The organism is Lacrimispora sp. YZC11 (assembly GCF_057543815.1).
On record NZ_BAAJYQ010000017.1, the window covers coordinates 170,703 to 227,849 of the forward strand.

The following is a 57,147-nucleotide window of genomic DNA, read 5'->3' on the forward strand; positions in this document are numbered from 1 at the left end:
ATGTATTCTTTTTCTTCAAGAAGGCCTGGAATTTTTTTAATAGTTCGAGTTCTTTACGAAATTCCAGGTTTTCTTGCGTTAGTCTTTTGATTTCATATTGATACGAATAAAGCGCGTTCCCATGTCCTGGAAACGCGCTTTATCAGTATTCTTCATATTCACTTATCCAACGATATAAAGAGTTATGATGAACGGAAAGTTCATGCCATCTTCAAGAACCAGTTTTACTGCAGCAATTTTAAATGCTTTATCAAAGCCCCTTCTTGCCATAAAGCAGACCACTTTTCATAATATTCCTTAACTATGTATCTACTATATTATACCATATCCAATTCCGGATAATAAATTCCCTGTATAAATAAATTCTATTAGCATGATACATATCCCGAATATCGTAAAACTGACCTTGAATGCACAGGAAAGTTTCACAGCATTTTTTCGTTTCGTTCCATATGTTCTTTTGTCATGGCTTTTAAGTTTTTATTCTCATAACGATTACTCCTCAAACTCCCTCCGCGCCATGCTAAGGTTCGTTTTGTGTGGCAATTGCCATTGTCCTTTTGCAGGCGCTACTGTTTGTGCAGTTATACAATAGGGAATTCGTTCTCCTGCTCCATATATCGGCAAAATATGAAGATGCCGCACAAAAACTCGGGACGAAACTCCTCCGCTGTGTCAAGATTCCAGCCACCAGAAAAGATTCCCCTGCGCAGGAGAGTGAGAATCACTTTACCAGAGGGGTCGGTCAAACGGTAATTTTGACTGTTGATCATTCGGAGTAGTCCGTTCCGATTCTGAAACATGAGTTCGACGTAACTTACCCGTGGTATCCTGTAGATGAACTGCCCCACAATGGAGGGGTCGTTTTCTTCCGTATATCTTGGAATGCCGGATAACAGAATCTCGCCGTCAGAATTTTTCAGAAGGTATTGCCTGGAGCCGGCACCAAGAATTCGCTCCCCTGTGAGTATCTCCGTCCGGATTTGGGTGAGGAATTGCTTTTCTCCTGCAATGATTTGCTTTTCTAAACCGAACAAACGGTTGTGAATGTTGGCCAATGCCGGACCGGCAGCCTTATTGTCTGTCCGGTACAGGGTGCCCGACTTTAAAAGAAGGTTCATTTTATCGCCTCCAAAATGAGCTAATAACAGAAAAGATACATATCACCGACGCATACCATGACAAGAACAGAATTTATAAATAAATAGTGTTTTATATATGGAACTGTCAGATGGTAAATATATTGCTGGGCTGAAAAGATCTGTTTTCCGCCAGGCGCACCTGTGTGTCATTGTAAAGATATATACGGTAAATCAGCACACTGACTTCTTCCCCGACAGCGAGAAATTCATCTTCTAAGGACCGGTATGCAACCAGCTTAATCCCACCGACATTCAATCTCAACTCTAACATATTGCCGCGAAAAAAGCTGTCTTCTACGATTGCACGTTGAGAAGCGTGTGGATAAACCTCTTTGTCCGTTCTTGTGACCCTTATAAATTCAGGACGAAGAACGGCTTTTTCATAGCCTTCTTCAAATTCAAAACCACTGAGCCGGCTGTAATCCTCTACAATAATGGATTCTCCAATAAATCTCGCAGCAAAAGGTGTAGCCGGATTTTTATAAATCTCCACTGGTGACCCGATTTGTTCAATATGGCCTGTATTCGTGATAATGATTTCATCCGCTACCTCGACTGCTTCCTCTTGATCGTGGGTAACAAAGATACTGGTGATTCCAACCTTATTTATAGTCTCTCTCAGCCATGTACGCAATTCTTTACGCACCTTAGCATCAATAGCGGCAAAGGGTTCATCAAGCAGCAGCAGATGAGGTTTCGGTGCAAGCGCCCTGGCAAAAGCCACACGCTGCTTCTGTCCGCCTGAAAGTTGATGAGGCCGTCGGTTTTCCAACCCTTTTAGCCCGATGAGCTCGATGAGTTCGTCTACTCGCTGTTTGGTATACGCCTTATCTTTTTTCTGTACCTCCAGGCCAAATGCAATATTTTCAAAAACCGTCATATAACGAAAAAGGGCGTAGTTTTGAAATACAAATCCGATACCGCGTTTGCTGGCAGGAAGATCGTTTACACACTGACCATCGATAAAAATATCACCGCTATCCGGTGCTTCCAGTCCTGCAATCATACGTAAAATAGTTGTTTTCCCGCTCCCTGAGGGACCCAACAACCCAATCAGCTTTCCTTTTTCAATGGAAAAACTGATGTCTTCCGCTGCCTGATAAGAACCGAACTTTTTATTGATATTTTTTAGCTGTACATACATAGGCTCTACCTCTCTTCCTGTTTGACACGGGACTCCACAATGTTGCGCAGGATCAGGATCAATACCGCAATCAGCACCAAAATGGAGGAAACGGCAAAAGCCGCGGTCAGTTTAAATTCATTGAACAGAATTTCCACATGCAATGGCAATGTGTTTGTCTTACCCCGCAAGTGACCGGATACCACCGAAACCGCCCCAAACTCGCCCAGAGCGCGTGCTGTGCAGAGAATTATACCGTACAAGAGTCCCCACTTGATATGCGGAAAGGTAACCTTGCGAAAAATCAGCAGCCCCTTCGCCCCCATCAGGGCAGCGGCTTCTTCCTCATCGCTGCCCTGCGCCTGCATCAAGGGAATCAGCTCACGGGAAACAAAGGGGAAGGTAACAAAAATCGTTGCTAATACAATTCCAGGTACGGCAAATACAATTTTGATATTCCAAGTTTCCAGCAGCGGGTATGCCCAACCAATTCGCCCGAATACCAGAATAAACACCAACCCGGCGATGATGGGAGATATAGAGAATGGGATATCGATTAGCGCAGTCAACACCTGCTTTCCCCGGAATTGGAATTTAGAAATAGCCCAGGCAGCAAAGACGCCAAACAGTGTATTTACAGCGACAGAAATGACAGTAGTAAACAGCGTCAGCTTTAGTGCTTTCACTGAATAGTCATCTGTGACAGCCTGGATGAAAACCTCAAAGCCTTGACGCAATGCATATACCAACACGGTGGCAAGAGGCAATACAAGCATGATGCCCAGAAACGCCGCTCCAAGTAAAATCAAAAGCCATTTTATGATCTTCTCTTTCATCCGCTCTTACCCCCTTGCTATTTTTTGGATACGCGCCTGAATCAAATTGATACAGAACAGGAGCAGGAACGCAAATACCACCATTACGAAAGCAATTGATGTTGCAGCCGGATAGTTGAATTGTTCCAACTTGTTCATGATGATGAGCGGTACGATCTGTGTTTCGTAGGGGATATTTCCTGCGATAAACACCACGCTGCCGTATTCACCAATGGACCTGGCAAACGCAAGACCGAAACCCGTTAAGGCCGCCGGCAGAATTTCAGGAAGTACTACTTTAAAGAAAGTATAGGAGCGGCTGGCTCCTAAAGCCTGTGCCGCTTCCTCATACTGTGGGTCAAGCTTTTCCAGAACCGGCTGAATGGAGCGTACCACAAATGGAATTCCAATAAAAATCATAGCAATTACAATTCCAATTTTCGAATAGGATATTTCCACTCCAATTTTCGCAAACAGTTTACCGATCCAGCCCTGTTCAGAATATAACGTGGTCAGCGCAATTCCAGCCACAGCGGTGGGCAGTGCGAAAGGCAGCTCAATCAAGCCATCCAAAACCCGCCGCATAGGAAATTGATAACGAGTTAGAATCCAGGCCAGCAAAATGCCGAACACTACATTAACGACAGCGGCAATCGCAGAGCAGCTGAGACTGACCATATAGGCCGCTACGGTTTGTTTATCAGTAATCACTTTCAAAAAGTCGCTGAAAGTAGAATCGGAAAGAAGCAAGAATACAGAAAACAGAGGGATTAGCACAACCAAACTGAGCATCGTGATCGTGATACCGATGGAAAGGCCAAATCCTGGTATCACTCTGCTTTTCCGTTTTAAAAAAGTTTTTTCAAAATTATGCATAATTCCCCCTGCACCCGGCGAATACAACCGTGTTACTTCTGATAAATCTGATCAAAAATTGCTCCGTCGGCAAAAAATTTCTCTCTGGCAGAGGCCCACCCTCCAAAGTCATCGTTGATATTGACCAGCTGGATATTGAGATCAAAGGTATCGCCAAATTCTTTAAGGATGTCAGGATTCGAAGGACGATAATAATTTTCTCCTTCCAACCGCTGTGCTTCGTCTGAATAGAGGTAGTCAAGATAAGCTTTTGAGATCTCCGTCGTTCCATGTTTTTCGGCATTGACGTCTACCACAGCAACTGACGGCTGCGCCAGAATACTTAAGCTGGGAGTTATAATCTCAAATTCACCGGGATGCTCTTCCACCGAAAGAAACGCCTCGTTTTCCCATGCTAACAGCACATCCCCTTTTTTGTTTTCTACAAATGTAGTGGTTGCTCCGCGAGCGCCGGAATCCAGTACCGACACATTGGCGTAAAGCGCTTGTAAAAACTCCCTGTTTTTTGCTTCGTCCCCGCCATATGTTTTATCGGAGAAGGCCCAGGCAGCCAAAAAGTTCCACCGGGCACCACCGGAGCTTTTAGGATCCGGGGTGATGACTTCAACATCAGTCCCGACAAGGTCATCCCAATCCTGAATGTTTTTCGGATTTCCTTTGCGTACCAGGAAAACAATTGTGGACGTATAGGGGGCGCTGTCCTTTGGAAATTCTTTTACCCAGCCGTCTTCAATCAGTCCAGCTGTACGCAGTTCATCCACATCGCCCTCCAGGGCCAGTGTTACCACATCGGCCTCGTTGCCCTCCAATACTGAGCGTGCCTGCTTGCCTGATCCGCCGTGAGACTGAGTGATTTCCACTGTTTGCCCTGCTTTCTGCTCCCAATAGGTTTGGAAGAGTTTGTTATATTGCTCATACAACTCGCGGGTAGGGTCGTAGGAGACATTTGTAATAGATATAGTTTCTGGGGCGTTAGACGAGACATCCTTGCCAGAGCAGGCCGTCAAAACACCAAGGACAGAAACTAATATGATGGTCGGCGCTAAGACCCTCTTGGAAAATATATTTATACGTTTCATAATAGAAATACCTCATTTCACCACGATATTTTATGCCGCATCTTGTTTTTAGAAAATCTGAAATCACATTCCATCTTTCACGCCACAGGTTTTTCCAGCAGCAAAATCACAAAGTTCATAACATCGGCAATACGCAATCATACGCAGAGCAGATATTTTTCGCAATAGATTCACCCCCGATCCTAATTACATACAAAATCAATATGTTTACTATGTATTATACGAATCCGATTCAATTTCTGCAACGGGAAATTAAGCAAACGTTTGCCTTTATTGCTTCAAGTCAAGACCATCTGTTCATATGCCAGTGGTTTTCGATTCACCAATATAAAAAAGAACCATCATAATTGACGGTTCCTTTTAAAGACAATTTTCAATTTTCAAAGAGAGCTGTGGAAAGATATCGCTCACCATTATCCGGGAGAATGACTACAATAACCTTATCTGCGTTTTCCGGACGTCTGGCAATTTCTGTTGCCGCCCATAATGCGGCACCGGAGGAGATTCCGACCAGAAGTCCCTCGGTATGTGCAATTTCCCGTCCCATTTTAAAAGCGTCTTCGTTTTTCACTGTAATTACTTCATCATAGACGGAAGTATCCAGTGTCTCTGGTACAAAGCCTGCGCCTATGCCCTGAATTTTGTGTGGGCCGGGACGGCCTTCGGAAAGAACGGGGGAATCTGCCGGCTCTACCGCAATCACCTGCAAGTCGGAATTCTTTTTCTTCAGATATTCACCCACTCCGGTGATGGTGCCGCCAGTGCCGATACCTGCCACCACAATATCAACCTTACCATCAGTATCTTCCCATATTTCCGGTCCAGTCGTTTCCCGATGCACCTGTGGATTTGCAGGGTTGACAAACTGCCCCGGAATAAAGGAATTGGGTGTCTTTTCCGCTAATTCCTGTGCCTTAACGATTGCTCCCCTCATGCCCTTCGCACCTTCGGTCAGCACTACCTCAGCCCCATATGCGGCGAGCAGCTTACGGCGCTCTACACTCATAATCTCTGGCATCGTCAGAATAATACGGTACCCGCTGGCTGCCGCAACAGCAGCCAGTCCAATGCCGGTATTGCCACTGGTTGGTTCAATGATAACAGAGTCGGGCTTTAACTTGCCGCTCTCCTCTGCATCATGAATCATCGCCCAGGCAATACGGTCTTTAACACTCCCTGCCGGGTTATAATATTCGAGTTTGCCGAGCAGCACTGCTGAAAGCTCCTTCTGCTGCATATATCGGTTCAGCTTCAACAGTGGAGTTTTCCCGATTAACTCAGTTAAACTGTTTGCAATTCTTGACATCTTTTTAACCTCCCAGTACAATATAGTAAATTGATTTGGTATTTATCATATTCCGTTCGACCTTGAAAGTCAATATTATAGATATGTTTAGTATGCATTAAACTAATTTTTCAGTTGGTATGGAAGTAATCACATAACATATGGAGGAATTTAACTCAAACCTCTCTTTCATGTGTTTTCTTATCGTTTACGTCTTCATCTTCATCAATTCTCTCCCTGTTCAAATCATTCCGCAATATTTTGCAGGAACATCTGCCGGATAGCGGAAAGCGTAAGCAAACAGTGATGGACAGGCTTTATCATAAAACCATCCGATATAAGCCGTCTTTCAATGCTTGCCTCATGGTTCCCCAGAATATCCTCCCGCATATGCTTGCCGGCCGTTAAAGTCAGAGGGACAAGCGTGATATTTGAGTACGCGTTTTTCCGGAAGAACCGCACCGATACGTCCAGACCCGGCTGGCCCTCTAAAACAGCAACTGATGCCTGTGAAAATCCCACCTTTTGCAATGCTTCCGAGAGACGCGTATACACAGCTTTGCCGGCAGGATGACTGGAACCATGCCCCACAAACAGTGTTGGCTTACCCCCGTATTCATCACGGAGAATCTCTGCAAAACATGTAATCGCCTCCTCGGAATACAGAAGAGGCTTACCGACCTCAATATTTTTCTTGTAATAGGAAATTGCAGCAAGCAGCTTTTCATATTCAAAGCCCGGCAATAAATGTACCGGCTGAACAAAAATATTGTCTGATTCCAACTGTTTCAGCCCCGCCTGTACTGTCCGTGCAGAAAAGACCCGGCAGTCGGGAAACAGGAATCTCACCTCGCCCTCTAACACCGCCGAATCACCGAAACCGACAAGCAGGACATCCGATCGCAATTTGTTTTTCATATGTACATTCCTTCGTTTATATTGAATACGCTTTCCCGCCGCATCAACTTATTGGGCAGGTATAGTTTCAGCGGAAGCCGGTGTTGTTTGTGAATGCGGCTGATCAGCAGCTGCACCGCCATGCTTCCAATTTCAGCAATTGGCATGCCTACTGTTGTCAGCATGGGAGTAACATAGCTGGATAATTCAATATTGTCCATACTGATTATGGAAAGCTGCTCCGGGACCTTGATTCTCGCCTCTCTGAAACGGCGCAAGGCAGCAATGGCTGACACATCGGCTGCACAAAAGACTGCGGTGGGCAACCCAGCTCCCGCGCGCAAAAGCAAATCCGCCCCCCGGTATCCCCCCTCGCCAGTGTGTGGGACATTGCAAACCAAACGCCGGTTGTCTTCCAGTCCGCATTTACAAATCATATCACGATACGCCTGGTACCGTATTTCATCGCCTGTTTCACCGATATAGCCAATCCTCCGGTGACCATAGGACACAAGGTGTTCTATGGCCATCTGCGTCGCCTCATAGCCATCGCAAATCACCTGATCCCATTCCGCATGAATTAAATTCCGTCCTACATAAACGATATTTTTGTAATGGCACTCCAGGAATGCTGTTGCTGCCTCACTGAACCGTCCCAGCACAATAGCGCCGTCCACTTTTGCAGATTCAATTTTTTCAAGGGTAGGGATCATTTTGATATCAAAAACTGAATAAGAGAGCCGTACTGGATAGTTTCGTTCCATCGCCTGCTGTTCAATGATTTGCGCTAGCTGAGCAAAAAAGGGGTTATCATCCAAAGTCTTCGCTCTCCCTAAAATGCAGGCAAACGTTCCGGCCGGTGTTTGCTGTACCCCGGTTTTCCCCCTTTTCAAATTCCGCGCACTCTGGTTCGGCATATAACCTGTTTCCTTGATGACAGCCCATACCCGGTCTTGGGTTTCCTTGCGGGCGAAACTCCCGTCCGCTGAATTGATAATTCTGGAAACGGTGGATACAGAAACCCCGGCGCGCGCTGCAACTTCTTTTAATGTCATGCTGTTACCCTCCCCTCTTTGCATATTATATCTATATGTTTAGTATGATATACAATTATATTTAAAAAATCAAGACGAATCTTGTGTAACGTTTGCGTCAGCTTATGCCATGATTTTACTGATTTTCTTGTGTAACGATTGCGTAATTTGCTCTGGATTTCCATCTTTAGAACAGGTAAAATGAGTCATATCATACATTTCCCATAGATAAAGTAGGTGATTTCATGGAACAGGTTAATAAGATGCTTCGTACGGAATTTTTAGAAACAGATTTTTTGATCATCGGCGGCGGCACGGCAGGGTGTTATGCTGCCTTGACATTCAGTGAACAAAGCTGCGGCCGCATACTGATTGCCGATAAGGCTGATATACGGCGCAGCGGCTGCCTGGCCGCAGGAGTCAACGCGATCAACGCATACATCGTGCCGGGAAAAACGCCTCAGGATTATGTGGATTACGCCCGTAACGACGCACAAGGTATCGTGCGCGGTGACTTACTTCTGACAATGGCCGAGAGACTGAACCGGACAGCGCAAAAACTGGAAGGATTGGGACTTACGATACTCAAGGATGAACAAGGCGGGTATACCATACGCGGCAATCGAAATATTAAAATAAACGGAGAAAACATAAAACCGATTTTGGCTGAGACCGTGTCAAAGAAACCGGAAATTACTGTGTTGAACCGCGTCAACGTGTTTGAGTATTTTGTGAAGGATAATCGCATTCAAGGCGCCTATGCCGTCAGCATAGATGAACCGGTACTGTACGTCCTTACGGCCAAAGCAGTACTCTGCGCCACCGGTGGCGCGGCAGGCTTGTACCGCCCCAACCACCCAGGATTTTCCCGGCACAAAATGTGGTATCCACCCTTCAATACCGGTGCAGGGTATGCCATGGGGATTCTGGCAGGTGCTGAGATGACCACTTTAGAAATGCGCTTTATCGCCCTGCGCTGCAAAGATACGATTGCACCTACAGGTACGCTGGCTCAGGGTGTTGGTGCGAAGCAGATCAATTCACAGGGAGAGATTTATGAACAGAAATATGGATTGACCACCTCTCAGCGCCTGCATGGAACGGTGACAGAAAACCGGGAAGGCCGCGGTCCATGCACCCTGCGTACTATAGGAATCACAGCAGAACAGGATGAGGATTTACAGAGAGCTTATCTCAACATGGCGCCAAGTCAAACTCTAAGATGGCTGGAAAGCGGTGAAACACCCCGCATCAAGAATGTAGAAATTGAGGGAACCGAACCCTATATCGTCGGAGGACACACGGCCAGCGGCTATTGGGTGGATTCCAATCGCGAAACTACCATAAAGGGACTGTTTGCTGCAGGAGATGTGGCCGGAGGGTGTCCGCAGAAGTATGTAACCGGCGCATTTGCAGAAGGGGAAATCGCAGCAAATGCAGCGGTTTCATACATAAGACGAGAGGCGGCGCTGCCGGACGCCGGGCAAGTCCGCGAAAAAAAACTCTGGCTGGAGCAATTTCTAAGCAAGGAGAAAACCAGTGTTACCACAGACGAATTGGAAGAAAAAATGCAGTCCGTCATGGATCAATATGCTGGAGGTATTGGCTCCGACTACCGGTTTTCTGAAGACTCTCTCAGCATTGCCGATGGAAAGGTTCAAGACATTCAAAGACAGGCAAACGCTCTGGCAGCATCGGATATGCAAGAACTTGTATACATTCTGGAGCTGCGCGAACGATTAATCCTCTGCCGGTCAGTGATTGCCCATTTGGCGGCCCGCCGGGAAACCCGCTGGCACAGCTTTGCAGAAAACACCGATTACCCGGACATCAGTTCCGAAATGGAATGCTATGTCAATTCCAGGCTTGAGAACGGCAATTTGAAGATTCTCTTACGGCCGCTTGTTGGGGAGGGAGAAGCATATGAGCATTGAAATAAGGTCAGAGCAATGTATTGGATGCGGCCGGTGCCGCGGCATCTGTCCTGGCAGCCTGATTCGCCTGCAACAGGGAAAGGCGGAAATTTTACGGCCGGAGCGTTGCTGGGGCTGCGCTTCCTGTCTCAAGGAATGTCCGGTACAGGCCATTGCGCTCTATCTGGGCGAAGATATGGGCGGGCTGGGCGGACGATTTACCATCCAGCGAACCGGTACCCAGTTGCAATGGACACTCACAAAACCGGATGGCAGCACAAAAACGCTAACGGTAGACAGCCGCAGCGCCAACAAATACTAAACGCTTTTACCTGTTTTTTGTGACGCAGGTAAGCGAACAAATTATCGGTAAGGAAAATGATTATATCAAGAGAGGAGAGATCCCCATGTCTCTGACACATTTAGATCAATTGGAAGCTGAGGCGATCTATATTTTTCGTGAGGTAGCCGCTGAGTGCGAACGTCCGGTGATGCTTTACTCTATCGGAAAGGATTCGTCGGTGATGCTTCATCTGGCCCTGAAGGCTTTCTACCCGGAAAAGCCGCCCTTCCCTTTTCTGCATATCGACACCAGCTGGAAATTTCGTGAAATGATTACATTTCGTGACCGGCGTGCAAAAGAGCTGGGCATCAACATGCTGGTCTACCGAAACGAAGAGGCGATCGCGCAGGGAATTAATCCCTTTGACCACGGCGCCGCCTACACCGATATTATGAAGACACAGGCGCTCAAAGACGCGCTTACCAAATATCAGTTCACGGCTGCCTTCGGCGGCGGGCGGCGGGACGAGGAAAAATCCCGGGCAAAGGAGCGGATCTTTTCTTTCCGGAACGAATACCACGCATGGGATCCCAAAAATCAGCGCCCGGAGATGTGGAAATTATACAATACGCAGATTGGTAAAGGTGAAAGCATGCGCGTCTTCCCTATTTCCAATTGGACAGAGAAGGATATCTGGCAATACATCCGGCGGGAAAATATCGACATTGTGCCGTTGTATTTTGCAAAGGAACGTCCTGTCGTTTATCGGGATGGAAACATTATCATGGTAGACGATGACCGGATGCGTTTAAGTCCAGGGGAAGTTCCGCAGCTCAAAAAAGTCCGCTTTCGTACGCTCGGATGCTACCCGCTCACCGGCGGAGTGGAATCCGAAGCTGATACACTGGATGCAGTAATCAATGAGACGCTGGCCTCGGTCACAAGTGAACGCACCAGCCGGGTCATTGATAAGGAGGCGGCGGGCAGCATGGAGCGCCGGAAACGGGAGGGATATTTTTAATGGGCAGTACAGAAAACGGGCTTTTGAAATTTATTACCTGCGGCAGTGTGGACGACGGTAAATCTACCTTGATCGGGCATATCCTATACGACTCAAAGCTGCTTTATGCCGATCAGGAGCAGGCACTGATTCTGGATAGCCAGGTGGGAAGCAGGGGCGGCGCAATCGACTATTCTCTGCTGTTAGATGGTCTGATGGCGGAACGTGAGCAGGGAATCACGATTGATGTTGCTTACCGTTACTTTACAACCAATGCCCGCAGCTTTATCGTAGCCGACACGCCGGGCCACGAAGAGTATACCCGGAATATGGCAGTGGGAGCCTCTTTTGCAGAGCTCTCGGTCATTCTGGTAGACGCAGCCCAGGGCGTGCTGGCGCAAACACGCCGGCATACCAGGATCTGTTCTTTGATGGGGATACGCTTTTTCGTTTTTGCCGTCAACAAAATGGATTTAATTTCCTATAGCAGGAAAAAATTCAACGAGATATCGGAAGATATCGTGACTCTGTGCGAGGAATTGTCGCTGGAACATGTGGTCATCATCCCAGTTTCAGCAACAGAAGGAGACAATGTCACCAGACATTCGGAAAACATGCCGTGGTATCAAGGAAAAACACTGCTCTCCCATTTGGAAACAGTGGATATTTCCGGTGAACAGCCGGAAGCAGGCTTTTATATGCCAGTGCAGCGGGTTTGCCGTCCCGACCATAGCTTTCGAGGGTTTCAGGGGCAGGTGGAGGCAGGCCGGGTATCAGTTGGTGATCAGCTGACGGCTTTGCCTAGCGGAGAAGATGCTCTTGTAAAATCCATTTCCATTGCCGGGAAAAATGCGGCAGCGTCGTCTGTGGGGCAGCCGGTTACCATTCAGCTTGACCGGGAAGTGGATGTGTCGCGCGGCTGTGTGCTGGTTAAAGATGCCGGTCTCAAGCTGGAAAAGACCTTTGTTGCCACGCTTCTATGGATGGATGAAGAAAAGCTGATTCCTGGGAAGGAATATTTACTCAAACTGGGTACAAAGCTGAGCCCGGCCGTTGTGACGGGGATCCAGCATAAAGTGGATATAAACAACGGCGCATTGCTGCCCGCCGAATCAGTGGGCAAGAACGAAATACTGCGCTGCGAACTCTCATTGTCAGAGCCTATTGTATTGGATAAATTCAAACGGCATAAAAGCCTGGGCGAGTTGATATTAATAGACAGAGTGAGACACGCTACGACCGCCTGCGGCGTCATTGAAGAGACAGACGAACAAAAACAAGAGGATGTCCTCCTGCACGATGGAGAAAAAAAGCTATCCATCCGGCTGTTTGATTACTTTTATTACCATCCGGGCATTCATGCTGTACTGCGCCATAGCCCTGATCCGGCAGTATATAAAGTGGGAGATGCTCTTCCTTTGAAATCCGATCGGTTTGACTATCCACTTGATTTTGATCTGCCCTATGACCAGGAGTTTGCACGCATTCGTCAGGGAGTTTTTGTGGGATTCGGTGCTCGTGATGAAAAGACGCCGCTGATTGATACCAACGGCATTCAGACAGGGGGAGAACTGCCCCGTGATTTTGGAAAATACCGCCGTGTGCTGATTTGGGAGGATGCTTATGAAATTTAATACCAGGCTTTTACACGGAGAATTTCCTCCTGATTTGCAGGGGGCAACACTTCCCCCTGTGTATCAGGTGTCGGCCTTTGCCCAGGAATCGGCCGAAAAACTGGAAAAGGTTTTTGCGAATACAGCCTCTGGGTTTGCATATACGCGTATATCCAACCCGACAATTTCGGCTTTTGAAAAGAGAATTGCAGTTCTGGAAGGCGGCCTGGATGCGGTCTCCTGTTCCTCCGGTATGGCGGCGGTCAGCATGGCGCTTTTGAATATTCTAAAAGCAGGAGACGAAATTCTAGCCGGAAGCGGCCTGTTTGGCGGAACGCTGGAACTTCTCAATGACTTAGAGGCTTTCGGAATCACCACACGTTTTGTCAGGAATGTGACTGCAGAGGAAATTGAACGTGCCATTACCCCCCGTACCCGTGCAGTCTTTGCCGAACTGATCGGAAATCCAAAACTGGATGTGGTAGATATCCGGGCAGTTGCCCATATTACCGAACGGCACGGAATACCACTGATCATTGACAGCACTACCGCCACCCCTGCGCTGATCCGGCCGCTTGATTACGGCGCGCAGATTGTGGTGCACTCTTCTTCCAAATACATCAACGGCAGCGGTGACGCCATTTCCGGCGTTATTGTAGATGGAGGAAGATTTACCTGGGATTTCGATAAATTTCCAATGCTTGCAAAATACAAGAAGTTTGCCAGGTTTGCATATACAGCCCGGCTGAGGCAGGATATCTGGCGTAACTTCGGCTCCTGTCTCGCTCCCCAAAACGCATATTTAAACTGTATAGGGCTGGAAACACTGGGTCTGCGTATGGAGAGGCTTTGCCAAAACGCGCTGGAACTTGCTGAATTTCTGGAAAATCTGCCTGGCGTTCATGTTAATTATCCCGGCTTAAAGGGCAGCATTTATAAGCCGCTCATCCACAGCCAGATGGAAGGCGGTGCAGGTGGCGCGATTCTGACGCTCCGCACAGGGTCGAAAGAAAACGCATTTATCATGATTAATGCGCTGAAATACGTTCGCATCGCAACCAACATCGGGGATGTACGCACACTGGTGATCCATCCCGCCTCCACCATTTACAACCATGCAAGTGAAGAGACAAAACAAAACGCGGGTGTATATGACGACCTTATCCGTGTCAGCGTTGGGCTGGAAGATATTGAAGATTTAAAAGAAGATTTTGCACAGGCAATTTCAAAAATTCATGAAAGCGGGGATTATTATGGCGGTTAACTATAAAGAATTGAAAAACGGCGGATTTATGCGGCAAGTGCAGAAAAACCATTTCTCCTTGCGGCTAAAGGTAGTGGGCGGCAATCTGTCAGCTGCTCAGCTGGCCGTGATTGCCGCAATCAGCGAGAAATACGGCGATGGGCATGTCCATCTTACTTCCCGTCAAGGCATAGAGATTCCTTTTATTAAGCTGGATGATGTGGATACAGTCAAAGCGGAGCTGGAAGATGGCGGCGTGAATACCGGCGTCTGCGGTCCCCGCGTGCGAACCGTTACAGCCTGTCAAGGCAACGCCATTTGCCCATCCGGCTGCATTGATACTTATCCTCTTGCGGTAGAAATTTCCGACCGCTATTTTGGACGGGAACTGCCTCATAAATTCAAGTTTGGAGTGACCGGCTGCATGAACAACTGCCTCAAGGCGGAGGAAAATGATCTGGGCGTAAAGGGCGGATATACGGTGGAATGGATTCAAGAGGCTTGCACCCTATGCGGTGTATGTACCAAAGCCTGCCGGGAAGGCGCTCTCACCCAAGCAGACGGCAAAATTCTCCTGGATCGTGATAAATGCAGCAACTGCGGCCGCTGCGTCAAATCCTGTCCCTTTGACGCCTGGAAAGGCGAGCCGGGATATCTGGTTTCCTTCGGGGGGACCTTCGGCAACTTAATTGCCAGGGGACAACAATTTTTGCCCATCATCCGCGACAAGGAAACCTTATTCCGTGTAACCGATGCGGCACTTGATTTTTTCAACAGGAATGCAAAACCCAGCGAACGATTCCGGGTTGCCATTGAACGCACTGGCTGGGACGAATTTAAACGTGAAATGGAGGCTGCTTATAATGGCTGATTTTGATATAAATGAGACACTGGACATCACAGACGTTGTCTGTCCGGTCACCTTTGTCAAAGTAAAAGTGGCACTTGAGGAGTTAGACGAAGGACAAATCCTGTCCATTCGTCTAAACGACGGCGAACCGGTGCAAAATGTTCCCCGCAGTGTAAAGGAAGAGGGACATCAAATTCTGCGCCTGACAGATAATGAAGACGGAACCTATAACCTGATCGTGCGAAAGGCTGGAGAATAGCTGATATAAAATCTGCAAGATCGATGTCAACAACTATCTTCCCTTAGCACATCGACTAAATTTTGGAGGAAACGAAATGATACTAACTGTAGCAGGAAATAGAAAAGAATACGCTGACGGCCTGACTGTGGCACAGCTGATTGAAATAGAGCAGATAGAAACACCCCAATATGCCACTGTATCTGTTGACGATGAGTTTATTTCCGGAGATGCTTTCGGTGAAACACAGCTGCACGACGGTGCCAGCGTGGAGTTTTTATACTTTATGGGGGGAGGGCAGAGAGATGGCATTTACCAATGAGCAATTGGAACGGTATTCCCGGCACATCCTCCTCTCCGAGGTAGGCGTAAAGGGACAAAAAAAGCTTCTGGATGCCAAGGTACTGATCATCGGAGCCGGAGGGCTGGGCGCCCCTTGTGCGCTGTACTTAGCCGCTGCGGGTGTGGGAACCATCGGGGTAGCCGATGCTGACGAGGTGGATCTTTCCAACCTTCAGCGGCAGGTCATCCACAGCACACCCGATGTGGGCAAAGCCAAGGTGGAGTCAGCCAAAGAAAGCATTAAGGCCATCAACCCTGACGTGACTGTCAAAACCTACCGTACGTTTGTGACGGCAGACAATGTTATGGATCTGATTGCCGATTATGATTTTATCATCGATGGAACCGATAATTTCCCCGCTAAGTTTTTAATAAATGATGCCTGTGTACTGGCGAAGAAGCCTTTTTCCCATGCCGGTATCATCCGGTTCAAAGGACAGCTGATGACCTATGTACCGGGGCAGGGCCCCTGCTATCGCTGCGTTTTTAAGAATCCGCCTCCACCGGATGCAGTTCCCACCTGCAGACAGGCCGGTGTGATTGGTACGATGGGCGGAGTCATCGGTTCTCTTCAGGCAATGGAGGCAATCAAATATATCATTGGTAAGGGTGAACTCCTGACCGGCGCACTCCTGACCTATGACGCACTGTCCATGACATTTCGTAAAATCAAGCTTCCAAAGCGTCCGGGCTGCGAGGTATGCGGAGAACATCCCTCTATTTTGGCTCCCTTTGATTATGAACAGGCGGTGTGTGATTTAAAATGAAGCTTACGATAAAAAAGACTGATATTAAATTAATTGTGGAACACGCCAGGGAAGGTCTTCCCAACGAGGTCTGTGGATTGATTGCAGGTACTATGGATGGCGACAGTAAGACGATTCAAAAGGTCTATCTGCTTTCCAATCCCGACCAAAGCCCGGAGCATTTCTCCATTGACCCCAAAGAGCATCTCTCCGCGATCAAGGATATGCGCGGGAACGGCTGGTCACCCCTTGGGAATTTCCATTCTCACCCATCTACTCCTGCCAGACCCTCAAAAGAGGATATCCGGTTGGCCTATGATCCTTTTGCGAGCTATTTGATCCTCTCCCTGGCAGAAGATGTACCAGTGTTGAAAGCGTTTGGCATTACCGGAGATGTGGTGACGCAACAAGAAATAGTGGTCATATCTTAAGAAATTGATTGGTTTGCCATAAATCTTAAAACTCAGACGTCTGTTTACAATATAATTCTGTCATGTTAAAATGTAATCAACGATATTCCTGCTCTTAACTCAATATATGATGGGGGGATTACATGACCGAAGAAAGCAAGGAGCCAAAGCCACGGCGTATACATAAAACAGATTTAAAAACACAGGTAGAAACAGAGCTGCTGCATTTCATCAAACAGATGGATCTATCGGTGAATAATAAACTGCCCCGGGAAGAAGAACTGTCCAGAATGCTGGGAGTCAGCCGCATCACTCTGCGAAGTGTCCTGGACGACTTATCTGCAAAAGGAATGATATTCCGCAGACATGGTAGGGGAACCTTTATTAATAACAGCTTTTTTGAAATGAAAGCCAGCTTTAATCCCGTCATGCATTTTGTGGATATGATAACTAACAGCGGCTATAAACCCAGAGTAGAAATGATCCACCATGACATCATCAAGGCGAACAAGGATGTGGCCAACCACCTTGAAATGGCTGAAGGCGGCCTGGTTCTTATCTGTGACAAGATATTCTATGCTGATAAGCAGATATGCGCTGTCACAAGGGATTATATCCCATTCTCCTATCTCAATGGAGTGGATATGGCTGAGTTGGACAATTTTGTTGATTCCGTGTTTTACTTTATGTATAAGACCACAGGAAAAAAGCTTGAGTGGGATAAAGTAGAACTGAATGCAGTATACAGTAAGGACGTGGAACTGTTAAACGGACTTCTGGAGCGGTCTGGCATCCCTCCAAAAGCATTTCTCCTTCTAAAAGGCATGAATTATGACGAGGATGGCACGGCCGCTGTATATGCCTGGGAATATGTGGACACCACCATATTAAAATATAGCCAAATACGCAAGAGGCTTCTGCACTATGAGGAAATTTAGAATTTGCTGCATATATAGAATAAATTGACCCGGAATGAAAGCTTTGAAACGCGTTCATTCCGGGTCAATTTATTTTTCTTCTTTCGGCTAATGTCCACGGCTTTTTATCATGCGGTTAAATATCCTGTTCGTTTGTTGCGTCACAAAGCCATTGGATTGACGTAGCAGGCTAAGTATGATATTCTTATTTTATGCCCCTATAGGTATAAGGAGGTGGAAGAATGCGACAGTGTATGGATGCAGATAATCTGCATCGTCGGTTAAATAAAATCATGGGTCAAATCAAAGCGATCGATAAAATGATAGACGAGGACATTTCATGTGAGGATATTCTCATTCAGGTCAATGCGGCTAAAGGTGCTTTGCATAAGGTCGGACAAGTGATTCTGGAAGGACACTTAAATCATTGTGTAAGAGAAGGAATCGAACATGGGGACGCCGATAAAACGATAGAAGAATTTGCAAAGGCTATTGAGCACTTTTCCCGTATGAGCTAAAAGAATATGTATCTGAGAATCAGCAACCGAAATTCGGTTGCTTTTTTATTGACAAGAGCATACCCATGGGGGTATACTCATGTTGTGTGTACGTATACCCCCATAAGTATAAAAGGAGTGATGTATTTGTCAGAATTTTTTAAAGATAGCGAAAAGCGGTCAATATTGTTTCTCTGCCTTTCGGCTATTTCATTAATCGTCAGTTTCTTTGACATTGGTTCGTTGCCCGTTAATGCAGCATGGGCTGCCCTCCTGCTTTGCGGCATACCCATCGTGAAGGGCGCAATTGCCGGACTTGTTGCGGAGCTTGATATTAAGGCAGATGTATTGGTTTCTATCGCCCTCATTGCTTCGGTTATGATTGGTGAAATCTTTGCGGCTGGCGAAGTTGCCTTTATTATGACAATTGGCGCGTTTTTAGAAGAACGGACGGTTGCCAAAGCTCGGGCTGGAATTGAAAAGCTAGTGCATTTAACTCCTGCCACGGCAAGGGTTATACTGAACGGCGAAGAAATCACCCTCCCCAACCAGCAGGTCAAGGTTAACGATATCCTACGTGTATTGGCGGGCGAAACAATTCCTGTAGACGGCATCATTATGAAAGGACAAACTTCCGTTGATCAGTCCGTGATGACAGGAGAATCGCTCCCTGTTGACAAAGGGGAAGGCGATGAGGTAAAGAGTGGAACCGTCAATCAGTTTGGAACCTTCGACATGCAGGCACAAAAGGTTGGTGAGGATAGCTCACTGCAACGCATGATTCACCTTGTAGAATCAGCGGACGCTGGAAAAGCCAAAATTGTTGGAATCGCAGACCGATGGGCTACATGGATTGTGGTTATCGCTCTTGCCGCCGCCGCAATTACATGGTTTGCAACAGGCGAGATGATTCGCAGCGTTACCATTTTAGTTGTTTTTTGCCCTTGTGCGTTGGTTTTAGCAACACCCACCGCAATCATGGCAGGTATCGGCAATGCCACAAAATACGGGATTCTTGTCAGTCAGGGAGACGCGCTGGAACGATTGGCAAAAGTAAAGCGTATCGCCTTTGACAAAACAGGTACGCTTACATATGGTAAGCCATCAGTCGTAAAGGTTCAAAGCTGTTCTTCTATGATGACCGATGAACAATTATTCCAAATTGCCGCAGCTTCGGAGTTAAGGTCGGAGCATCCACTAGGAAAAGCGATTGTGGCAAGCTATAAAGATACATACGGGAAGCTGCCTGCTGATCCGGATTCGTTTCAGCTTTTGGCGGGGCGCGGTGTATCTGCTCTGGTAGAAGGACATCCGTTTTTTGCCGGAAATGAAGCTCTTGTCAGGGACAATGGCCTCACCATTCCTGACAGCTTGCTCGAAAGCGCGGAATACCTCAAATCTGAGGGAAGTACCATCATCTATGTTATGAATCAAGAGAATGTGTTTGGCCTGATTGCACTCTCCGATACGATTCGTCCCGATGCCGCCGAGGTCGTAAAAGGGATAGCAGCCGCTGGTGTAAACACCGTTTTGCTTACAGGTGATTCACCGCATGCTGCTGATCACATAGCAAAAATCGCAGGAATTAGTGACATACAATCCAATTGCCTGCCGGAAGATAAGCTGAACGCAATCAGGCGATTTCAGGAAAATGGGGAGCTTGTCTGTATGGTTGGCGACGGGATCAATGATGCCCCCGCATTAAAGACTGCCCAAGTCGGTATCGCAATGGGCGGCATAGGAAGCGATATTGCAATCGAAGCGGCGGATATTGCCCTTGTCAGTGACGATATACGGGTAATCCCCCACCTGCTGATGTTATCTGAAAAAACAATGCACACCATCAACATGAATCTTGCGGCATCCATGATACTCAACTTTGCCGCGATCGCGCTGGCAATTACCGGAATACTAAGTCCCGTGGTAGGCGCTCTTGTTCATAATGTAGGTTCTGTTGCAGTTATTATCAATTCATCATTACTTTTGAACTGGAGGAAAAAATAGTGAAAGAATTAATTTTGTTTGCTCTGTTTTTAACCGTAGGAATAGGTGTGCTGATTGCAGGAATCGTGTACATGCATAAAGACAAGCACGACCTTGAATCCGTTAAGATTTATCGTGTGATATCCATCATAGGGGCAGTCATAACGGTCGGTTCCGTATTGTATCGGTTATTTGTCTGAATACGCAGCCATTGTTCAGAGCCAAGTAGGCCAACAGATGGGAAAGGCAGGATGTACCGTTATCGGTGCCTCCTGCCTTTCCCATCTATTGGCTGTCTATCACGTTTTTATTGTTCCTGTAGTTGCTTTATTATGTATCCTGCCCATGCAACCCCTTTTGAAACTGCTTATTTATGGCTGCCACTTTGCATATCCATATATCATGATGAAAATGCTCACCACAAGAAGCACATTTCCAGTGTGAATATATAGAGGATTCTCAGCCAGACAAGCCATGAATGATCCGATACCCATGATAATCGTTCCCATCAGGGCGCTTAATTTATATCTGTCCATATAACTCCCTCCTTTTACGCTTCTTCAGCAAGGTTGCCTGCTGCCTGCTTGTTGGTTACAGCCATCAATACCGTATAAATAATGCCTCCCAGTATCATTCCATTCAGTGACGGAAGTCCGAAGGGAATGATGTATACCGCTGCAATACAAACAGCCCAGGTGATCCAGGGAACCGGATTCCATTTGCGGAAAGACGCTTTGTCAAATTCCTCGTACCGTCCCTTGTGAACAAGGAAATAGTCAGCAAGGATAATTCCGGATAACGGCGGAACAACGGTTCCCAGTATATTTAAGAAGCTGAAGAGGAAACCGATCTCATATGGCCTTGTAAGGGTTGCAACAGCAGACAGAGCCAAAAGGATCGCCAGCATTTTCTTTCTCTCCATCTTAAATGCATTGGACAGATTTAAGGAGGTTGAGTAAAGGTTTGCCGCATTGGTCGTAAATATGTTGGTGGTCATAAGGATCAAGCTGGGAATAACCAGCCCAAAGCTTAAGAGTATAACAGTCAAGTCACTGTTCTGCATGGCAATAGCTGCAATCGCGCCGCAGATGATCATGAGGATGTTGCCGCCTAAAAGGCCTGTAAGAGTTGCAGATACGGCTGTTTTCGTATCCTTTGCATAACGCATGATATCTGCAATGCAGGTAGCGGTAGAGAGCACCCACGTGCCGATAACAGCAGTAATTCCTGAGAACAGAGGCATATTCGCACTCGGAACATAGGAAAACAGGGCCTCGACGCCGCCAATGACGCCCAGGGAACGCATGGCAGTTGCAATAGACAGGAATACGATTGCCGGGATGGCAATGTATCCTAAGATGGCGATTGCCTGTATGCCGAACATGGAGAAAATTCCCATGACAATGGCGCTGACTGCCATACAGATCCCTTCCCCTACCCAGCCAAAATGGAATACCTGGGCCACAAAATGTCCGTAAGTAGCTGCCTGAATGGTGTACCAGCCAAAATTCACAACCGGTACAAAAATCGATGCGGCCTTGGAACCGCTGGAACCAAAACTATAACGGGTGAGCAGGGCAAAGGTAAGTCCTGTCTTGCAGGCAATAATGCTGATCAGTACAGCAATGATGCTTAAGAAAATATTGCCTCCCAACGTTGCAATGATAATCCCCTTAAAATCCAGTCCTGCGGCAAGACCCCCTCCTGCCATCATGCTGGTAATAACAAATACAAAACCGGTCCAAATAATTGTAAGACTGAAATAGCTCTTCCGCTCGCTTAATGGCACGGCGCAGCGTGAATATTCTGTGTCAGCTTGTTGACTTTGATTTTTCTGCTCCATATCGAACCCCTCCTGATGATCAATTAATTAATTATTCCAATACCCCTTATGGACTTCCGCAATCTCTTCTATCAGCTCCGGAAATGGTCCAACAACTTCAATCTTTTTCTGTCCCCTTGCAAATACTTCACGACAAGGCAGGTCAAACGTAGGGTTCTGAGGATCTGCGCCTGTATGTGCCAGCAGATCTTTCTCTGTCATCCCATACACTACCCGGCCGATGCCTGCCCAGTATATAGCTCCTGCACACATGGCGCATGGCTCTGCCGTTGTATAAAGAGTGCATTCCCCCAGAAAATCTTTTGAATATAATTGAGATGCTCTCTCAGCTACCTGCGTCTCAGCATGACCCGTACATTTCCCTTCGGTAATCTCGACATTTGGTTGCTCCAGGAGAATGCTTCCATCCTTTCCTGCAAGAATCGCTCCAAAGGGGGTGTTTCCTGCTTCCCTTGACTGGCGGGATATCTCCGCGCAACGCTTTAAGTTTTTCACGTCAATTTCGTAGTCCATATTAGACCTCCTATCGTATAAGGTAATACCTTATATCTTGTTTATGATAGTAATTTAACATATATTGGAAGTGCTGTAAATAACAAAAACGCTAAATTATACAAGACAATATTGTATAAATTAACCAAACCAGAATATTTTCCTTAGAAATGTAAAAAACGTTGCAGAATGCCTTGACGATACCGTCATTCCGCAACGTTTTTCATATTTTTATTCTTCTCCAAATACTGCCTTATAATCGGCTTGAAATTTAGCAATCCCCTGAGTGGTAAGCGGGTGATTTACCATCTGTTCCAATACCTTATATGGAACAGTTGCAATATCAGCACCTGCTTTTGCGCAATCAATTACATGAATAGGATTTCGAACGCTGGCAGCAATGATTTCTGTTGTTATCTGATGTCTCCTAAAAATCTCTGTTATTTCTTCAATGAGAATAATTCCTTTCATGGAAATGTCATCAAGACGCCCTAAAAACGGCGAAACATAGGAAGCTCCTGCTCGAGCGGCCAAAATTGCCTGTGCGGCCGAAAATACCAGTGTTACATTGGTCTTTATTCCTTCTTCATTTAATACCTTGACAGCTTTAAGTCCCTCTGTTGTCATCGGTATTTTAACAACCATATTGGGATGGATGGCTGCGATTTCCCGGCCTTCCCGTATCATCCCTTCTGCATCAACGGTAGTCGCTTTCACTTCTCCGCTGACAGGCCCTTCCACCAACCTGGTGATTTCCATTATAACCTCTTTAAAATCTCTTCCCTCTTTTGCAATCAGGGATGGATTGGTGGTCACCCCGCAGATGATTCCCATATCATTGGCTGTCCTGATATCTTCCGTATTGGCCGTATCAATAAAAAATTTCATACTATGTTTCTCCTTACCTTGTCAGGCCAGACTTCTTAACTTGGCGATCTGCACTTCATCCAGTTCCAAAATATCACTGTTATCCATAGAAGTATTGGAATCTTCAATTAAAATCATTTTAGTATCCTTCCGGGTAATGGTGTTATGCCACAAGGTTGCCGGAATGTTATATACCTTATCAGGCTTCATGTGAACCACGCCAAATTCCAGGCCTTCTTCTGATTCATTGGCATAAACAAGGGTGCACGCTCCCTCCACAAGCACAAAAAGCTCATCCGTTTTGTTATGCCTCTCCAGGCAGTCAATTCCTGAGATATCATTGGCGGGTTTCCAATTTTTGATGCCAACGGTCCATTTTTCATTCTCAAATACTCTCTGCATTCCTTCGCCCGCAAACTCGTAAACGGCAATATTCATGATTTTATCCTCCCATTAACCCAGTATATTTCTGCAGGCTTTTGCAACGTGTCCGGCGGTGAGTCCATAAGCTTCAAACAGTTCTTCCGGCTTTCCGGATTTACCAAACTTATCCTGTATTCCCAATGACGCAAATCTGGCGCCCCTATGCCCGGCCAGGACCTCTGCCACCGCTGACCCAAGCCCGCCGATCACAGAATGTTCCTCTATGGTCACAATGCCTTTGCAGGTTTCATTCATCTTTAAAATAATGCCTTTATCAATTGGTTTGATGGTATGCATATTCACAACCGCTGCATGAATGCTTTCCTTCTCAAGCTCTTCGGCTGCCTTTAATGCCTCAGGGATCATCAGGCCGCAGGATATGATGCAGACATCATTCCCTTCTTTCATCACATTGGCCTTTCCCGGTATAAACGGCGTCTCCGCGGTTGTAATATCCTTGCAGACCGGTCTTGCCACCCGAATGTATACAGGTCCGTTTATTTCAGCCGCAGCCATTACGGCTTTCTCCGTTTCCGCCGGATCACAGGGCACAAAGATGGTCATATGAGGCATTTCTCTCATAAGCGCAATATCTTCAAAAGACTGGTGGCTTCCGCCGTCTTCTCCTACGGAAAGGCCGGAATGGGAAAAACCGAACTTCACATTTGCATTGGTATAGCAGATGGAATTACGGATCTGCTCATAGGCCCGTCCTGCCCCAAATAATGCGAAAGTACTGGCAAAGGGTATGTATCCGGTATTTGCAAAACCTGCTGCAGCACACATCATATTTGCTTCTGCAATTCCCATGTTATAGAAACGCTCCGGATACTTTTCTTGAAACATACAGGTCTGGGTGGCATGTGCCAAATCTGCATCCAGCACCACTACCTTTTCATTCTCCGCACCTAATTTTACAAGAGATTCTCCATAAGCAACTCTCAGTGATTTCCCCATTACTCTACCTCCTGCTCTTTCATTGCCTGGGCAAATTCTTCCCCATTCATTGGTCTTCCGTGCCAACCAGACTGGTCTTCCATAAAGGAAACCCCTTTTCCCTTTATGGTATTACAGCAGATAAACTTTGGTTTCCCTCTTACCGGCGCCTTTAAGGCGGCTGTTATGGCAGAAATATCGTGTCCATCCACTTCAAAGCATTCAAATCCGAACGCTTCATATTTTTTCACAATGTCTCCCAGGCTCATGACTTCTGCATTGCATCCGTCAATCTGCAGTTTGTTATAATCCAGCAGAAACGTAAGGTTATCAAGCTTATAATGAGCCGCAGCCATGGCTGCCTCCCACACTAGCCCTTCCTGACACTCTCCATCCCCAAGGATTGCATATACGTGATAGGATGCGTCTCCATGTTTGGCAGCCAGAGCCAGGCCCATTGCCAAAGATGCCCCCTGGCCTAAAGAACCGGTGTTCATATCAACTCCCGGAGTCTTTGTGCAATCCGGATGTCCCTGCAAGTGGCTGTCAATCTGTCTTAAGCCCGCTAAATCCTCCTTGGGAAAATATCCTAAATCCGCCAGTACCGCATACAATGCAGGGCATGCATGGCCTTTGCTCAATACCAGACGATCTCTGTCCGGTTTATCCGGATCCTTTGGATCCACATTCATCACTTCATAATAGAGTGCCATCAGCATCTCAACACAGGATAAGGATCCTCCCGGATGCCCGGACTGACAGGCAAATAACATTTTAAGAATTTCAGCCCGCAGTTCTTTTGCTTTCTTATTGTACTGCATTTGTTTTCCTCCTTATATATAACTCAGCCTTTTACGGCCCCTGCTGTTAACCCTTCCACTAACCGCTTCTGTGCAAAAAAGAACATGATGCATACCGGAATAATGGTTATGATGCCTCCTGCTGTCAGCAAATCCCACTGAACCCCTAATTGTCCGATCAGACTTTTTAAAGCGACCGGAATGGTACGCGTCTCTGTATTGGTAAACATCACAGCAAATGTGTATTCATTCCATGATGTCATAAATATATAAACCCCTGTAGCCACCATACAAGGTCCCAGTATGGGAAGAATGATCTTCACAAACGCAACGCCCCTGTTGCAGCCATCTACCAGGGCTGCTTCTTCCAGGGACATGGGAAGGTCATTTAAAAATCCCAACAGCAGCCATACGGAAAATGGAATGGTAAAGGTGGTATAAGATAATACAAGGGAAGCAGGCGTGAACAAAAGTCCCATCTTGCGCATAATGGAATACAGCGGAATCAGCAGCAATACCGTAGGAAACATATTGTTGCAGAGGAACGTGCACATGAGAATCTTTCTGCCTGCAAACTGGTATCTGGAAAAGGCATAAGCCGCAAGCGTGGATGCAGTCAAGGATACAAGAGTTGTTGTTGCAGCCACCACAAAGCTGTTCTTTATAGCCGCCAGGAAATTAACCGTAGTGGTAAAAAGCTTCCGGTAGGATTCAAAGGTGATGGCTCTGGGCAGGTAGGTAACTACCATACCGTACAGCTCATCCTGGGGTTTCAAGGATGTGACAAGAGTCCAATAGAACGGGAACAAAATAAAGATAAGCATTACAATCAGCGGCAGATACACACACAGAATCCGTTTGATATCATGTTGTTTCTTCATCCTTTACGCCTCCCCTTTAAAGTTCATTTTTAAGTACGGGATTGCAGCAAACAAAAGCAGTACTGCCAGCAATAACGCCATTGCAGATGCATAACCCAGATTCAGTGCATTTCCCTTGTTGAATATATAAACACTGAGCGTCTGGGTGGAATAGGCCGGCCCGCCTTCCGTCATGTTAAAAATTACATCCACTGAATTGGCAACCCAGATGACACGAAGCAGTGCCGTAACAAAAATCGTATTCTTAATGGATGGAATGGTTATATAAAAAAGTTTCTGCCACGCTGCTGCTCCGTCTATGCTGGAAGCTTCATATATTTCCGAGGATACGCCCTGCAGAGCTGCCAGAAGCATAAGCGCAAAAAACGGTATCCCCTGCCAGATGATGGTCACGATGACGCTGGGAAATGCGGTTGACACCTGGGACAGGAAAGGAATTTTATCCGAAATAACATGAAGCTTTAAAAGCAGATCATTCAGAACACCAAAGTTGCCATCATAAATCCACCGCCACATCAACCCGATCAAAACTCCAGGCGTTACCCAGGGTATCATGCTGACCGCTCTCACCATTCCCCTTCCGGAAAAATCCTGATTTAAGAGGAGGGCCAGAATGAATCCAAACAAAAACTGAAAACCAACTCCGCATACCACCCATAAAATGGTTCGAATAAGAGCTCCCCAGAACAGCGGGTCCTTACAAGCAGAGGCATAATTGGTCAGCCCATGAAACGCAATCTCTTTCGGCCTTCGAAGATCATAGCTCTGAAAGCTCATAAGAATTGCATTCATAACCGGTATAAACACCACGCACAGAATGATAATCACTGCCGGAGCCACCAGTACATACGGCCATATGGTCCGTTTTTTAACCATCGATAATTCTCCCTCCCAACCGGAAGGGGCCGCCTTTTTGCAGCCCCCTCACTTATCGATTCCTTATTGATATAATCCGGCCTGTAAAGTCTTCATGCACTCTTCGGCAGATATGCCGCCGGTCAGTGCCTGAGAAACGGTATTGGGCCACAGCGTGGAAATCCATTCTGTCGTTGTATCAAGAATCGGAATGATACCTGCAAACTTCTGTCCATCAATGGAGGCTTTCATAAAGCGGTTATTCTGGAAAAAGTCAGTCTCCTGGACACTTTTACTTACCGGAACATTTCCAGTTCCCTCACACCACATTTTCTGGCCTTCTCCTGCTGCCAGATAGGATACCCACTCAAAGGCTGCCTCTTTGTTTTCACAGGATTCAAATATAACCGTTTCCGTATCTCCCATTGATGTCCATTGACCCTTACCTGCCGGGAATGCAAATGCAGATACATCATCTCCCAGCAGCTTTTCCATATCCTTGCTGGATCCAGTATGATGAATGGTCATAGCCGTCAGCCCTGACTGGAAATTGGCAATGATCTCACTGAATCCGTCACTGGTTGCTGTAGGAGGAACATAGCCTTTCTTATAAACATCAATGAAATCCTGCATGCCTTGTACCGCCTCAGGTGTTGTTAAGTCCTCAAAGCTGCCGCCCCGTCCATATACAAAGCTGCCCCATGGCTCCTGACCGCCTTTTGCGCCTCTCATGCCAAAGCCGTATACGTCAGTCTTTCCATCCCCATTGGTATCCATGGTGCATGTTTCTATAGCCTGTAAGAATTCTTCATAGGTCTTCGGTACCTCTATCCCTGCCTGTTTAAAGATGGAGGGCCTGTAATATACATACAGAACCTGGATGTTCCATGGCATGACATAGATTCGCTCCATGTCTCCGGCCTTTTTCATAATTTCATAAATGTTATCATCAATCTCATCTTTTTTATCCCAGACATCGATCATTGGTGTTAAGTCAGCCAACAGATCGTTGTTTACAAATAATGGTGTGGAGGTGAGCTTCCATGTGGCGCAGTCAATATCTCCGCCTCCCATTTTAGCGTTAAACAGATTCTCTGAATATGCGCCTCCATCCCACGGACTTTCTTCTCCCACGACGGTAATTCCTTTGCCGTTTTCATCATTAAACTTCTTGATAATATCCTGCATGAGCTGGGAATAATCCGTATTATCAGCCCAATAACGAAATTTTATGGTACATGGTTTTATCTCTCCGGAAGGAGCCTGTCCTTCCTTTGCCGATGCGGTCTGCGTACCTGCTGCTGTGGTCTGCGCACCTGCTTCTGTGGTCTCCGCACCTGCCGCCGTGACTTCTTTGCTGCCTGAAGAACAGCCTGCCAACGCTCCCCCGGCCATAAGAACCGCCAGGACCACTGCCATTGTTTTCTTTCCAATCAATCTTTTTTTCATTTTTTCCCTTCCCTTTCCCTGACATCATTTAGTGTTTCCCATACATGCCGTTCGGCAAGAAATTTGGCTTCCATATAATTACCGTCGGCAATTGCTTGATAAATACCTTTATGGCTTCGTTTTGCCCGTTTGAAGCTCTCCAGGTCATTATGGGTTTCTACATGGCTCCGCCGGATGGATTCATTGATTATGGGGACCACCCGAATAAGCACTTCATTATGGGTGCATTCTGCCACTGCCGTATGGAACTGAACATCCATCTCTGCCGTAGCGGTGCTGTTGATCTGAATCTGGTCCATCTCCGCTACCAGTCTCTCAAGGTTCTTAATGTCCTGAGGTGTGGCTCTTTGAACCGCCAGTCCCGCGATCTGAGGTTCAATTAACATCCGGGTTTCAAACAGATTCTGAATAAGATACTTCTGATCCGTAAAATGCAGCCCAAGGGGATCCTCCCCGATCCCTGTTCCTGCACTGACAAAGGTTCCGCTCCCCTGGCGGATGACAACTACATTTTCAGCCCTTAAATACTTCATTGCTTCTCTCAAGGTAGAACGGCTGACTCCAAACACCTCTGACAGTTCCTTCTCTGTAGGCAGCCGGTCTCCCGGCTTCATCTCCTTTTGGATAATCATGGTTTTTACCTTTTGAGCCGTAGCCATTGGGAGAACATCTATATTCTGCATCTTATCCACACTCCTTCTCATACCTCCTCCTTTCTACAAATCAATTTGTATAAATTGCATACAAATAAATCATTATGTTATATCTATTTAGTTATTATTATCTTTCATCTGTCCTAATGTTAGCATAACATATGATGTATGTAAATAGAGTTTTTATATATATTTGAATTATTATTATAAAATCACAATTTATCCCTATATATTTTATGCATATTAAACAAATGTCAGCAATAATTCATCATACCTTTCATATGCTTATCATACCAATTGGTATGTTGTTTTTGTACTTAAACAATATAAAGAAGATCTGCCATAAATTTTAAAGCTGAATTGAAAAAGTAAATTCCACAATTACAAAGAGTGCGGAAGTTACTCTTGCATAAATGTATACTATATCTGTGATGTATGTAAAAGGAGGACCCCTATAGAAAACGAAAAAACAGATATTGGAAACACCTTACTCTTCGGGGCAGATATGACATAGAAGACTTGCGGACCGCTGGCTTCCTGACAGAAGGCCACATTAGAAAGAATTATAAGTACATACGCAAAATAATTAAATGATCAACTGCCGGACGGCTATACTCAGCAAAGCATGACGACACTGACCAATTACATCAACAGTACAGCAAGAGCCAGTTTAAATGGCCGTAATCCATTTAAACTGGCTCAGTACACAGTACGATTATTCACCCTTATGAATTGGAAGGAATATTCACCCATTGCTGCTTCTGATTGCTTTCAAAGATTTTACTGCACAATACCATTTCGTGGAGTCCATCCTCAAAGGTGGCATACTCACCGATGACTTTAGGATTGTCAATGCTGTTATACACATTGGCAAAGCACTGCTTAAAGGCGTCGGGAAAGCCCTCCAGATGACCGAAAGGATAGGCAATCAGAGGCCTGGTATTGGAATGAACCGTAGCGATGCCTTTTTCCATCACCTGGTTGTAGCTGTCCCGCTGGCCGATGGTCAGCTGATTGCAGACTTCACTGTTCCACTCCGCAGATTTCCTGTAGCCGCCTACCAATAAGTCGATTGCCACGGATTTGCCTGCGATTACTTGGGAAAAGAAAGCGCTTCCCTTTGCGCCGTTGCTGAACCGGAACATAACACTGGCATTATCTTCTGTATCAATGGCAATGTCCTCATAATCTTCCTCTGCGAATTTTTCTTTCGAAAAGGCAATTACATGTCCCTTTGGTTTTTTGCGGGTAGGATGAATCGTCGAAAAATCTGCATTTACTGCAACGATTTTTTGCCCTGTCACATATTCGGCCAGATCCATCCAATGAGATCCGATGTCGGCAACAGCGCGTGTGCTGCCGGATTCGGAAGAATTCAGACGCCAGCTGTAATCGGTCTCGTACAAAAGCCAGTCCTGGGTATAGCTTCCGGTAATAGAGAAAATTTCACCTAATTCACCGTCCTGAATTACATTTTTTAAATGGTTGTTCATAGGATAGAAGCGGTTGTGAAAATTGATGGCCGCAATTAATCCGGTTTCCCTGGCTTTTGCTGTCAGTGCCTGGGCTTCTTCTATGGATACGCACATGGGCTTTTCGCAGATAATGTGAACTCCGTGGTCCATGGCGTACATTGCGATTTCAAAATGAGTATTATTGGGAGTGCAGATATGTAACACATCCAGTTTCATGGTATCAATCATCTGCCTGTAGTCAGTAAAATACTGCGGGACATTTAAGGACTCAGCCGCTTCTTTTGCGCTGATTGTATCAGCAAGAGCCACGACTTCAACGTTTCCAAGACGCCTTACGGTTTCAACATGGACTCGTCCGATAAAGCCGGTTCCAACAACTCCCATTCTGTAAATTTTCATATTCGATTCCTTCTTTCCTTATTGGGTTGTGATTTGTATGGATAAAAAGCCATCATAATAATCCTTCCATAGAGCAGGCTCCTGAGGCAGATATTCACGGCAGGGAAAAGCCTCCTTTACCAGAGCCCGTCCTTCCTCCACGGACCGGATCTGTCCGTCAGCCATGAGCTGCATCATGATATTGCCGATGGCAGTGGCCTCTGCCGGACCGGCATATACGGGAAGGCCGCAGGCATTTGCAGTGAATTGGCACATCAGCTTGCTTTGGGCGCCGCCGCCCACAATATGGATGCCGGTAAATGCTTTCCCAGTATGTTTTTCCAGCAGCTGTAAATTCCATCGGTATTTACAGGCCAGGCTTTCGTAGACACACCGCACCATTTCTCCCAGGTTGAGGTGTACGTCCCCATACCGTTTCCGGCAATTGCTCTGGATTTTCTCCGGCATATTTTCCGGAGAGAAAAAAACTTCCGCATCTACATCAATGACATATTGAAAGGGGTTAGCCAAAGCAGCCATTTCCTCCAGCTGTGAATAGGAATAATCGGTTCCCCGTTCCCGGTAATAGGCTCTGATCTGCTGAATGATCCAGGTGCCCATGACATTGCGCAGAATCCGGTGATGACCATGGTAACTGCCTTCATTTGCAATATTGTATTGAAAGCCATACTCATTGATGATGGGAAGCTCCGTCTCGGTACCGATCAGAGCCCAGGTCCCGCAACTGATCATGGCGTGGTCCTGGCCGGCCTGGGCGGCCAGAAAGGCGGAGGCAGTATCGTGTTCGCATACGGCGGCGATCTGAAAGCCTTTGGTGTTTAGCTGGGCATTGAATTCTTCCGTAGTTTTGCCTATCATATTTCCCGGATAGGAAATATCCGCAAAAATATGAGAAGGGATTTGGTAACGGTCTAAAATGACCGGACTCCAGGATCGGAGGTCATAGTCATACAGCTGACTGACGGAAGCCAGTGTGTATTCGGTTTGCTGCCGTCCGGAAAGGAAATATATCAGAAGATCCGGTATGAAAAGCAATTTGTTCCCTTCCTGATAATAATAGGACTGTTTTTCAAAATACATGGAAGCAAGCTGCATCAGTGTATTGAACCTGGCATTCTGGTTTCCGTTTACACGGTACAGCTCTGAGGGAGACATGACACGGTATATTTCCCCGGCATGTTTCACCGTCCGGTCATCCCGGTAGCAGTGAACCTGAGAAAGCAGCTCTCCTGTTGGCGAAACAAAGGCATAGTCATTGCAGAAACTGTCGATGCCAAGTGACCGTATGTCATCCCCCGTAATATTTACCGCAATGCGCAGGCCATGAACCAGCTCCCGGTAAATTTCAAGTATATTCCAGTACAGGCCTCCGGAGAGTGATACGGGGCCGTGTCCGAACTGGTGCAGGACCCGGATGGACAGGTGGTGATCCTCGTAGCTGCCAAGTACTATTTTGCCGCCGCTCCCGCCTAAATCAAATGCAACGTAATTCATAATGCTCCTCCTGGTGAAGATTGTTATTTTGCTGCAAGAACCTCCACATTGGAATATTTTAAATAAGCCAGCTGGGCTAAATCCGTTTTGCTATCCGTTATAATATAATCAATTTCGGATAGGTCCATTAGATAAACCTGACCAACCTGATTGAATTTGGTGTAGTCGGCTAATAAGTATTTGGTCTGGGAATGGAGAAGCAGAGCTTTTTTTATATCGATTTCGTGGATTCCGGAATCGGTTATGTGGTTGCTGCTGTTAATTCCCGTGCACGAGAAAAATGCTTTATTTGGATAATAGTGTGCAGCGTTTTCAATTGCAATATTCCCATAAATGGACAGGTTTGAATTTTTGAAAATTCCGCCCAGGCATACAACGGTATGATTTGGGTTTAGGTTTTTGGAGCATTCAAGCAGAAAAGATATGGAATTTGTTATAAAGGTGACTAAAATATCCGGAGGTATATATTTGTACAGAGATAAACAGGTGGAGCTGTTATCAATGAAAATTGTATCTCCGTCCTGAATGACCGAAGCAGCAGCTTTGCAGATCAGCCGTTTTTCCTCCACATTCTGAATGTTCCGGACCTGTATGGGTGATTCATAATTCTTCCTGTGATTAGGGAACGATGCCCACTGTAAGACAGCTCCGCCGTGAGTGCGTTTCAAAGCACCGGATTCTTCCAGCTCACATAAGTCCCTACGTATAGTTTCCCTGGAGATATGGAAGGATTGGGCTAATTCCGCTACAGTAACACTGCCATTGCTTTTTAGCCGATACATAATTTCCGATTGACGTTCCAAATTGTACATACCGTTAACCCTTTGCTGTTAGTATAAAGCTTTATTCCTTTCCGATCAAGCTGCCGGTGATCGAACAGAATGCATCGCATTCAATCCGCTCCAGCATACTGTAAGCCAAATAAATATCCGGACCGGATACAACCACGCCATGAAGGGGAAGGATTACGCCGATGGGCTTTTTCATGGCCAATTCCCGGTGATCTTCGAAATACTGGTAAACATTCATGGAAAGCTCAGGTGTATAGGCTTTGGTGTACTCAATACAGCCCACATAGCCTCTGCCCATGGTTGCTTCCGTCAGATTGGGGATAGGAGCGGATTTTGCCACAAACGGCATACAGTAAAAGGGATGGGCATGTATGGTGCATCCGATTTCTTTGAAATTTTTTAAAATAAGAACATGCATCAGGCCTTCCCTGGAAAGCTTTCCCGTACCTTCCAGGATGTTCTCCTCGTAGTCAATCAGAAGGAAATCCTCCGGCCTTAAGTCACAGTGCTTCTGTTCCGACATCAGGGACGGACTGATCAGAACCCGGTTTTCATCTGCCCGTACGGCAAAATTACCGCCTGCGGCGTTGGTTAAACGACGTTCCCACATTAATTTGGCAACCTTGCACATTTCTTCACGCAATTCGATATAGGATAAATTACTCAATGTTAACACTCCTTTTCTTATCATGTAATTTCCGTTATTTGTACCTGTGATTCCAATTCCTTTGCCCGGTTTAAATCGAAGCCAACCGAGGACGAGGATTCCGCTGTGGCGGCAGAAATTGCCGTGGCCAGACGTAATGTATCGGAAAATGAATAATTTTGCTGCAAGCCATAAATAATTCCAGACAGGAAGCAATCTCCGCAGCCTATGGTATTTTTAACCGCAATCTTAGGCGGCTGTACCCGGTAAATTCCTTCCGGTGTTTTTACAATGGAGCCGTTTCCGCCCAAAGAGACTGCTATGACGGGAATGCGGTACTTTTCCAGGGACTGAATGGCATGGATGATTTTTTCATCCGTATCCAGCGTTTCATTGCAGAGGCTGGACAGCTCATCCAGATTGGGCTTGATTAAATAGGGGGATTCCTGAATGCACTGTCTTAAGGTCTCTCCGCTGGTATCCAGAAAGACTTTTAAGTCTTTGTGCTTCAGCCTCCGGATTATGGTGTTGTATATGGCAGAATCCGGACAATTGGTTGCGTCACCGGACAGAACAAGATAGTCTCCATCGTCTATCTGACTGATCATGTTCCGGATCAGCTGGTCAAGCTCCATCTGCTTCAGCAATACGCCCCTGGAAGCTAAGGTTGAGCAGTGGCCGTTCTCTTCTATAATTAAATAGTTGGTCCGGCTGTCCGTATCAGCAGTCTCATCCATGATAAAATTAGTAAGGATTCTGTGCTCATTCAATAAATGAATGATTTTTTTTCCTGTGGGACCATGGGCGATTCCAAAAGCAGCACTGTCCAGACCGAGAAGTTTCAGATTAATGGAAACATGAGTTCCTTTGCCGCCAATGGTGTCATCGGAATACTGCAATCGGTTGGTTATGTCTTTTTGGAAATGTTCTAAATACAGAAGCTTGTCTATGGCAGGATTTAAAGTTACGGTATGTATCATTTCTTAGGTATACTCCTTTCCCTGATGTATTTTTGCTGGAGTGTGTGTTTTTGACCGTAATATTTGCGTATACGATTAAAAAATAAAGAAATCATTTAACTCCAACCACATAGTAACACGAAACGGGCATAAACGCAACATTAATTTTGATTATCTTTTAAAACACACAAAAACGGTTACTCTAATTTGTGCAAATATGACAAAAAATAATGATATTGAAAATTTTTATTGAAATAAACGTAAATACATGATATATTACACACATAAACAAAAACAAACGCACAAATGCAAATAGGAGGACGATATGGATTACAAAAAAACATTACTAGAACCAATTAAAATAGGAGACCGGATAGCACCTAACCGTTTTTTTATTCAGGCAATGGAATGTAATTCGGAAGATGAAACGGGCAATCCCTCGGAGGAGACGACAGAAAGATACTGCAATCTGGCAAGAGGAGAGGCCGGTCTTATTTCCTTGGAAGCGATTACGGTGACCAGAGAAAGCCGTGCCAGAGATAATCAGCTGACAATCATGCCTAAGAATGAGAAACCCTTAACCGCTTTTGTTGAAAAGGTTCATGCAGCCAATCCTGAATCCCTGTTTATATTTCAGCTGACACATTCAGGGGAAATATCCAATCCGGCATTTTCCAAACGGGTGACACCCAATCCTCTTCCGGGATACGGCGGAGAGCTTCTGACAGAAAAGGATGTTGAAAAGATCATGGACAGCTTTGTGACTGCGGCCAAGATTGCCTATAACGCCGGAGCAGATGGCATCGATATGAAATTATCCCATGGATACTTAGGCTGCCAGATGATTCGTCCCCACAACAGCAGGGACTGGAAATACGGCGGAAGTTGGGAGAACCGGAGCCGGTTTGCTTTTGAATTAATTGAGAGGATCCGAAAAGAAATACCGGACCAGAAGTTCCTGGTGGGATCGAAAATATCTGCCTGGGAAGGCTTTCCGGGAGGCTTTGGTACAGACGGCCCCGGTTCGCCGATCATGGACTTAACGGAACCCCTGGCTCTGATCAAGGGCTTAGAAGAGAGAGGGGCAAACTTTATTATTCAATCTGCAGGCAGTCCGTCCATTACCATCAGCCTGACGCAGGTGGACAGACACATTCCATACTATGCTTATCTGCATCAGTATTGGGCAAAGGAGTTCCGAAAGGTGCTCAAACCGGAAACCGTAGTCATAGGCTCCAATTTCTCTCCTTACCGGAATGGAAAAAATGACTTGTGTGCAGTAACACCGGAGGAGAGCAATCTTCTCAATTACGGTGCCTGGTGTGTTGAAAATCATGTGACGGATATGATTGGCCTGGGTAGACAGTCATTTGCTGATCCGTTTTTACCGAAAAAGCTCAGGGAAGGGAAAGAAGAGGAAATCAAGTTCTGTCTTCTCTGCGACAAATGTCTGGAACTGCTGATCCAGCAGAGCAAAGTAGGATGCTGCGCCTATGATAAGGCGGCTCATGAGGAACTGGTCAGAACGCGTAAGGAGAAAGGTAACTTAAGGACTCATCATACCTAATGTGGTGATCAAATAAATTTTAACTTATTGGAGGAGGAACAATGGTAAAAAAACTAGGAGTGCTTTTCATGACAGTGGTCCTGCTGGGAAGCATGGTTGTTGGGTGCGGACAAAACACATCCAAAAGTGGCAGCAATGATGGAAAAGAGAGTTCAAACACAGCAGTCACCAGTAAAGAGGATCAGACTTCGGCAAGTGCAGCGGAGAAAACTGCCGGCCTGATCGGTATTGCCCTTCCCGCGGCTGACCACGGCTGGGTTGCGGGAACTATTTACTATGCGGAACAGAAATGTAAGAGTCTGGGGCTTGATGAGGGAAGCGGCTATAAAATAGTGACTTCCGCCAATGTAAATGAACAGGCGAATCAGATTGATGAATTGATTGCCCAGAAATGTTCCGCAATTGTTCTGCTGCCTCATAATGATGAAGTATCAATAGCGGCACAAAAAATAATTGATGCAGGAATCAAGCTGATCGTATTTGACCGTAAGGTTACAGGCGATTATACCGCTTATGTTGCCGGAAATAATGCCGGCATCGGTACGAATGGGGCAAAATACCTGGGCGATAAACTGGGCGGAACGGGTATCGTTGCGGTCATGTCTGCTCCCAGTGTTGGCTCTGTCAGTGTAGAACGGACCGAAGCCTTTGAAAAGGAAATGGCGGCAGCCTATCCGGATATTCAGATGATTAAAGTTTCTGCCTCCGGGTTTACTCAGGAAGCCGGTTTGTCCATGGCTACGGACATGCTGGTGGCAAATCCTCAGATCGATGCGGTATTCTCCATTGATGATGAGCCGTCTCTAGGGATTCTCCAGGCGGTCAAGGATGCCAACCGGACCGATGTGAAGTACATATCCGGGGGAGGAGGCGCTCAGTCCTGGTATTCCAAGATTCAGAAGGAAACCGGTATCAACTGCTTTACGGAAACCTACAGTCCTTCCATGATCAGTGATGCCATTCAGGCGGCAAAGGATATTCTGGACGGGAAATACGTACCAAAGGATACCATCATTGAGCCGTCCACTGTTGACTTAAGCAATGTTGCAGATTTTGTGAATTCAGATTCCCCATATTGATGAAAGAATAAGAGTGCAAAAAAGCAGGCTGTTGTATTTTCGGTAAGATGTACGGCAGCCCTGCTTTCAACAGGAGTGAGTGTTATGAGCGAATACATAATCAAAATGTGCGGTATTGAAAAAGCGTTTGGAGCAAACTGTGTGCTGCATCACGTGGATTTTTCTTTGAAAAAAGGCAGCATTCATGCCTTGCTTGGGGAAAACGGAACTGGAAAGACGACGTTAATGAATATTCTGGGCGGGGTAATTCCAGGGGATGCAGGGGAAATTGCAATTGATGGAGCTGTCAATAAAATTGGAGACCGAATGCATGGGAATCTGAATGAGATTGCATTTATTCATCAGGAACTGACTCTGATCAATGATTTAAACATTTATGAAAATCTGTTTTTGGGCCGTGAACTGAAAAAGGGCGGCCGGTTGGACAAAAAAAGTATGTATGACCAGGCGGCGGAAATCCTGGGCAGAATGAAGATCGATCTGGATCCGGCTGCAAGAGTGGAGGATATCAATGCCTCATATAAGCAGATTGTAGAAATAGCAAGGGCATTGATGAAAAATTCGAAAGTTATCATTATGGATGAACCTACCACATCACTGACCAATGTGGAAATTGCCCATGTGTTTCATATCATGAAGGAATTGAAATCACAGGGAATCAGTTTCGTATTTATTTCCCATAAATTAAACGAAGTAATGGAAATCTGTGATTCGTATACGGTAATGAGAGATGGCTGTGTAGTCAGCAGCGGAGCTGTTGGACCTGATGTTTCGGAGCAGCTCCTGGCAAAGTATATGGTTGGTAAAGAACTGTCCTATAATGATTTATATATGGAAAGAGAAATCGGCCCGGACATCCTGCAGGTACAAAATTTATCCAGAGCCTCAGAATTTACAAATATTAATTTTCATGTGGGCCAGGGCGAAATTGTGGGATTTACGGGACTGCTGGGAGACGGCAGATACGAGGTCTTTCATACTGTGTATGGCTGTAATAAGCAGTATACAGGGGATATTTTTATACGTGATTCCAAGTATAAAATGGACAGTACAGTAAAAGCTAAGAAGCTGAAGATTTCTTATTTGCCAAGAAACAGAAAAGAGAACGGCATTATTAAGGATTTAAGCATTGCCCATAATTTGTCCATATCCATCATAAAAAAGCTGCAGAAGCACCTCTTTATTGAAAAGAAGAAAGAGAAACAATTCAATCAGGATTATGTGGAGAAGTTAAATATCAAACTGAATCATTTAAATGATCTGATAGTAAGTCTTTCCGGCGGAAATCAACAGAAGGTTATTCTGGCCAGGGCACTGAGCTCCAACCCGGATCTGGTCATCCTGGATAATCCAACACAGGGCGTGGATATCGGAGCAAAGCTGGAGATATACGGAATTATCATGCAGCTTGCCAAAGAAGGAATGAGCTTTGTTGTTCTTTCCAGTGAGGCCCAGGAAGTGCTCATGCTGTGTGACCGGATTTATGTGATGTATCACGGGGAAATACGAAAGGAATTCCCGCGGGAAGAAGCGAATGAGGAGAATATTATGATTGTTGCCACAGGCGGCAAGCTATAATGAAGATGGAAAGGTGGTATACAATGAAAGGAACTGGTTCATCAAGAGACTGGAAAAAGGCAGCCAGCAACAACAGCGCTCTGATTGCATTTGTTGTTCTGTTTCTTTTGGCGGTGTCATTGAAAGGGACAATGTTTCTGTCCTGGAACAACATTATTAATATTTTAAGAAACAACTCGATTATTGGAATCATCGCTCTGGGCATGACTCTGATCATTATTACCGGAGGAATCGATTTATCCGTAGGGTCCCAGCTTGCTATGATCGGGTTTGTGGCAATTAAGGTACTTAATACGACCCAAAGCATTGTGCTGACAATTCTGGTATCCGTGGCAACAGCAATCGTTTTCGGCTTTTTAACCGGAGTTCTGGTGGCAAAGTTCAGAATTCCAGCCTTTATCACTACCCTGGGGACGATGACCATGTACCGGTCCATATCCCAATATCTTCTCAATGGGGGAGGCGTTATGGCCAGCGGAGAAAAAATGGATGCCTACATAAAAATATCCAATACCAATTTATTCGGCAAAATCCCCATGCCCATCATTTACTGGGTGATCTGTGTGGTCATCATCCATCTGCTGGTCAACCATACCGGAATAGGAAGACATATTTACGCAGTGGGAAGCAATGAGAAAGCTACGTTATTGTCGGGAGTATGTGTCAGTAAGGTGAAGTATTTTGTGTACACAGTATCTGCAGTTTTAGTTGCCGTTGCCACCATAGTGGAAACCTCCCGACTGGGGAGCATCAATTCCTCGTCTTCCGGCTCCAGCTATGAAATGGATGCCATTGCGGCAGCCGTCATCGGCGGAACAAGCATGTCCGGTGGCAAGGGGAAGATCCTGTTTACGGTTTTCGGCACACTGACCCTGGGCATTATCAATAATATGATGAATCTGCTGGGCGTAAATGCATTTTTAGTCGGTGCGGTAAAAGGGGCGATTATCATTGTGGCAGTTCTTTTACAGACCAGATTGAATAAGGAATAAGGACGGAACATGGATCATGATACAGTGATCAGTTCCACGCCGTAGTTGGCGAGATAGCTGCAGTTGCTTCTGTCTGCCTGGCTGTCTGTAATGATATAGTCTATATTGTTAAAAGAAGATAAAAAGATCTGTCCGTCTTTCTCGAATTTGCTGTGGTCTGCCAATACAAACACCTGGTTAGACAATTCAATCATCAGCTTCTTGGTCTCCAGCTCCTGGATGCTGGAATCAGTGATCATACGGTTGGCAGAGATTCCCGAGCAGGAAAGAAACGCTTTATTGGGATAATATACCTTGGCATTATCCAGTGACATATTGCCGTAGATGGATAAGTTGGAGCTTTTGAATATGCCTCCCAGGCATATGTACATATGGTTCTGGTTATTCAATTTAGCGGCTTCCAGTAAGAACTGTATGGAATTGGTTATGAATGTCACTGGTATATTGGCGGGGACATACTGTGCTAAATAGGCAGTTGTAGAACTATTGTCCACAAAAATGGTATCCTCCGGTTGGATATAGGAGGCCGCCAGCTTGCAGATGGCCTGTTTTTCCTGAAAGCGGCGTATTCCCCGGACGGATACAGGATATTTATCCTGCATGGCGGCACTGCTTGTTTTGGGTTCCACGGGCATGGCACCGCCATGGGTCCGGATCAGGACTCCTTCCCGCTCCAAATCCCGGAGATCCCGGCGGATTGTTTCCTTTGATGTCTGAAATTGTGCGGCTAATTCGGCAACATTCACATTTTTGTGTGTTTCCAACAAATTTATGATTTCTGATTTTCGTTCTATATTATACATGGCGCCTCCGGTTTCTTGATATGAAAATACTTGATTAAGCTCATAATATCAATTGTTCCGGGGATAGTCAATACATATTGTGATAATAAAAGTTGATTTATAACAGAAATAATTATACAATAACAGAAACAAACGGGCATAAAAAGAGGAAGTAAACAAATAGCAAGGAAACGATAATATTGAGGAGGTAGCAATATGAAACTGGGATTTTTTTCTGCCAATTTTAGTGAGAAACCGTTGGAGGAGGTAGTGAAGCTTGTATCGTCCTATGGCTATGAAACTCTGGAGATCCCTGCTTATGAAGGCAATGGACAACTGGAGACAAAGGACGTTATAAAAGGCAATGCCGCTTCCGATGTCCGGAAAATGGTTCAGAGCTATGGAATGTCCATACAGGCATTAAGCAATCATGCCGATTCATTTCTGATTATGGGACCTACCGGCAAGGAAACAGACTTCATTTACAAGGGGACCCCGGAAGAGAAGATCAAGCATGGAACCGAAAGTCTGATACGCACGGCCCAGGCAGCCAATGCCCTGGAGGTGCCCATTGTAGTCGGATATCCGGGAGTGGAAAACTGGGGCAGATTTTTCTTCTTTCCCTATGGAGAGGGCTGGAAAGAATACGAAGAACAGTTTGCGGAGCGTTTTACGCCGATTCTGGATAAGTTTCAGGAATATGGAGTGAAATTTGCCATTGAGATTCATCCAAACAGTTTTGTATATGATATCTACACGGCCGAAAAGGCGTTGGAGCTGGTAAACTATCATCCGGCACTGGGATATAATTTTGATCCGGCCAATATTATGTATCTGATGATCGATCCAGCCATTGTAATCGACCGACTGAAAGACAGGATTTTTCATGTGCATGCAAAGGATGCGGAGCTGGCCTCCCATAACCTTCCTACAGGAGGAACCCTGATGCATGGAGATATGTCGGCATTAAACCATACCTACCGGTTCCGGATCCCGGGCTGGGGACAGGTGGAATGGAAACGGGTCATTACGGAGCTTTCCATGGTGGGCTACAACGGTTCTTTAAGCTATGAACATGAGGATGTTACCATGAGCAGAATGGACGGAGTGGAAAAAGTAGCTCAGTACTTAAAGCCCCTCATTATCAAAAATCCCTATGAGGGAAGAACGGACAAATTATTTAGCAAAGAATAGGGGAATTAAAACACATGTTTTATGTATTTTTTATTTCGGTCACACTCTAGGAAATGCACCCAACGTAGTAAAAAAATTGATGGTATTCCGAGAGCTTTGTCCGAAACCAGTGCCTGACGCCTTCTTTAGCATATGCCAGTATGCAGAAAGATAGGCTTCAGGCTCCTTCCCTTTGCAGAATATAGACATTTTAACTTTCCCTTTTCTGCTGTTGGGTAACTGGGCTGCCGGAACCCAGTTGCAGACAGCAGGCGTTCTACTGAATTGACCTTTTTGCGGTGCTCATAGAGCTGGTCATCAATAGCAGTTAAAAGGCAGCTTCTGGCTGCCAGAATACCATAAGTCATGTCAGCGACAAACTTTCTGTCAGGTTTAAAGAACAAGCCTATGGGTATACCTAACAGTCCATCAGCTTGCAGGCTGCCACGCCCACAATAGTTGAAATTAAAGTGGCAATAAGCGCCGGTCCCACCACGGCCATTGGATTGAGACTGCCGTACTGGCTTCTGTAGGCGATCATATTAACCGGTATTAACTGCAGGGAAGAAATATTAATGATAAGAAAGGTGCACATCTCATTATTTGCAGTCCCTTCCGGAACCGGCTTAAGGGAATATTTCCCGGAAACTTCTCCTTTTCTCCGCTTCTCCTCCAGTTCCTTTAAGGCCTCCATGGCCTTAAGCCCTGCCGGTGTAGCTGCCCAGCCAAGCCCCAGAATATTGGCGATGATATTGGTCGATATGTATTCAAGCGCCGGGTGATCATCCGGAATCCGGGGAAAAAGGAAACGGAGTATGGGGCTCATTTTCTGGGACATCCGTTCGATCAGCCCTGATTTCCGCCCAACCTCCATGATGCCGCTCCAGAAGGACATGATTCCCAGCATGGTGATGCATAACATAACAGCTTCCTTTGCAGAGGTCAAAGCCCCGTCTGTCACCCCGTTTAAATTTCCATGGAAAGCCCCCCAAAGGACTCCCACCAGCATCATAAAGGCCCATAAATAATTCAGCATTGCTCTTTCCTCTTCTTAACAGCTTTCACTTCTTTCTTAATTCATCTTATTCCCTCCGAAATGACCTTATGTGTTTTCCATGTTACAAATTCAGGGTAAAGTAAAGCATCCTTTGACAATAACAAGCAGAGGATATTTACAACCATATGAAAAATACCGCAAAGCAACGGACTTTCCGTTGCTTTGCGGTATTCGAAGATCTTACGCATTTTCCCTGTCATTTGTCAGATTCAGCTTGTCCAGCACAAAGAACATTAAACCCATCAGCATTCCTACCACACATGCAAGTACCATACCTGATAACTGGATGCTTCCAAGCTTTACGGCAACACCGGAAAGTCCTGTTACAAAGATAACTGATGTCATGGCCATATTTCTGGATTTTCCGTAATCTACCTGTGCATCAACCAGAATACGAATACCTGAGGCTCCAATCATTCCATACAGTAAGAATGAAATTCCGCCGATTACGGGCCCTGGAATTGTGTTGATTAATGTTGTCATCTTTCCGATAAAAGAACAGATAACTGAGAGAACAGCTGCTCCCCCGATCACATAGACGCTGTATACCTTTGTCATTGCCATAACACCGATATTTTCCCCATATGTGGTTGTGGGCACAGAACCAACAAAACCGGAAAGTGTGGTTGATATATAATCACCCAGCAAAGAGCGGTGAAGTCCGGGATCTTTTATCAAATCTCTTTCCACTATCTTACTGGTTACAATCTGATGACCAATATGTTCTGAAGTTACGACCAGAAGCACCGGAAGAATAATGACAATTGCTTCCCATTTGAACTTTGGTGTTGAAAAATTAGGCAAGGACAACCATGCAGCCGCGCTGATCTCACCAAAATCTACAATACCGCATAAAAGTGCTGACACATAACCTACAATAATTGCAATCAGAATGGGGATAACAGATAAGAATTTTCTGAATACCACAGAACCAAGCACTGCTGTCAATAGAGTTACCAGAAAAACAATGACATTTCTCATATCAATCATTTCATCCTTAAGGCCTGCATTGGTTGCCGCTGTTCCAGCCAGCTCCAGTCCAATCAGCGCTACAACCGGTCCCATAGCCGCCGGAGGAAGAACGATATCAATCCAGTCAGAACCGAATTTATAAATAATCAGTGCCAGAACACAACCGCAAAGACCCACTGCTACAAACCCGCCCAGGGCATAATTATAGCCCCATTTGCTGATAACAATTCCTGCCGGTGCCAGGAACGCAAAACTGGAGCCAAGGTATGCCGGTGCTTTTCCCTTTGTTATGAAAATAAATAATAACGTTCCGATTCCATTCATGAACAGTACAACTGCCGGGTTGATTCCAAATATAAAAGGAACCAGGACTGACGCCCCGAACATTGCGAACATATGCTGGATACTTAAGGGCACCAGCAACTTAAATGGCACTTTTTCTTCCACCTGAATGATTTTCTTGCTTTCCATACAGCTCTCCATTTCTCTCTTAGTCTTCTTAATAATTTTTTATCTTTCCCATTATAGCACTACCTCTATTTTCACGCAACCACTTAAAAATCAGTCTTATCTGCCGAAGTACCGGAAAAAAGGCTGCAGCTCCAGTTTCTTTAAACCGGCAGCTTAGCAGCCCCTTTTATTCAGATACCCCACAACAAGCTGCGGGGTATCTGACCCGTGAGCAGTCGCCAAAGTCAAGCAAGCTTGGCCTTGGCTCGTTGCCTCCACGAGAATCAATTCTCACCAACCAGATCTTTCATAACCTCTTCTACGGTTTCCATCCTTGTTGCAAGATGAGCCTTGCTTCCACAAAAGATAAGCCCTTCCTCGGTCCGTCCTTCCGCAGAGTTCACCAAAGCCTTTGTAATGCAATAAGGAATGGTCTTCCTGTCGCATTTATCCAGACATTGATAACAATGCTCCAGTCGGAAAGGCGTCTCTCCCACTGCCTTTAAGAATGTATTTTTTATGGCCCTTCCAGGCATTCCCACCGGGCTTTTGGTAATGACGATATCCTCTTTTTTTGCATGAAGATACGCCTGCTTAAACTCTTCCGGGGCATCGCATTCCACGGTGGTCACAAAACGGGTCGCCACCTGGACGCCGTCGGCTCCCAGGGAGAGCTGGTGCATAACATCCTCATGGGAGTAAATGCCTCCTGCAGTCACCACAGGGATTACTTTATTGTACTTATCTCCATATTCCTTTACCAGCCGTATGATGCCTTTTACCTCTTCCTCATACTCCGCCTGCTTATAGGTGTGTTCCACATCCTCTGTATCCACTCCAAGGTTTTCTAAATCCTCTCTGGAAAATCCTAAGTGTCCTCCAGCCAATGGTCCCTCCACAACTACCAGGTCAGGTGCCCGATGGTATTTGCGGTCCCACATCTTGCAAATAACCATGGCAGACTTAACCGTTGATACAATGGGAGCTATCTTGGTCTTTAACACGATTCCGGCCTCTTCTGCAGCCTCTGCCACATATTCCGGCAGGCTTACAGGAAGCCCGGCTCCGGATATGATCAAATCCGCCCCGGCCTTTACCGCCTTCTTCACATAGCTGGCATAACTTTTCGTGGCAACCATAATGTTAAAGCCTATGATGCCCTCCGGTGCGATTGCCCTTGCCTTTTTCATTTCCTGTCCAATGGCCCGTAAATTTGCTTCCAAAGGATTTACCTTAAAATCAGGCTCCCGAAAGCCGATTTGAGCCGTGGAAATGATTCCGATCCCTCCGGCCTTTGCCACTGCTCCTGCCAGGGAGGAAAGACTGATTCCAACTCCCATACCGCCCTGGATCACCGGATGGCTCGCCACCAGTTCTCCTATTACCAAAGGTTTTAATGTTCCCATTACATTCTCCTAAATCTTTCATATCTTTGATCTGCAAGTTCTTCCTTTGTCATGGTAAGGAAAACGGCAAAAAATTCTTCCATGGCCTTATCCATTTCTTCCGCAATTGCGGAAAGATTCTCTGCACAGGCCGGCTCTTCTTCCGAAATCACCCGCTCTATGAGACCTAACTCCATTAAATCCCTGGCCGTGATCTTCATGACCCTGGCTGCATCATTTGCTTTTTTGCTGTCCTTATACAGAATCGAAGCAAAGCCCTCGGGAGAGAGGATGGAATAAATGGAATTCTCCATCATCCAGACTTCATTGCCAACTGCCATGGCGAGAGCGCCGCCGCTTCCTCCCTCTCCGATAACGATGGAAAGAACCGGCACGGTTAAATCTGCCATTTCAAATAAATTTCTGGCGATGGCCTCTCCCTGTCCCCTCTCCTCGGCCTCCAGGCCGCAGAAGGCTCCCGGCGTATCCACAAAGCAGATGACCGGACGGCCGTAAGTTTCTGCCTGTTTCATTAAGCGCAGGGCTTTCCGGTATCCTTCCGGGGAAGGCATTCCAAAATTGCGTTTGATGTTATCCTTTGTATTTTTCCCCTTTTCCTGTCCGATGACCGTAACAGGAATTCCATGGAAAGAGGCAATCCCGCCTACGATTGCACCGTCATCTTTATAATAACGGTCTCCGGCAAATTCCATAAAATCATCAAACAGTGCACGAATGTAATCCGATGCCACCGGCCGGTCCGAGCTTCTGGATAACAATACCGTATCCCAGGCGCTTCTTTTATTCTTTCTCAACCGGAAGAACTTCTTTTTTCCACCATTTGATTCCACATTAGCCCGGTTATCCACAGGAAGTTCCTTTTTGTTTTGGGGATTGTGGAGCTTTAAAATGTTTGCAAGGGTTACCTTCATCTCTTCCCTGGGCACGATCTTGTCAATGAAGCCATGTTCAAGCAAAAATTCCGCCCTTTGGAACCCCTCCGGCAGCTTCTGTCCGATGGTCTGTTCAATCACCCGGGGGCCTGCAAATCCGATCAGGGCGAAAGGTTCTGCCAGAATGATGTCACCCAGCATGGCAAAGCTGGCCGTCACTCCTCCTGTGGTAGGATCCGTAAGGACACTGATATAAAGCTGGCCAGCCTGATGATGGCGCTTTAAGGCTGCCGAAGTCTTTGCCATCTGCATGAGCGATACGATCCCTTCCTGCATCCTGGCTCCCCCGGAGCAAGCAAAAAGAATGACCGGAAGCTTCTCCTTTGTGGCACGTTCCACAGCTCTCGCGATCTTCTCCCCCATCACATGACCCATGCTGCTCATGATGAAACGGGCGTCACAGACACCGATTACCGCCTTCTGGCCGCTGATTTCACAGCTTCCGGTGACAATCGCTTCGGAAAGCCCGGTCTTTTCCCTGGCTGCCGCGACCTTTTTATCATAACCCGGAAAATCAAGGGGATTTTTAAATTCCATCTCCTTATCCCATTCTTCAAAGGTACCCTCATCCGCCACCATTTCAATTCTCTGGTAAGCATGGAGGCGAAAATACCCCTTGCATTTGGGACAGATGAAATGATTGCTTCTCACATCCTCCACATAAATGGGCTGGCAGCATTTATTGCACTTCCTCCACAGCCCGGCCGGAATGCCTGGTTCCTCAGACTTTTCAAGATCCTTGTATTTGCTGTCTATTAGTGTATAGGTTTTCTTAAACATGCTTTTTAACATAAGACCGCTCCTTTACCTGCCTACCGGACATAATCCGGGAAATATTTCGGGATAAAATCCGTATCCACATCTCCGCCCCGGTAAGCCTCATGACTCAGGATATCAAACTGGAAATCCACATTTGTCTCAATTCCTTCAATGATCAGTTCTCCAAGAGCGCTTCTCATCTTTAAGATGGCTTCCTCCCGGTCCTTACCGTGGACAATCATCTTCATCAGCATGGAATCATAGTTGGCCGGAACCTTATATTCGTTATAAATGTGTGTGTCAATGCGGACTCCATTGCCTCCGGGCACATGTACATTTTTTATAAGGCCCGGACAGGGCATGAAGTTTTTCGCCGGATTTTCTGCATTGATCCTGCATTCAATGGCATGGCCTGTAATAACTACATCCTCCTGACTTACGCTAAGAGGCTCTCCTGCCGCGATCCGGATCTGTTCCTTGATTAAATCCAGGCCAGTTACCATTTCCGTCACCGGATGTTCCACCTGGATGCGGGTGTTCATTTCCATAAAATAAAAATTCTTATATTTATCCAGAAGGAACTCAATGGTTCCCGCATTCTCATATCCGACAGCCTTGGCCGCACGGACCGCAATCTCTCCCATGCGGGTCCTCAGTTCCTCAGAAATAGCTGCTGACGGGGATTCTTCCAGAACCTTTTGATGGCGTCTTTGAATGGAGCAGTCACGCTCTCCTAAATGCACCACATTTCCAAGCTTATCCGCCATGATCTGAAATTCAATGTGCCTTGGCTTTTCAATATATTTCTCAATATACATGGTATCATCGGAAAATCCCTTTACCGATTCCATCTGGGCATTTTTAAAGTTAGCATCAAAATCCTCCAGGCCTCTGGATATCCTCATGCCTTTTCCGCCGCCTCCTGAGGAAGCCTTGATCATAACAGGAAAACCGATCTTTTCTGCCATTGCTTTCGCCTCTTCCACCTGACGGACCGCTTCCTTTCCGCCTGGGACCACGGGAACTCCTGCTTCCATCATAGTCTTTCTGGCCTCGGATTTATTTCCCATCTTCCCTATTACTTGTGCGGAAGGTCCGATAAAGGTAATGTTACATTTTTCACAAAGTTCCGCAAATCTTGCATTTTCCGAAAGAAAGCCAAATCCCGGATGAATGGCATCCGCTTTCATGGCTACGGTGGCCGTGAGGATCCTCTCCATGTTTAAGTAGCTCTGGGTCGAGGGTGCAGGGCCAATGCAGATAGCTTCATCAGCCAATAAGGTATGAAGACTTTCCCGGTCCGCCTCTGAATAAACGGCAACCGTTTTAATCCCCATTTCCCTGCAGGCTCTTATGATACGTACCGCAATCTCTCCGCGGTTAGCAATTAAAATCTTATCAAACATAAGCCTCACCTATCCAATCATAAATGTCAGTTCCGCACTGGCGGCCAGCTTCCCGTCCACGGTTGCGGTGGCCTTTCCCACACCAACAGGACCTTTGCGCTTAATAATCTCACATTCCAGCTTAAGCCTTTCTCCCGGTATGACCTTATGCTTGAATTTTGCCTTATCAATACCACCAAAATAACCGATTTTCCCTTTATTTTCTTCCAGGCTTAACATTGCTACTGTACCTACCTGTGCCAGGGCCTCTATGATCAGGACTCCCGGCATTACCGGCTCTGCCGGAAAATGTCCCTGGAAAAAAGGTTCATTATAAGACACACATTTATATCCAACCGCTCTCACTCCAGGTTCAAACTCCTCGATACAATCTACCAGTAAAAACGGGTGTCTGTGGGGAATGATCTCCTGAATTTCCTTAATACCTAACATAATGCGCCCTCCTACTTTTAAAAGAGAGGCCCAGCCTCTGGGCCTCTCTTATCATTCATAACTGCTTACCGGATACGGAACAGAGGCTGACCGTACTCCACCACATCTTCGTTTCCGACCAAAATAGCTTCCACCACGCCATCGCATTCACATTCGATCTCATTCATCAGCTTCATAGCTTCGATGATTCCCAGTACCTGCCCCTTCTTTACCTGATCTCCAACCTTTACAAAAGGTTCACTGTCAGGAGACGATGCATTATAAAAGGTTCCCACCAAAGGAGAGGCTACAAGTATTTCCGAACAGATGTCATTTCCCGCCTCTTCCACGGTGTTCCCGGAAGGAGTGCCTGCCGAAAGCGCCTGCTGGGCGAAAACTCCTGCTGCCATTTCTGCCTGAACCACAGGATTTCCTGATATCGTCACAATTTCTCTTTCTTTTTCTTTTTTAAAGGAAAGCTTTAAGTTTCCATCTTCCATCTTAAAGCTGGTCAGTTCATTTTCATTGACAGCCTGCATCAGCCTGATAATATCATTAATCTCCATAAACTGCCTCCTATTGTTCAAACTTCTTCACAAGAATGCTGGCATTATGTCCGCCAAATCCAAGGGAATTGCTGATAGCATACGTCACATCACAGGCAACGCCTTCCCCTTTGGTGTAATCCAGATCACAGCCTTCCCCCTCTTCTAAAAGGCCGGCAGTTGCATGAACAAATCCATCCTGAATGGATTTTACACAGGCAATGAACTCTATTCCTCCTGCAGCGCCTAAGAGATGGCCCACCATGGACTTGGTGGAGCTGATCTTTACATCCTTTGCATGGCCGCCTAAGGCAGTCTTGATGGCCATGGTCTCAAATAAGTCATTGTGATGAGTGCTGGTACCATGGGCATTCACATAATCAATATTCTCAGGAGTAATTCCGGCATCCTTTATGGCTTCGGTCATGGCTCTTGCCGCACCGCTTCCATCCTCGGCCGGAGAAGTGATGTGATATGCATCACAGGTTGAACCATAACCAACCACTTCGCCGTAAATGACCGCATTCCTTGAAAGAGCATGCTCCAGCTCTTCTAAAATAACCACGCCGGCTCCTTCTCCCATGACAAAGCCGCTTCTGTCCTTATCAAATGGGATGGATGCACGAAGGGGATCATCGGCAGTCGTAAGTGCCGTAAGAGCTGTAAATCCTGCCACGCCGATAGGAGTGATGCTGGCTTCTGCTCCTCCTGCCACCATCGCATCCGCCTCTCCGTACTGGATGGAACGGAAGGCTTCCCCAATGGAATGGGTTCCGGTGGCACAGGCAGTCACCACATTGATGCATTTTCCTTTTAATCCAAACTGAATTCCCACATTTCCGGCTGCCATATTGGATATCATCAAGGGAACCAGAAGGGGGTTTACCCTGCCCGGTCCCTTTTCAAGAAGCTTTTTATTCTCCCTCTCTAAGGCCTGCAGGCTTCCGATTCCCGAACCAACGCTTACGCCCACACGGTATGGGTCTTCCTTTTCCATATCAATGCCTGATGTCTCAAGCGCTTCCTTTGAGGCCGCCACGGCAAACTGGGCAAAACGCTCCATTCGCTTCGCTGCCTTTACATCCATATACTCCTTTGGATCAAAATCCTTTACCTCGGCAGCCAGCTTTGCCTTATAATCCGTTGTATCAAACTGGGTGATCGGTCCGATCCCCACCTTATTTTCTTTTAAACCATTCCAATAGCTTTCCACATCTTTTCCAATTGGGGTAATGGCACCCATACCGGTTACTACAACTCTTCTCTTCATACCGTCTCTCCTTTTTACATAGCCATGCCGCCATCCACACTGATTACCTGACCAGTGATGTACCCAGCTTCCTCTGATGCCAGAAATGCCGCCACACCGGCAATATCTTCCGCTGCTCCAAAACGTTTCATTGGGATCTGCTCTAAAGATGCCGCTTTTACGGATTCCGGCAGAACCTCAGTCATAGCCGTATGAATAAAACCGGGAGCTACCGCATTTACTGTAATTCCCCTGCTTGCAACTTCCCTGGCAAATGACTTGGTAATGCCGATAACACCAGCCTTGGCTGCACAGTAATTTGCCTGGCCTGCATTGCCTAACACGCCGGAAACAGAGGAAATGTTTATGATTCTTCCGCTCCTTTGCTTGATCATCTGACGGGCAACATGCTTCATGCAGTTGAATACTCCCTTTAAATTGGTATCGATCACCGCGTCAAAATCTTCTTCCGACATCTTCATCAGCAGATTATCCCGCGTGATCCCTGCATTGTTTACAAGAATATCCAGCTTTCCGTATTTTTTTATGACGCCCTCTAAAAATACGCCAACGCTTTCATATTCCGATACATTACACTGGATGGCCTCCGCCTTGCCGCCTTTTTCTTCAATCTCCTTCACCACTTTTGCAGCCTGGGAATCAGAACCATTATAATTAATAATTACCGTTGCTCCCTGGCCCGCCAGTTTTACGGCTATTGCCTTTCCTATTCCTTTGGCGGCTCCGGTCACCACTGCTATCTTACCATCTAACATGCTCATTACCTCCCCTTTACAGCTCTGTTATTTTCTCCATGTCTTCCAGCTTCTCTATATTTAAGACTCTTACGTCCTTCGTAATCTTCTTGACGAATCCGGCCAAAGTCTTACCCGGCCCGATTTCGATAAAGGTATCCACTCCGTCTGCCACCATGGTTTCCACACTTTGCTGCCAGCGCACAGAAGAATACACCTGCTCTTTAAGCAAAGACTTTACCATTCCGCAGTCTGTTACATACTGCGCTGTCACATTGGCTACGTAGGGAATTTCAGGGGTTTTTATTTCCACGCCCTCCAGCACCTCTCCCAGTCTTTCCCCCGCACCGGTGAGCAAGGAGGAATGGAACGGCCCGCTTACATTTAACAAAAGCGCCCGTTTTGCGCCTGCTGCCAGAAGCCTTTCATTTGCTGCTTCCACAGCCTCTTTTTTACCTGATATTACAATCTGCCCCGGGCAGTTGTAATTGGCGATCTGGACTCCCTCCATACCGCTTAATACCTCTTCAATCTTTAAGGCATCCAGTGCCAGAATCGCTGCCATGGCTCCGATCCCCTGAGGAACAGCTTCCTGCATGAGGATTCCCCTCTGCCGGACTGTCCGTATGGCATCTGCGTCGCTCATGACGCCTGCCGCTGCAAGCGCACAGTATTCTCCCAGGCTTAAACCGGCAGTTACCTGCGGCCTTATTCCCTTTTCTGCTTCCAGCACCCGCATCATGGCGATGCTGGTGGTTACCATGGCTGCCTGAGTATATTCCGTAATATCCAGCCGGTCATTCTTTTCAAAGCAAAGTTTTGGTAAGTCAAAACCAAGCAGGCTGGTAGCCATATCATATGTTTCTTTTCCAATCCCTGTCTGCTCATAAAAATCCTGGCCCATACCACAGTACTGCGCACCCTGGCCTGGGAAAATAAATGCAATCTTGCTCATAATAATAAACTCCTCTTTAACGGCCAAGCAACCTCTCTGCCTGTTCCATCATCTCTTCAATCATTTCCTTGCAGGTCTGTTCCCTGGCGATCATACCTGCAATCAGTCCGGCCATAACCGTACCGTTTGTGATATCCCCCTCCTGAACCGCCTTTCTTAAAGTTCCAAGGGTCATATATTCCAATTCCTCAAAGGATTTGCCTTCCTGCTCCAGCCTTGCATACTCTCTGGTCATCTGGTTTCGCAAAGACCTTACGGGATGGCCATGGCTGCGTCCGGTTACTGCGGAATCAATATCCTTCGCCTTAATAATCCGCTGTTTGTAGTTGTCATGGACAATGGATTCCTTTGCAACCACAAACCTGGTTCCGATCTGGACAGCCTCCGCTCCCAGCATAAACGCTGCAGCAATTCCCCGTCCGTCTCCGATGCCGCCGGCTGCAATCACTGGTATGGATACTGCATCCACTATCTGGGGAACTAAAGTCATGGTCGTCTGTTCGCCGATATGGCCGCCTGATTCACAGCCTTCCGCCACCACTGCGTCCGCACCGTACTTCTCCATTCTCTTTGCCAGCGCCACAGAAGCCACCACAGGGATCACCTTAATACCTGCTGCCTTCCACATATCCATATATTTTTCCGGGTTTCCGGCTCCGGTGGTCACCACCTTGATGCCTTCCTCCACCACTACCTTAGCCACATCCTCAGCATGAGGGCTTAACAGCATAACATTGACACCGATGGTTTTCCCTGTCAGTTCCTTTGCCTTGCGGATCTCCGCCCGTACCACCTCGCCGGGAGCATTTGCCCCACCGATAAGGCCTAAGCCTCCGGCTTCCGATACGGCCGCCGCGAGATGATGCTCAGCCACCCAGGCCATGCCTCCCTGGATAATCGGATGTTCCACTCCCAAAAGTCCGGTAACTCTGGTTTTCATTACGCTTCCACGCCCTTTGCTTTTAAATAGTCCATAACCTGCTGAACTGTAGTCAGTTTCTCCAAATCCTCAGATGGGATTTCAACAGAATACTCATCCTCAAGAGCCATAACAAGCTCAAATAAATCCAAGGAATCTGCTCCTAAGTCCTCTTTGAAGGAGGATTCAGCGGTAATTTTACCTGCCTCTACGTTTAACTGTTCTGCGATAATTTCCTGCATTTTCTCTAACATCATTTAATCTCCTTTTTATTGTCATTTTTATTTTTATACTATTACTTTGAGTTTCAAAGTATTAGCCGAAATCATTACCACTCCAAAAGAGTGGCTCCCCAGGTTAATCCTGCTCCAAAGCCAGCAAGTACAAGTTTATCTCCCCGCTGTAATTTTCCTTCCCGGTTCATCTCATCTAAAAGTATTGGTATGGTTGCTCCCGACGTATTCCCAAACCGTTCCAGATTGGTGGGAAACTTTTCCATGGGTATCTTCAACCGCTTTGCGATGGATTCAAAAATCCGGTAATTTGCCTGATGCAGAATAAAATATTTAATTTCTTCCATGTCGGTTCCGCTTTCTTCCACTACCCGTTTAATGGCCTCCGGTACCGTCTTTGCTGCAAATTTGAACACTTCCTGGCCGTCCATGGTCATATAACCAAGCTCCGGCTTCTTTCCTGTGAGAAAGTTTCCTGTGGTCCGCCCTCCGCATTCCAGAACCTTTCCCCTGGTGCCATCTGCTCCCATGGTCATATGGAGGATTCCCTTCTCTTCTGCCCGCACCACAGCCGCTCCGGCTCCGTCGCCGAACAGGACGCAGGTGCTTCTGTCATTCCAGTCAATAAGCTTGCTCAAGGTATCCGCCCCAATTACAAGCCCGGTCCGGTAGATCCCTGCCTTAAAAAAGCTATGAACCGTATTTAAGGCATAAACAAATCCGGAACATGCTGCGCTTAAATCAAAAGCAACAGCCAGATCAGCTCCGATTGCCGCCTGTACCTCACAGGCACCGCTGGGGAAACAGCAATCCGCAGAAGAGGTGGCTAAAATGATGATATCCAGCTCCTTTGCCGAAACACCGGCATTCATAAGGGCCTCTTTTGCAGCCTGTATGGCTAAATCAGAGGTTCCTGACTCCGCCGATGCGATCCGTCTTTCCTTTATTCCGGTTCTGGTCCTTATCCACTCATCATTGGTATCCACAAATTTTGCCAGATCCTCATTGGTTACCACCTGCTCCGGGACTGCAGAACCTGTTCCAATTATTCTTGTCGTCATAAATTCCCCCATCCATGCTGTGTTGGATTGTTTTATTAATCAAATATTTTGAATATCAAAATAATTTTATAAAATGATAAGCGGATTGTCAAGAGAAATTTTACAATTCATTTTCTAACAAGTACTGATAAACCTCTCTTTTACTGATTCCCCTGTCCTTTGCCACCATGCGCATGGCTTCCTTCCGGTCTATCCCCTGGTTTACATAAAGGTCCATGTGTTCCTCCATGGACATCTCCCGGGAAGCCATGGATCTTTCCTCGATCTTCTCCCTGATGCTCTTTCCTTCTATGACGATGACGCACTCTCCCTTAGGCCCTTCCTCTTCATAAGCCTTTAAGGCAGCAAAAAAGGTTGTCCGAAACGCCGTCTCATACCTTTTCGTTAGCTCTCTGCAAATGGTGATCCTCCGGTCGCCCAAAGCCTCATAAAGTTCTTTTAAGGTTCTGACAAGCCGGTGGGGCGCTTCGTAAATGATCATGGTCCTGGTCTCTTCTTTAAGCTCCTCTAAAATCCACTGCTTCTCCTTCTTATCAGACGGCAGAAACGCTTCAAAGCAAAAACGCCTGGTACCAAGCCCGGAAAGGGTGAGAGCCGTAATACAGGCCGCCGGTCCGGGAAGAGAAGTCAGCTCAATTCCCGCCTCATAGCACTGCTTTACCAGTTCTTCCCCTGGATCCGAGATTCCCGGCGTCCCGGCGTCTGTGATTAAGGCAACTTTAACTCCCTGTTTCATCTGCTCCACCAAGTACCTGGCTTTTTCCACTTTATTATACTCATGGTAGCTGGTCATAGGCGTTTTTATATCAAAATGGTTTAATAGCTTGATGCTGTGGCGGGTATCCTCCGCAGCGATCAAATCCACTTCCTTTAACGTATTTAAAACCCTCAGGGTAATATCATCAAGATTCCCTATAGGCGTTGCGCATAAAAATAATTTTTCCTTTTTTTCTTCCAATTAAGGCATTTCCTTTCCCGGCAAAAATCAATACCCGTAAATGGTATAGATTTCATCCGTATACACACCTGGTTCTTTATACACAATGACAGGGGCTTCCACCTTGATCATGGATCTTCCTCCCCTCACAGCTTCAATAAGAACCATGTTGGCTTCCCTGTCCACAAAGGGATGAACCATCTTCATCCGCTTTGGTTCCAGCCCGAAGCTCTTTAAAGCCGTTATAATCTCAGCCAGCCTATGAGGCCGGTGTACCATATAAAAACGTCCGCCTGGACGCAAAAGCCTTGCTGCTTCTCGGGTTACATCATTTAGGGTACATAACACCTCGTGGCGGGCAATCGCCTTTGGCAGCTCAGGATTTTTAAGGCCATGAGAATCATTCATATACGGGGGATTTGAGGTCACTACGTCAAAGGAAGCCGCGCCAAATAAACGGCTGGCTTCCTTTATATCTCCCGTTACAATGGATATTTTTTCTTCCAGATGGTTTAAAGCCACGCTTCTTCTGGCCATTTCCGCCATTGTTTCCTGAATCTCCAGCCCGGTATAATGCAGGCCCTGGTTTTTGGCCTCCAAAAGGAGGGGGATGATTCCGGTGCCTGTCCCTAAATCCACCGCCTTTTCCCCCGGCTTTACCAGAGCAAATCCGGAAAGAA

General features: G+C 46.3%; 59 protein-coding genes (1 of these 59 cut by a window edge). 19 read left to right on the forward strand and 40 right to left on the reverse strand.

The window, feature by feature from the left end:
• Nucleotides 1-584: 584 nt before the first annotated feature.
• From AC27IJ_RS20075 to AC27IJ_RS20110, 8 genes are all read right to left on the reverse strand, one after another.
• Nucleotides 585-1,121 (reverse strand): hypothetical protein, encoded by a 537-nt coding sequence (locus tag AC27IJ_RS20075; RefSeq protein WP_487150534.1) that lies wholly within the window; start codon nt 1,119-1,121, stop codon nt 585-587.
• A 106-nt stretch (nt 1,122-1,227) separates the two neighbouring features.
• On the reverse strand, nt 1,228-2,286 hold the full coding sequence (locus AC27IJ_RS20080; protein WP_487150536.1) for an ABC transporter ATP-binding protein: 1,059 nt from the start codon (nt 2,284-2,286) through the stop codon (nt 1,228-1,230).
• 5 nt (nt 2,287-2,291) lie between these two features.
• Entirely contained in the window at nt 2,292-3,101 is an 810-nt protein-coding gene (gene cysW / locus AC27IJ_RS20085) for a sulfate ABC transporter permease subunit CysW (RefSeq protein WP_312445450.1), read from the reverse strand.
• 6 nt (nt 3,102-3,107) lie between these two features.
• Entirely contained in the window at nt 3,108-3,956 is an 849-nt protein-coding gene (cysT, locus tag AC27IJ_RS20090) for a sulfate ABC transporter permease subunit CysT (protein WP_487150539.1), read from the reverse strand.
• A gap of 32 nt (nt 3,957-3,988) precedes the next feature.
• Nucleotides 3,989-5,035, reverse strand: a complete 1,047-nt coding sequence (locus AC27IJ_RS20095) for a sulfate ABC transporter substrate-binding protein (protein ID WP_487150541.1) — start codon at nt 5,033-5,035, stop codon at nt 3,989-3,991.
• A 373-nt stretch (nt 5,036-5,408) separates the two neighbouring features.
• Entirely contained in the window at nt 5,409-6,341 is a 933-nt protein-coding gene (gene cysK, locus AC27IJ_RS20100) for a cysteine synthase A (RefSeq protein ID WP_487150543.1), read from the reverse strand.
• Nucleotides 6,342-6,566: 225 nt separating this feature from the next.
• A complete protein-coding gene (locus AC27IJ_RS20105; RefSeq protein ID WP_487150545.1) occupies nt 6,567-7,238 on the reverse strand; it encodes a sirohydrochlorin cobaltochelatase in 672 nt (223 codons plus the stop codon).
• Nucleotides 7,235-8,272: a LacI family DNA-binding transcriptional regulator gene (locus tag AC27IJ_RS20110; protein WP_312445443.1), complete on the reverse strand. Its 1,038-nt coding sequence runs from the start codon at nt 8,270-8,272 to the stop codon at nt 7,235-7,237. The genes AC27IJ_RS20105 and AC27IJ_RS20110 overlap by 4 nt, the downstream gene beginning before the upstream one ends.
• A 224-nt stretch (nt 8,273-8,496) precedes the next feature.
• Here AC27IJ_RS20110 and AC27IJ_RS20115 point away from each other — a divergent pair, with 224 nt between their 5' ends.
• From AC27IJ_RS20115 to AC27IJ_RS20180, 14 genes are all read left to right on the forward strand, one after another.
• Nucleotides 8,497-10,185: an adenylyl-sulfate reductase subunit alpha gene (locus AC27IJ_RS20115; RefSeq protein ID WP_487150547.1), complete on the forward strand. Its 1,689-nt coding sequence runs from the start codon at nt 8,497-8,499 to the stop codon at nt 10,183-10,185.
• Entirely contained in the window at nt 10,175-10,486 is a 312-nt protein-coding gene (locus AC27IJ_RS20120; protein WP_487150549.1) for a ferredoxin family protein, read from the forward strand. Before AC27IJ_RS20115 ends, AC27IJ_RS20120 begins: the two co-directional genes overlap by 11 nt.
• 85 nt (nt 10,487-10,571) lie before the next feature.
• Entirely contained in the window at nt 10,572-11,468 is an 897-nt protein-coding gene (gene cysD, locus AC27IJ_RS20125; RefSeq protein WP_312445437.1) for a sulfate adenylyltransferase subunit CysD, read from the forward strand.
• Nucleotides 11,468-13,081, forward strand: coding sequence for a sulfate adenylyltransferase subunit 1 (locus tag AC27IJ_RS20130; protein WP_487150552.1), 1,614 nt, complete (start codon nt 11,468-11,470; stop codon nt 13,079-13,081). Before cysD ends, AC27IJ_RS20130 begins: the two co-directional genes overlap by 1 nt.
• Nucleotides 13,071-14,324, forward strand: coding sequence for an O-acetylhomoserine aminocarboxypropyltransferase/cysteine synthase family protein (locus tag AC27IJ_RS20135; protein WP_487150554.1), 1,254 nt, complete (start codon nt 13,071-13,073; stop codon nt 14,322-14,324). Before AC27IJ_RS20130 ends, AC27IJ_RS20135 begins: the two co-directional genes overlap by 11 nt.
• The gene (locus AC27IJ_RS20140; RefSeq protein WP_312445432.1) at nt 14,314-15,174 is read left to right on the forward strand and encodes a 4Fe-4S binding protein; all 861 of its coding nucleotides are present in this window, start codon (nt 14,314-14,316) and stop codon (nt 15,172-15,174) included. The genes AC27IJ_RS20135 and AC27IJ_RS20140 overlap by 11 nt, the downstream gene beginning before the upstream one ends.
• Entirely contained in the window at nt 15,167-15,412 is a 246-nt protein-coding gene (locus AC27IJ_RS20145; protein WP_025230709.1) for a sulfurtransferase TusA family protein, read from the forward strand. Before AC27IJ_RS20140 ends, AC27IJ_RS20145 begins: the two co-directional genes overlap by 8 nt.
• A 76-nt stretch (nt 15,413-15,488) precedes the next feature.
• Nucleotides 15,489-15,713, forward strand: coding sequence for a sulfur carrier protein ThiS (gene thiS / locus AC27IJ_RS20150; RefSeq protein WP_312445430.1), 225 nt, complete (start codon nt 15,489-15,491; stop codon nt 15,711-15,713).
• Nucleotides 15,697-16,500 carry a HesA/MoeB/ThiF family protein gene (locus AC27IJ_RS20155; protein ID WP_312503466.1) on the forward strand — a complete coding sequence of 268 codons (804 nt, stop codon included), beginning with the start codon at nt 15,697-15,699 and terminating at the stop codon, nt 16,498-16,500. Before thiS ends, AC27IJ_RS20155 begins: the two co-directional genes overlap by 17 nt.
• The gene (locus AC27IJ_RS20160) at nt 16,497-16,910 is read left to right on the forward strand and encodes a M67 family metallopeptidase (RefSeq protein WP_312445428.1); all 414 of its coding nucleotides are present in this window, start codon (nt 16,497-16,499) and stop codon (nt 16,908-16,910) included. Before AC27IJ_RS20155 ends, AC27IJ_RS20160 begins: the two co-directional genes overlap by 4 nt.
• A 122-nt stretch (nt 16,911-17,032) precedes the next feature.
• Nucleotides 17,033-17,827, forward strand: a complete 795-nt coding sequence (locus AC27IJ_RS20165; protein WP_312445426.1) for a GntR family transcriptional regulator — start codon at nt 17,033-17,035, stop codon at nt 17,825-17,827.
• A 221-nt stretch (nt 17,828-18,048) separates the two neighbouring features.
• Nucleotides 18,049-18,324, forward strand: coding sequence for a metal-sensing transcriptional repressor (locus tag AC27IJ_RS20170; RefSeq protein ID WP_312445424.1), 276 nt, complete (start codon nt 18,049-18,051; stop codon nt 18,322-18,324).
• Between the two features lie 120 nt (nt 18,325-18,444).
• Entirely contained in the window at nt 18,445-20,307 is a 1,863-nt protein-coding gene (locus AC27IJ_RS20175) for a heavy metal translocating P-type ATPase (protein ID WP_487150610.1), read from the forward strand.
• Complete coding sequence (locus AC27IJ_RS20180) at nt 20,307-20,486, forward strand: hypothetical protein (protein WP_312445422.1); 180 nt, start codon at nt 20,307-20,309, stop codon at nt 20,484-20,486. Before AC27IJ_RS20175 ends, AC27IJ_RS20180 begins: the two co-directional genes overlap by 1 nt.
• A 171-nt stretch (nt 20,487-20,657) precedes the next feature.
• Here AC27IJ_RS20180 and AC27IJ_RS20185 read toward each other — a convergent pair whose 3' ends face one another.
• From AC27IJ_RS20185 to AC27IJ_RS20260, 16 genes are all read right to left on the reverse strand, one after another.
• On the reverse strand, nt 20,658-20,822 hold the full coding sequence (locus AC27IJ_RS20185) for a hypothetical protein (protein ID WP_312445420.1): 165 nt from the start codon (nt 20,820-20,822) through the stop codon (nt 20,658-20,660).
• Nucleotides 20,823-20,836: 14 nt separating this feature from the next.
• Entirely contained in the window at nt 20,837-22,129 is a 1,293-nt protein-coding gene (locus AC27IJ_RS20190; protein WP_312503462.1) for a cytosine permease, read from the reverse strand.
• Between the two features lie 27 nt (nt 22,130-22,156).
• Entirely contained in the window at nt 22,157-22,642 is a 486-nt protein-coding gene (locus AC27IJ_RS20195; protein ID WP_312445417.1) for a nucleoside deaminase, read from the reverse strand.
• 210 nt (nt 22,643-22,852) lie between these two features.
• Nucleotides 22,853-23,509 (reverse strand): fructose-6-phosphate aldolase, encoded by a 657-nt coding sequence (fsa, locus tag AC27IJ_RS20200; RefSeq protein WP_312445416.1) that lies wholly within the window; start codon nt 23,507-23,509, stop codon nt 22,853-22,855.
• Between the two features lie 21 nt (nt 23,510-23,530).
• Nucleotides 23,531-23,926 carry a cupin domain-containing protein gene (locus AC27IJ_RS20205; RefSeq protein ID WP_312445415.1) on the reverse strand — a complete coding sequence of 132 codons (396 nt, stop codon included), beginning with the start codon at nt 23,924-23,926 and terminating at the stop codon, nt 23,531-23,533.
• Between the two features lie 15 nt (nt 23,927-23,941).
• Nucleotides 23,942-24,868, reverse strand: coding sequence for a transketolase family protein (locus AC27IJ_RS20210; RefSeq protein WP_312503460.1), 927 nt, complete (start codon nt 24,866-24,868; stop codon nt 23,942-23,944).
• Nucleotides 24,868-25,668 (reverse strand): transketolase, encoded by an 801-nt coding sequence (locus tag AC27IJ_RS20215; RefSeq protein ID WP_312445413.1) that lies wholly within the window; start codon nt 25,666-25,668, stop codon nt 24,868-24,870. Before AC27IJ_RS20215 ends, AC27IJ_RS20210 begins: the two co-directional genes overlap by 1 nt.
• A 23-nt stretch (nt 25,669-25,691) precedes the next feature.
• The gene (locus tag AC27IJ_RS20220; RefSeq protein ID WP_487150561.1) at nt 25,692-26,528 is read right to left on the reverse strand and encodes a carbohydrate ABC transporter permease; all 837 of its coding nucleotides are present in this window, start codon (nt 26,526-26,528) and stop codon (nt 25,692-25,694) included.
• 3 nt (nt 26,529-26,531) lie between these two features.
• The gene (locus AC27IJ_RS20225) at nt 26,532-27,404 is read right to left on the reverse strand and encodes a carbohydrate ABC transporter permease (protein ID WP_313153501.1); all 873 of its coding nucleotides are present in this window, start codon (nt 27,402-27,404) and stop codon (nt 26,532-26,534) included.
• Between the two features lie 63 nt (nt 27,405-27,467).
• Nucleotides 27,468-28,832: an ABC transporter substrate-binding protein gene (locus AC27IJ_RS20230; protein WP_313153502.1), complete on the reverse strand. Its 1,365-nt coding sequence runs from the start codon at nt 28,830-28,832 to the stop codon at nt 27,468-27,470.
• The gene (locus AC27IJ_RS20235; RefSeq protein ID WP_487150564.1) at nt 28,829-29,536 is read right to left on the reverse strand and encodes a FadR/GntR family transcriptional regulator; all 708 of its coding nucleotides are present in this window, start codon (nt 29,534-29,536) and stop codon (nt 28,829-28,831) included. Before AC27IJ_RS20235 ends, AC27IJ_RS20230 begins: the two co-directional genes overlap by 4 nt.
• Before the next feature lie 674 nt (nt 29,537-30,210).
• Nucleotides 30,211-31,359 carry a Gfo/Idh/MocA family protein gene (locus tag AC27IJ_RS20240; RefSeq protein ID WP_487150566.1) on the reverse strand — a complete coding sequence of 383 codons (1,149 nt, stop codon included), beginning with the start codon at nt 31,357-31,359 and terminating at the stop codon, nt 30,211-30,213.
• A gap of 18 nt (nt 31,360-31,377) precedes the next feature.
• Nucleotides 31,378-32,853 (reverse strand): rhamnulokinase, encoded by a 1,476-nt coding sequence (locus tag AC27IJ_RS20245; RefSeq protein WP_487150568.1) that lies wholly within the window; start codon nt 32,851-32,853, stop codon nt 31,378-31,380.
• A gap of 23 nt (nt 32,854-32,876) precedes the next feature.
• Nucleotides 32,877-33,665, reverse strand: a complete 789-nt coding sequence (locus AC27IJ_RS20250) for a DeoR/GlpR family DNA-binding transcription regulator (RefSeq protein WP_487150570.1) — start codon at nt 33,663-33,665, stop codon at nt 32,877-32,879.
• Between the two features lie 31 nt (nt 33,666-33,696).
• A complete protein-coding gene (locus AC27IJ_RS20255; protein WP_312445400.1) occupies nt 33,697-34,311 on the reverse strand; it encodes a class II aldolase/adducin family protein in 615 nt (204 codons plus the stop codon).
• A 20-nt stretch (nt 34,312-34,331) separates the two neighbouring features.
• Entirely contained in the window at nt 34,332-35,270 is a 939-nt protein-coding gene (locus AC27IJ_RS20260) for a 1-phosphofructokinase family hexose kinase (RefSeq protein ID WP_312445398.1), read from the reverse strand.
• Between the two features lie 304 nt (nt 35,271-35,574).
• Here AC27IJ_RS20260 and AC27IJ_RS20265 point away from each other — a divergent pair, with 304 nt between their 5' ends.
• The 4 genes from AC27IJ_RS20265 to AC27IJ_RS20280 all read left to right on the forward strand — a co-directional run bounded on the left by AC27IJ_RS20265 (nt 35,575) and on the right by AC27IJ_RS20280 (nt 40,465).
• The gene (locus AC27IJ_RS20265) at nt 35,575-36,816 is read left to right on the forward strand and encodes an oxidoreductase (RefSeq protein ID WP_487150573.1); all 1,242 of its coding nucleotides are present in this window, start codon (nt 35,575-35,577) and stop codon (nt 36,814-36,816) included.
• 41 nt (nt 36,817-36,857) lie between these two features.
• Nucleotides 36,858-37,895, forward strand: a complete 1,038-nt coding sequence (locus tag AC27IJ_RS20270; protein ID WP_487150575.1) for a substrate-binding domain-containing protein — start codon at nt 36,858-36,860, stop codon at nt 37,893-37,895.
• 84 nt (nt 37,896-37,979) lie between these two features.
• Nucleotides 37,980-39,473 (forward strand): sugar ABC transporter ATP-binding protein, encoded by a 1,494-nt coding sequence (locus AC27IJ_RS20275; protein WP_487150577.1) that lies wholly within the window; start codon nt 37,980-37,982, stop codon nt 39,471-39,473.
• Between the two features lie 23 nt (nt 39,474-39,496).
• Nucleotides 39,497-40,465 carry an ABC transporter permease gene (locus AC27IJ_RS20280; protein WP_312445392.1) on the forward strand — a complete coding sequence of 323 codons (969 nt, stop codon included), beginning with the start codon at nt 39,497-39,499 and terminating at the stop codon, nt 40,463-40,465.
• Between the two features lie 14 nt (nt 40,466-40,479).
• Here AC27IJ_RS20280 and AC27IJ_RS20285 read toward each other — a convergent pair whose 3' ends face one another.
• The gene (locus AC27IJ_RS20285) at nt 40,480-41,268 is read right to left on the reverse strand and encodes a DeoR/GlpR family DNA-binding transcription regulator (protein WP_312445391.1); all 789 of its coding nucleotides are present in this window, start codon (nt 41,266-41,268) and stop codon (nt 40,480-40,482) included.
• 195 nt (nt 41,269-41,463) lie between these two features.
• Between AC27IJ_RS20285 and AC27IJ_RS20290 the strand changes: the two genes are divergently transcribed.
• Nucleotides 41,464-42,441, forward strand: coding sequence for a sugar phosphate isomerase/epimerase family protein (locus tag AC27IJ_RS20290; RefSeq protein WP_312445390.1), 978 nt, complete (start codon nt 41,464-41,466; stop codon nt 42,439-42,441).
• A gap of 397 nt (nt 42,442-42,838) precedes the next feature.
• Here AC27IJ_RS20290 and AC27IJ_RS20295 read toward each other — a convergent pair whose 3' ends face one another.
• From AC27IJ_RS20295 to AC27IJ_RS20365, 15 genes are all read right to left on the reverse strand, one after another.
• On the reverse strand, nt 42,839-43,456 hold the full coding sequence (locus tag AC27IJ_RS20295; protein ID WP_487150580.1) for a nucleoside recognition domain-containing protein: 618 nt from the start codon (nt 43,454-43,456) through the stop codon (nt 42,839-42,841).
• A gap of 201 nt (nt 43,457-43,657) precedes the next feature.
• On the reverse strand, nt 43,658-44,920 hold the full coding sequence (uraA, locus tag AC27IJ_RS20300; RefSeq protein ID WP_312445388.1) for a uracil permease: 1,263 nt from the start codon (nt 44,918-44,920) through the stop codon (nt 43,658-43,660).
• Nucleotides 44,921-45,183: 263 nt separating this feature from the next.
• The gene (locus AC27IJ_RS20305; protein ID WP_312445386.1) at nt 45,184-46,305 is read right to left on the reverse strand and encodes an NAD(P)H-dependent flavin oxidoreductase; all 1,122 of its coding nucleotides are present in this window, start codon (nt 46,303-46,305) and stop codon (nt 45,184-45,186) included.
• On the reverse strand, nt 46,305-48,029 hold the full coding sequence (locus AC27IJ_RS20310; RefSeq protein WP_487150583.1) for an acetyl-CoA carboxylase carboxyltransferase subunit alpha: 1,725 nt from the start codon (nt 48,027-48,029) through the stop codon (nt 46,305-46,307). The genes AC27IJ_RS20305 and AC27IJ_RS20310 overlap by 1 nt, the downstream gene beginning before the upstream one ends.
• Nucleotides 48,030-48,049: 20 nt before the next feature.
• Entirely contained in the window at nt 48,050-49,402 is a 1,353-nt protein-coding gene (locus tag AC27IJ_RS20315; RefSeq protein ID WP_312445383.1) for an acetyl-CoA carboxylase biotin carboxylase subunit, read from the reverse strand.
• Nucleotides 49,403-49,411: 9 nt separating this feature from the next.
• Nucleotides 49,412-49,834 (reverse strand): 3-hydroxyacyl-ACP dehydratase FabZ, encoded by a 423-nt coding sequence (fabZ, locus tag AC27IJ_RS20320; RefSeq protein ID WP_312445381.1) that lies wholly within the window; start codon nt 49,832-49,834, stop codon nt 49,412-49,414.
• A gap of 65 nt (nt 49,835-49,899) precedes the next feature.
• A complete protein-coding gene (gene accB, locus AC27IJ_RS20325; RefSeq protein WP_312503452.1) occupies nt 49,900-50,379 on the reverse strand; it encodes an acetyl-CoA carboxylase biotin carboxyl carrier protein in 480 nt (159 codons plus the stop codon).
• A gap of 10 nt (nt 50,380-50,389) precedes the next feature.
• A complete protein-coding gene (fabF, locus tag AC27IJ_RS20330) occupies nt 50,390-51,628 on the reverse strand; it encodes a beta-ketoacyl-ACP synthase II (protein ID WP_313153506.1) in 1,239 nt (412 codons plus the stop codon).
• 14 nt (nt 51,629-51,642) lie between these two features.
• Nucleotides 51,643-52,383, reverse strand: coding sequence for a 3-oxoacyl-[acyl-carrier-protein] reductase (gene fabG, locus AC27IJ_RS20335; RefSeq protein ID WP_487150586.1), 741 nt, complete (start codon nt 52,381-52,383; stop codon nt 51,643-51,645).
• Between the two features lie 16 nt (nt 52,384-52,399).
• The gene (fabD, locus tag AC27IJ_RS20340) at nt 52,400-53,317 is read right to left on the reverse strand and encodes an ACP S-malonyltransferase (RefSeq protein ID WP_312503446.1); all 918 of its coding nucleotides are present in this window, start codon (nt 53,315-53,317) and stop codon (nt 52,400-52,402) included.
• A gap of 16 nt (nt 53,318-53,333) precedes the next feature.
• Nucleotides 53,334-54,257, reverse strand: a complete 924-nt coding sequence (gene fabK / locus AC27IJ_RS20345; protein ID WP_487150589.1) for an enoyl-[acyl-carrier-protein] reductase FabK — start codon at nt 54,255-54,257, stop codon at nt 53,334-53,336.
• A complete protein-coding gene (gene acpP / locus AC27IJ_RS20350; RefSeq protein ID WP_054739924.1) occupies nt 54,257-54,490 on the reverse strand; it encodes an acyl carrier protein in 234 nt (77 codons plus the stop codon). The genes fabK and acpP overlap by 1 nt, the downstream gene beginning before the upstream one ends.
• Nucleotides 54,491-54,564: 74 nt before the next feature.
• A complete protein-coding gene (locus AC27IJ_RS20355; protein WP_312445375.1) occupies nt 54,565-55,530 on the reverse strand; it encodes a beta-ketoacyl-ACP synthase III in 966 nt (321 codons plus the stop codon).
• Between the two features lie 100 nt (nt 55,531-55,630).
• Complete coding sequence (rsmI, locus tag AC27IJ_RS20360; RefSeq protein ID WP_487150591.1) at nt 55,631-56,488, reverse strand: 16S rRNA (cytidine(1402)-2'-O)-methyltransferase; 858 nt, start codon at nt 56,486-56,488, stop codon at nt 55,631-55,633.
• A gap of 27 nt (nt 56,489-56,515) precedes the next feature.
• On the reverse strand, nt 56,516-57,147 hold the 3' portion of the coding sequence (locus AC27IJ_RS20365; protein WP_487150593.1) for a tRNA1(Val) (adenine(37)-N6)-methyltransferase. 106 nt of this gene lie beyond the right edge of the window; 632 of the gene's 738 nt are visible here — the last part of the coding sequence; its start codon lies beyond the right edge, outside the window; its stop codon occupies nt 56,516-56,518.

Bases quoted from the DNA above. Each gene is read 5' to 3' on its own strand.
- cysW (WP_312445450.1), bottom strand. From the start codon at position 3,101: ATGAAAGAGAAGATCATAAAATGGCTTTTGATTTTACTTGGAGCGGCG.
- fabG (WP_487150586.1), bottom strand. From the start codon at position 52,383: ATGTTAGATGGTAAGATAGCAGTGGTGACCGGAGCCGCCAAAGGAATA.
- AC27IJ_RS20145 (WP_025230709.1), top strand. From the start codon at position 15,167: ATGGCTGATTTTGATATAAATGAGACACTGGACATCACAGACGTTGTC.
- AC27IJ_RS20215 (WP_312445413.1), bottom strand. From the start codon at position 25,668: ATGCAGTACAATAAGAAAGCAAAAGAACTGCGGGCTGAAATTCTTAAA.
- AC27IJ_RS20250 (WP_487150570.1), bottom strand. From the start codon at position 33,665: ATGTACAATTTGGAACGTCAATCGGAAATTATGTATCGGCTAAAAAGC.
- AC27IJ_RS20240 (WP_487150566.1), bottom strand. From the start codon at position 31,359: ATGAAAATTTACAGAATGGGAGTTGTTGGAACCGGCTTTATCGGACGA.
- thiS (WP_312445430.1), top strand. From the start codon at position 15,489: ATGATACTAACTGTAGCAGGAAATAGAAAAGAATACGCTGACGGCCTG.
- AC27IJ_RS20175 (WP_487150610.1), top strand. From the start codon at position 18,445: ATGTATTTGTCAGAATTTTTTAAAGATAGCGAAAAGCGGTCAATATTG.
- AC27IJ_RS20260 (WP_312445398.1), bottom strand. From the start codon at position 35,270: ATGATACATACCGTAACTTTAAATCCTGCCATAGACAAGCTTCTGTAT.
- AC27IJ_RS20140 (WP_312445432.1), top strand. From the start codon at position 14,314: ATGGCGGTTAACTATAAAGAATTGAAAAACGGCGGATTTATGCGGCAA.
- fsa (WP_312445416.1), bottom strand. From the start codon at position 23,509: ATGAAATTTTTTATTGATACGGCCAATACGGAAGATATCAGGACAGCC.
- cysT (WP_487150539.1), bottom strand. From the start codon at position 3,956: ATGCATAATTTTGAAAAAACTTTTTTAAAACGGAAAAGCAGAGTGATA.
- AC27IJ_RS20190 (WP_312503462.1), bottom strand. From the start codon at position 22,129: ATGGAGCAGAAAAATCAAAGTCAACAAGCTGACACAGAATATTCACGC.
- AC27IJ_RS20225 (WP_313153501.1), bottom strand. From the start codon at position 27,404: ATGGTTAAAAAACGGACCATATGGCCGTATGTACTGGTGGCTCCGGCA.
- acpP (WP_054739924.1), bottom strand. From the start codon at position 54,490: ATGTTAGAGAAAATGCAGGAAATTATCGCAGAACAGTTAAACGTAGAG.
- accB (WP_312503452.1), bottom strand. From the start codon at position 50,379: ATGGAGATTAATGATATTATCAGGCTGATGCAGGCTGTCAATGAAAAT.
- AC27IJ_RS20220 (WP_487150561.1), bottom strand. From the start codon at position 26,528: ATGAAGAAACAACATGATATCAAACGGATTCTGTGTGTGTATCTGCCG.
- AC27IJ_RS20285 (WP_312445391.1), bottom strand. From the start codon at position 41,268: ATGTATAATATAGAACGAAAATCAGAAATCATAAATTTGTTGGAAACA.
- AC27IJ_RS20210 (WP_312503460.1), bottom strand. From the start codon at position 24,868: ATGGGGAAATCACTGAGAGTTGCTTATGGAGAATCTCTTGTAAAATTA.
- AC27IJ_RS20170 (WP_312445424.1), top strand. From the start codon at position 18,049: ATGCGACAGTGTATGGATGCAGATAATCTGCATCGTCGGTTAAATAAA.
- AC27IJ_RS20355 (WP_312445375.1), bottom strand. From the start codon at position 55,530: ATGACGACAAGAATAATTGGAACAGGTTCTGCAGTCCCGGAGCAGGTG.
- AC27IJ_RS20095 (WP_487150541.1), bottom strand. From the start codon at position 5,035: ATGAAACGTATAAATATATTTTCCAAGAGGGTCTTAGCGCCGACCATC.
- AC27IJ_RS20105 (WP_487150545.1), bottom strand. From the start codon at position 7,238: ATGAAAAACAAATTGCGATCGGATGTCCTGCTTGTCGGTTTCGGTGAT.
- fabD (WP_312503446.1), bottom strand. From the start codon at position 53,317: ATGAGCAAGATTGCATTTATTTTCCCAGGCCAGGGTGCGCAGTACTGT.
- AC27IJ_RS20310 (WP_487150583.1), bottom strand. From the start codon at position 48,029: ATGTTAAAAAGCATGTTTAAGAAAACCTATACACTAATAGACAGCAAA.
- AC27IJ_RS20080 (WP_487150536.1), bottom strand. From the start codon at position 2,286: ATGTATGTACAGCTAAAAAATATCAATAAAAAGTTCGGTTCTTATCAG.
- AC27IJ_RS20115 (WP_487150547.1), top strand. From the start codon at position 8,497: ATGGAACAGGTTAATAAGATGCTTCGTACGGAATTTTTAGAAACAGAT.
- cysK (WP_487150543.1), bottom strand. From the start codon at position 6,341: ATGTCAAGAATTGCAAACAGTTTAACTGAGTTAATCGGGAAAACTCCA.
- AC27IJ_RS20305 (WP_312445386.1), bottom strand. From the start codon at position 46,305: ATGGGAACATTAAAACCTTTGGTAATAGGAGAACTGGTGGCGAGCCAT.
- AC27IJ_RS20295 (WP_487150580.1), bottom strand. From the start codon at position 43,456: ATGCTGAATTATTTATGGGCCTTTATGATGCTGGTGGGAGTCCTTTGG.
- AC27IJ_RS20160 (WP_312445428.1), top strand. From the start codon at position 16,497: ATGAAGCTTACGATAAAAAAGACTGATATTAAATTAATTGTGGAACAC.
- uraA (WP_312445388.1), bottom strand. From the start codon at position 44,920: ATGGAAAGCAAGAAAATCATTCAGGTGGAAGAAAAAGTGCCATTTAAG.
- AC27IJ_RS20280 (WP_312445392.1), top strand. From the start codon at position 39,497: ATGAAAGGAACTGGTTCATCAAGAGACTGGAAAAAGGCAGCCAGCAAC.
- AC27IJ_RS20315 (WP_312445383.1), bottom strand. From the start codon at position 49,402: ATGTTTGATAAGATTTTAATTGCTAACCGCGGAGAGATTGCGGTACGT.
- cysD (WP_312445437.1), top strand. From the start codon at position 10,572: ATGTCTCTGACACATTTAGATCAATTGGAAGCTGAGGCGATCTATATT.
- AC27IJ_RS20120 (WP_487150549.1), top strand. From the start codon at position 10,175: ATGAGCATTGAAATAAGGTCAGAGCAATGTATTGGATGCGGCCGGTGC.
- AC27IJ_RS20195 (WP_312445417.1), bottom strand. From the start codon at position 22,642: ATGGACTACGAAATTGACGTGAAAAACTTAAAGCGTTGCGCGGAGATA.
- AC27IJ_RS20290 (WP_312445390.1), top strand. From the start codon at position 41,464: ATGAAACTGGGATTTTTTTCTGCCAATTTTAGTGAGAAACCGTTGGAG.
- AC27IJ_RS20270 (WP_487150575.1), top strand. From the start codon at position 36,858: ATGGTAAAAAAACTAGGAGTGCTTTTCATGACAGTGGTCCTGCTGGGA.
- AC27IJ_RS20130 (WP_487150552.1), top strand. From the start codon at position 11,468: ATGGGCAGTACAGAAAACGGGCTTTTGAAATTTATTACCTGCGGCAGT.
- AC27IJ_RS20155 (WP_312503466.1), top strand. From the start codon at position 15,697: ATGGCATTTACCAATGAGCAATTGGAACGGTATTCCCGGCACATCCTC.
- AC27IJ_RS20135 (WP_487150554.1), top strand. From the start codon at position 13,071: ATGAAATTTAATACCAGGCTTTTACACGGAGAATTTCCTCCTGATTTG.
- AC27IJ_RS20110 (WP_312445443.1), bottom strand. From the start codon at position 8,272: ATGACATTAAAAGAAGTTGCAGCGCGCGCCGGGGTTTCTGTATCCACC.
- AC27IJ_RS20230 (WP_313153502.1), bottom strand. From the start codon at position 28,832: ATGAAAAAAAGATTGATTGGAAAGAAAACAATGGCAGTGGTCCTGGCG.
- fabZ (WP_312445381.1), bottom strand. From the start codon at position 49,834: ATGTTAGGTATTAAGGAAATTCAGGAGATCATTCCCCACAGACACCCG.
- AC27IJ_RS20165 (WP_312445426.1), top strand. From the start codon at position 17,033: ATGACCGAAGAAAGCAAGGAGCCAAAGCCACGGCGTATACATAAAACA.
- AC27IJ_RS20245 (WP_487150568.1), bottom strand. From the start codon at position 32,853: ATGAATTACGTTGCATTTGATTTAGGCGGGAGCGGCGGCAAAATAGTA.
- AC27IJ_RS20265 (WP_487150573.1), top strand. From the start codon at position 35,575: ATGGATTACAAAAAAACATTACTAGAACCAATTAAAATAGGAGACCGG.
- AC27IJ_RS20185 (WP_312445420.1), bottom strand. From the start codon at position 20,822: ATGGACAGATATAAATTAAGCGCCCTGATGGGAACGATTATCATGGGT.
- AC27IJ_RS20275 (WP_487150577.1), top strand. From the start codon at position 37,980: ATGAGCGAATACATAATCAAAATGTGCGGTATTGAAAAAGCGTTTGGA.
- AC27IJ_RS20205 (WP_312445415.1), bottom strand. From the start codon at position 23,926: ATGAATATTGCCGTTTACGAGTTTGCGGGCGAAGGAATGCAGAGAGTA.
- fabF (WP_313153506.1), bottom strand. From the start codon at position 51,628: ATGAAGAGAAGAGTTGTAGTAACCGGTATGGGTGCCATTACCCCAATT.
- AC27IJ_RS20235 (WP_487150564.1), bottom strand. From the start codon at position 29,536: ATGAGAAGGAGTGTGGATAAGATGCAGAATATAGATGTTCTCCCAATG.
- fabK (WP_487150589.1), bottom strand. From the start codon at position 54,257: ATGAAAACCAGAGTTACCGGACTTTTGGGAGTGGAACATCCGATTATC.
- AC27IJ_RS20075 (WP_487150534.1), bottom strand. From the start codon at position 1,121: ATGAACCTTCTTTTAAAGTCGGGCACCCTGTACCGGACAGACAATAAG.